At 71.9% G+C, this 56,760-nt stretch carries 51 protein-coding genes and 1 riboswitch (2 of these 52 cut by a window edge); of the genes, 37 read left to right on the top strand and 14 right to left on the bottom strand.

The features are described from left to right. Nucleotides 1-2,402, top strand: the 3' portion of a protein-coding gene (clpB, locus tag ACFSL2_RS16305; protein WP_377198839.1) for an ATP-dependent chaperone ClpB. Its footprint begins 226 nt before the window's first position; the window shows 2,402 of its 2,628 coding nt (coding positions 227-2,628); its start codon lies beyond the left edge, outside the window; its stop codon occupies nt 2,400-2,402. Nucleotides 2,403-2,707: 305 nt separating this feature from the next. Then, a complete protein-coding gene (locus ACFSL2_RS16300) occupies nt 2,708-3,730 on the top strand; it encodes an ArsR/SmtB family transcription factor (protein WP_377198838.1) in 1,023 nt (340 codons plus the stop codon). Here ACFSL2_RS16300 and ACFSL2_RS16295 read toward each other — a convergent pair. Together ACFSL2_RS16295 and ACFSL2_RS16290 are read right to left on the bottom strand one after the other, a co-directional pair. Next, nucleotides 3,708-5,774: a septum formation family protein gene (locus ACFSL2_RS16295; RefSeq protein ID WP_377198837.1), complete on the bottom strand. Its 2,067-nt coding sequence runs from the start codon at nt 5,772-5,774 to the stop codon at nt 3,708-3,710. The two genes, ACFSL2_RS16300 and ACFSL2_RS16295, sit on opposite strands and share 23 nt — an antisense overlap. Nucleotides 5,775-5,919: 145 nt before the next feature. Further along, nucleotides 5,920-6,744, bottom strand: coding sequence for an exodeoxyribonuclease III (locus ACFSL2_RS16290; RefSeq protein ID WP_377198836.1), 825 nt, complete (start codon nt 6,742-6,744; stop codon nt 5,920-5,922). A 110-nt stretch (nt 6,745-6,854) separates the two neighbouring features. On the opposite strand from ACFSL2_RS16290, the gene ACFSL2_RS16285 reads away from it, so the two are divergent. The 7 genes from ACFSL2_RS16285 (at nt 6,855) to ACFSL2_RS16255 (ending at nt 15,160) form a co-directional block, all read left to right on the top strand. Beyond that, a complete protein-coding gene (locus tag ACFSL2_RS16285; protein WP_377200839.1) occupies nt 6,855-8,369 on the top strand; it encodes an ABC transporter substrate-binding protein in 1,515 nt (504 codons plus the stop codon). A gap of 24 nt (nt 8,370-8,393) precedes the next feature. Then, complete coding sequence (locus ACFSL2_RS16280; protein WP_377198835.1) at nt 8,394-9,341, top strand: ABC transporter permease; 948 nt, start codon at nt 8,394-8,396, stop codon at nt 9,339-9,341. Next, nucleotides 9,338-11,926: a dipeptide ABC transporter ATP-binding protein gene (locus tag ACFSL2_RS16275; RefSeq protein ID WP_377198834.1), complete on the top strand. Its 2,589-nt coding sequence runs from the start codon at nt 9,338-9,340 to the stop codon at nt 11,924-11,926. Before ACFSL2_RS16280 ends, ACFSL2_RS16275 begins: the two co-directional genes overlap by 4 nt. A 92-nt stretch (nt 11,927-12,018) precedes the next feature. Further along, the gene (locus tag ACFSL2_RS16270) at nt 12,019-12,639 is read left to right on the top strand and encodes an RNA polymerase sigma factor (RefSeq protein WP_377198833.1); all 621 of its coding nucleotides are present in this window, start codon (nt 12,019-12,021) and stop codon (nt 12,637-12,639) included. Next, the gene (locus ACFSL2_RS16265; protein WP_377198832.1) at nt 12,636-13,796 is read left to right on the top strand and encodes a hypothetical protein; all 1,161 of its coding nucleotides are present in this window, start codon (nt 12,636-12,638) and stop codon (nt 13,794-13,796) included. The genes ACFSL2_RS16270 and ACFSL2_RS16265 overlap by 4 nt, the downstream gene beginning before the upstream one ends. Before the next feature lie 113 nt (nt 13,797-13,909). After that, nucleotides 13,910-14,596, top strand: coding sequence for an alpha/beta hydrolase (locus ACFSL2_RS16260; protein ID WP_377198831.1), 687 nt, complete (start codon nt 13,910-13,912; stop codon nt 14,594-14,596). Nucleotides 14,597-14,740: 144 nt separating this feature from the next. Beyond that, complete coding sequence (locus ACFSL2_RS16255; protein ID WP_377198830.1) at nt 14,741-15,160, top strand: rhodanese-like domain-containing protein; 420 nt, start codon at nt 14,741-14,743, stop codon at nt 15,158-15,160. A 103-nt stretch (nt 15,161-15,263) separates the two neighbouring features. Here the strand turns inward: ACFSL2_RS16255 and ACFSL2_RS16250 are convergent, their stop codons facing one another. After that, nucleotides 15,264-16,019 carry a response regulator gene (locus tag ACFSL2_RS16250; RefSeq protein ID WP_377198829.1) on the bottom strand — a complete coding sequence of 252 codons (756 nt, stop codon included), beginning with the start codon at nt 16,017-16,019 and terminating at the stop codon, nt 15,264-15,266. Further along, a complete protein-coding gene (locus ACFSL2_RS16245; RefSeq protein ID WP_377198828.1) occupies nt 16,016-17,398 on the bottom strand; it encodes a sensor histidine kinase in 1,383 nt (460 codons plus the stop codon). Before ACFSL2_RS16245 ends, ACFSL2_RS16250 begins: the two co-directional genes overlap by 4 nt. Before the next feature lie 210 nt (nt 17,399-17,608). Here ACFSL2_RS16245 and ACFSL2_RS16240 point away from each other — a divergent pair, with 210 nt between their 5' ends. From ACFSL2_RS16240 to ACFSL2_RS16210, 7 genes are all read left to right on the top strand, one after another. Further along, nucleotides 17,609-18,613, top strand: a complete 1,005-nt coding sequence (locus ACFSL2_RS16240; RefSeq protein WP_377198827.1) for a Bug family tripartite tricarboxylate transporter substrate binding protein — start codon at nt 17,609-17,611, stop codon at nt 18,611-18,613. After that, nucleotides 18,610-19,215, top strand: a complete 606-nt coding sequence (locus ACFSL2_RS16235; RefSeq protein ID WP_377198826.1) for a tripartite tricarboxylate transporter TctB family protein — start codon at nt 18,610-18,612, stop codon at nt 19,213-19,215. The genes ACFSL2_RS16240 and ACFSL2_RS16235 overlap by 4 nt, the downstream gene beginning before the upstream one ends. After that, nucleotides 19,208-20,710: a tripartite tricarboxylate transporter permease gene (locus tag ACFSL2_RS16230; RefSeq protein ID WP_377198825.1), complete on the top strand. Its 1,503-nt coding sequence runs from the start codon at nt 19,208-19,210 to the stop codon at nt 20,708-20,710. The genes ACFSL2_RS16235 and ACFSL2_RS16230 overlap by 8 nt, the downstream gene beginning before the upstream one ends. A 57-nt stretch (nt 20,711-20,767) precedes the next feature. Then, nucleotides 20,768-21,544 (top strand): SDR family NAD(P)-dependent oxidoreductase, encoded by a 777-nt coding sequence (locus tag ACFSL2_RS16225; protein ID WP_377198824.1) that lies wholly within the window; start codon nt 20,768-20,770, stop codon nt 21,542-21,544. Between the two features lie 85 nt (nt 21,545-21,629). Further along, entirely contained in the window at nt 21,630-22,205 is a 576-nt protein-coding gene (gene pyrE / locus ACFSL2_RS16220; RefSeq protein WP_377198823.1) for an orotate phosphoribosyltransferase, read from the top strand. A gap of 81 nt (nt 22,206-22,286) precedes the next feature. Continuing rightward, nucleotides 22,287-22,895: a type III secretion system chaperone family protein gene (locus tag ACFSL2_RS16215; RefSeq protein WP_377198822.1), complete on the top strand. Its 609-nt coding sequence runs from the start codon at nt 22,287-22,289 to the stop codon at nt 22,893-22,895. After that, a complete protein-coding gene (locus tag ACFSL2_RS16210) occupies nt 22,853-23,014 on the top strand; it encodes a hypothetical protein (protein WP_377198821.1) in 162 nt (53 codons plus the stop codon). Before ACFSL2_RS16215 ends, ACFSL2_RS16210 begins: the two co-directional genes overlap by 43 nt. A 15-nt stretch (nt 23,015-23,029) precedes the next feature. Here ACFSL2_RS16210 and ACFSL2_RS16205 read toward each other — a convergent pair whose 3' ends face one another. Then, entirely contained in the window at nt 23,030-23,806 is a 777-nt protein-coding gene (locus ACFSL2_RS16205; protein ID WP_377198820.1) for an HAD-IIA family hydrolase, read from the bottom strand. 75 nt (nt 23,807-23,881) lie between these two features. Here ACFSL2_RS16205 and ACFSL2_RS16200 point away from each other — a divergent pair, with 75 nt between their 5' ends. The 7 genes from ACFSL2_RS16200 to fbaA all read left to right on the top strand — a co-directional run bounded on the left by ACFSL2_RS16200 (nt 23,882) and on the right by fbaA (nt 29,799). Further along, nucleotides 23,882-24,868 (top strand): DUF368 domain-containing protein, encoded by a 987-nt coding sequence (locus ACFSL2_RS16200; protein WP_377198819.1) that lies wholly within the window; start codon nt 23,882-23,884, stop codon nt 24,866-24,868. Next, nucleotides 24,865-25,527, top strand: coding sequence for a TrmH family RNA methyltransferase (locus tag ACFSL2_RS16195; protein ID WP_377198818.1), 663 nt, complete (start codon nt 24,865-24,867; stop codon nt 25,525-25,527). Before ACFSL2_RS16200 ends, ACFSL2_RS16195 begins: the two co-directional genes overlap by 4 nt. A gap of 93 nt (nt 25,528-25,620) precedes the next feature. Next, nucleotides 25,621-26,166, top strand: a complete 546-nt coding sequence (locus ACFSL2_RS16190; protein WP_377198817.1) for a hypothetical protein — start codon at nt 25,621-25,623, stop codon at nt 26,164-26,166. 3 nt (nt 26,167-26,169) lie between these two features. Further along, nucleotides 26,170-27,276: an amidoligase family protein gene (locus ACFSL2_RS16185; protein WP_377198816.1), complete on the top strand. Its 1,107-nt coding sequence runs from the start codon at nt 26,170-26,172 to the stop codon at nt 27,274-27,276. Beyond that, nucleotides 27,273-27,869 carry a SigE family RNA polymerase sigma factor gene (locus ACFSL2_RS16180; RefSeq protein WP_377198815.1) on the top strand — a complete coding sequence of 199 codons (597 nt, stop codon included), beginning with the start codon at nt 27,273-27,275 and terminating at the stop codon, nt 27,867-27,869. The genes ACFSL2_RS16185 and ACFSL2_RS16180 overlap by 4 nt, the downstream gene beginning before the upstream one ends. After that, a complete protein-coding gene (locus ACFSL2_RS16175; RefSeq protein WP_377198814.1) occupies nt 27,866-28,588 on the top strand; it encodes a hypothetical protein in 723 nt (240 codons plus the stop codon). Before ACFSL2_RS16180 ends, ACFSL2_RS16175 begins: the two co-directional genes overlap by 4 nt. Nucleotides 28,589-28,773: 185 nt before the next feature. Next, nucleotides 28,774-29,799, top strand: coding sequence for a class II fructose-bisphosphate aldolase (gene fbaA, locus ACFSL2_RS16170; RefSeq protein WP_377200838.1), 1,026 nt, complete (start codon nt 28,774-28,776; stop codon nt 29,797-29,799). A gap of 90 nt (nt 29,800-29,889) precedes the next feature. On the opposite strand, the gene ACFSL2_RS16165 is transcribed toward fbaA, so the two are convergent. Continuing rightward, complete coding sequence (locus tag ACFSL2_RS16165) at nt 29,890-30,360, bottom strand: STAS domain-containing protein (protein ID WP_377198813.1); 471 nt, start codon at nt 30,358-30,360, stop codon at nt 29,890-29,892. A gap of 327 nt (nt 30,361-30,687) precedes the next feature. Between ACFSL2_RS16165 and ACFSL2_RS16160 the strand changes: the two genes are divergently transcribed. After that, a complete protein-coding gene (locus ACFSL2_RS16160) occupies nt 30,688-32,979 on the top strand; it encodes a SpoIIE family protein phosphatase (RefSeq protein WP_377198812.1) in 2,292 nt (763 codons plus the stop codon). Nucleotides 32,980-33,069: 90 nt separating this feature from the next. On the opposite strand, the gene ACFSL2_RS16155 is transcribed toward ACFSL2_RS16160, so the two are convergent. Continuing rightward, entirely contained in the window at nt 33,070-33,474 is a 405-nt protein-coding gene (locus ACFSL2_RS16155; RefSeq protein ID WP_377198811.1) for an STAS domain-containing protein, read from the bottom strand. Nucleotides 33,475-33,614: 140 nt separating this feature from the next. Here ACFSL2_RS16155 and ACFSL2_RS16150 point away from each other — a divergent pair, with 140 nt between their 5' ends. From ACFSL2_RS16150 to purD, 3 genes are all read left to right on the top strand, one after another. After that, on the top strand, nt 33,615-34,058 hold the full coding sequence (locus ACFSL2_RS16150) for a DUF3151 domain-containing protein (RefSeq protein WP_377198810.1): 444 nt from the start codon (nt 33,615-33,617) through the stop codon (nt 34,056-34,058). A gap of 75 nt (nt 34,059-34,133) precedes the next feature. Further along, nucleotides 34,134-35,426, top strand: coding sequence for an adenylosuccinate synthase (locus ACFSL2_RS16145; RefSeq protein ID WP_377198809.1), 1,293 nt, complete (start codon nt 34,134-34,136; stop codon nt 35,424-35,426). Nucleotides 35,427-35,443: 17 nt separating this feature from the next. Further along, on the top strand, nt 35,444-36,733 hold the full coding sequence (purD, locus tag ACFSL2_RS16140) for a phosphoribosylamine--glycine ligase (RefSeq protein WP_377198808.1): 1,290 nt from the start codon (nt 35,444-35,446) through the stop codon (nt 36,731-36,733). Between the two features lie 12 nt (nt 36,734-36,745). On the opposite strand, the gene ACFSL2_RS16135 is transcribed toward purD, so the two are convergent. Beyond that, nucleotides 36,746-38,992, bottom strand: a complete 2,247-nt coding sequence (locus tag ACFSL2_RS16135; protein ID WP_377198807.1) for a substrate-binding domain-containing protein — start codon at nt 38,990-38,992, stop codon at nt 36,746-36,748. 63 nt (nt 38,993-39,055) lie between these two features. On the opposite strand from ACFSL2_RS16135, the gene ACFSL2_RS16130 reads away from it, so the two are divergent. From ACFSL2_RS16130 to ACFSL2_RS16120, 3 genes are all read left to right on the top strand, one after another. After that, the gene (locus ACFSL2_RS16130; RefSeq protein ID WP_377198806.1) at nt 39,056-40,168 is read left to right on the top strand and encodes a LacI family DNA-binding transcriptional regulator; all 1,113 of its coding nucleotides are present in this window, start codon (nt 39,056-39,058) and stop codon (nt 40,166-40,168) included. A 139-nt stretch (nt 40,169-40,307) separates the two neighbouring features. Continuing rightward, nucleotides 40,308-41,711 carry a glycoside hydrolase family 6 protein gene (locus ACFSL2_RS16125; RefSeq protein ID WP_377198805.1) on the top strand — a complete coding sequence of 468 codons (1,404 nt, stop codon included), beginning with the start codon at nt 40,308-40,310 and terminating at the stop codon, nt 41,709-41,711. Nucleotides 41,712-42,409: 698 nt separating this feature from the next. After that, nucleotides 42,410-43,174: an alpha/beta hydrolase family protein gene (locus ACFSL2_RS16120; RefSeq protein WP_377198804.1), complete on the top strand. Its 765-nt coding sequence runs from the start codon at nt 42,410-42,412 to the stop codon at nt 43,172-43,174. An 18-nt stretch (nt 43,175-43,192) separates the two neighbouring features. Here the strand turns inward: ACFSL2_RS16120 and ACFSL2_RS16115 are convergent, their stop codons facing one another. Beyond that, nucleotides 43,193-43,930, bottom strand: a complete 738-nt coding sequence (locus ACFSL2_RS16115) for a hypothetical protein (RefSeq protein ID WP_377198803.1) — start codon at nt 43,928-43,930, stop codon at nt 43,193-43,195. 227 nt (nt 43,931-44,157) lie between these two features. Here ACFSL2_RS16115 and purS point away from each other — a divergent pair, with 227 nt between their 5' ends. Genes purS through ACFSL2_RS16100 form a run of 3 tightly spaced genes read left to right on the top strand, consistent with a single transcriptional unit; the run spans nt 44,158 to nt 46,436 of the window. Beyond that, nucleotides 44,158-44,454, top strand: coding sequence for a phosphoribosylformylglycinamidine synthase subunit PurS (purS, locus tag ACFSL2_RS16110; protein WP_377198802.1), 297 nt, complete (start codon nt 44,158-44,160; stop codon nt 44,452-44,454). Next, entirely contained in the window at nt 44,454-45,203 is a 750-nt protein-coding gene (gene purQ, locus ACFSL2_RS16105; RefSeq protein ID WP_377198801.1) for a phosphoribosylformylglycinamidine synthase subunit PurQ, read from the top strand. The genes purS and purQ overlap by 1 nt, the downstream gene beginning before the upstream one ends. 27 nt (nt 45,204-45,230) lie before the next feature. Then, nucleotides 45,231-46,436, top strand: coding sequence for a GNAT family N-acetyltransferase (locus ACFSL2_RS16100; protein ID WP_377198800.1), 1,206 nt, complete (start codon nt 45,231-45,233; stop codon nt 46,434-46,436). 52 nt (nt 46,437-46,488) lie between these two features. Here the strand turns inward: ACFSL2_RS16100 and ACFSL2_RS16095 are convergent, their stop codons facing one another. Continuing rightward, nucleotides 46,489-47,289 (bottom strand): MBL fold metallo-hydrolase, encoded by an 801-nt coding sequence (locus ACFSL2_RS16095; protein ID WP_377200837.1) that lies wholly within the window; start codon nt 47,287-47,289, stop codon nt 46,489-46,491. A gap of 124 nt (nt 47,290-47,413) precedes the next feature. Between ACFSL2_RS16095 and ACFSL2_RS16090 the strand changes: the two genes are divergently transcribed. Continuing rightward, on the top strand, nt 47,414-49,903 hold the full coding sequence (locus ACFSL2_RS16090; protein WP_377198799.1) for a glycoside hydrolase family 3 N-terminal domain-containing protein: 2,490 nt from the start codon (nt 47,414-47,416) through the stop codon (nt 49,901-49,903). Nucleotides 49,904-49,954: 51 nt separating this feature from the next. On the opposite strand, the gene ACFSL2_RS16085 is transcribed toward ACFSL2_RS16090, so the two are convergent. Together ACFSL2_RS16085 and ACFSL2_RS16080 are read right to left on the bottom strand one after the other, a co-directional pair. Continuing rightward, on the bottom strand, nt 49,955-51,223 hold the full coding sequence (locus ACFSL2_RS16085) for an O-succinylhomoserine sulfhydrylase (protein ID WP_377198798.1): 1,269 nt from the start codon (nt 51,221-51,223) through the stop codon (nt 49,955-49,957). Then, nucleotides 51,220-51,669, bottom strand: a complete 450-nt coding sequence (locus ACFSL2_RS16080) for a rhodanese-like domain-containing protein (RefSeq protein WP_377198797.1) — start codon at nt 51,667-51,669, stop codon at nt 51,220-51,222. Before ACFSL2_RS16080 ends, ACFSL2_RS16085 begins: the two co-directional genes overlap by 4 nt. A 294-nt stretch (nt 51,670-51,963) precedes the next feature. Here ACFSL2_RS16080 and ACFSL2_RS16075 point away from each other — a divergent pair, with 294 nt between their 5' ends. Continuing rightward, nucleotides 51,964-53,235, top strand: coding sequence for an ATP-binding protein (locus ACFSL2_RS16075; protein ID WP_377198796.1), 1,272 nt, complete (start codon nt 51,964-51,966; stop codon nt 53,233-53,235). 31 nt (nt 53,236-53,266) lie between these two features. Then, nucleotides 53,267-54,034, top strand: coding sequence for a phosphotransferase enzyme family protein (locus tag ACFSL2_RS16070; RefSeq protein ID WP_377198795.1), 768 nt, complete (start codon nt 53,267-53,269; stop codon nt 54,032-54,034). A 91-nt stretch (nt 54,035-54,125) separates the two neighbouring features. On the opposite strand, the gene ACFSL2_RS16065 is transcribed toward ACFSL2_RS16070, so the two are convergent. Both ACFSL2_RS16065 and ACFSL2_RS16060 read right to left on the bottom strand, forming a co-directional pair. Then, a complete protein-coding gene (locus ACFSL2_RS16065; RefSeq protein ID WP_377198794.1) occupies nt 54,126-55,340 on the bottom strand; it encodes a glycosyltransferase in 1,215 nt (404 codons plus the stop codon). After that, nucleotides 55,337-55,783: a MarR family transcriptional regulator gene (locus ACFSL2_RS16060; RefSeq protein ID WP_377198793.1), complete on the bottom strand. Its 447-nt coding sequence runs from the start codon at nt 55,781-55,783 to the stop codon at nt 55,337-55,339. Before ACFSL2_RS16060 ends, ACFSL2_RS16065 begins: the two co-directional genes overlap by 4 nt. Before the next feature lie 165 nt (nt 55,784-55,948). Continuing rightward, nucleotides 55,949-56,062: riboswitch (SAM riboswitch) on the top strand. Between the two features lie 31 nt (nt 56,063-56,093). On the opposite strand from ACFSL2_RS16060, the gene ACFSL2_RS16055 reads away from it, so the two are divergent. Then, nucleotides 56,094-56,760: the start of an aminotransferase class V-fold PLP-dependent enzyme gene (locus ACFSL2_RS16055; RefSeq protein WP_377198792.1), read on the top strand. It continues 752 nt past the right edge of the window; 667 of the gene's 1,419 nt are visible here — the first part of the coding sequence; its start codon is at nt 56,094-56,096; its stop codon lies beyond the right edge, outside the window.

Here is a 56,760-nt window from a genome sequence, read left to right as displayed (position 1 = left end):
CGAGCACCGCCCAGCCGAGCGCGAGCCGTGCCATGGCGACGGTCCTGGAACTGGCGTCGAAGGAGGCGCAGGGCCTCGGGGACGAGTACGTGTCCACGGAGCACCTGCTCATCGCGGTCGCGGCAGGGCAGTCCTCCGCGGCACAGATCCTGTCCGGCGCGGGGGCCACCGCGGACGCGCTGCGGGCGGCGCTGCCCGCCGTCCGGGGGTCCGGACGGGTCACGAGCCCCAACCCGGAGGGCACGTACAAGGCGCTCGAGCAGTACGGCACCGACCTGACGCAGCGTGCCCGTGACGGCAAGCTGGATCCGGTGATCGGCCGGGACTCCGAGATCCGCCGGGTGATCCAGGTCCTGAGCCGTCGCACCAAGAACAACCCCGTGCTCATCGGTGAGCCCGGCGTCGGCAAGACCGCCGTCGTCGAGGGGCTCGCGCAGCGGGTCGTCGCCGGCGACGTACCCGAGTCCCTCAAGGGCAAGCGCCTGGTCGCGCTGGACCTGGCCTCGATGGTGGCCGGCGCCAAGTACCGCGGCGAGTTCGAGGAGCGCCTCAAGGCGGTGCTCGAGGAGATCACCGCGTCGGACGGCGAGGTGGTCACCTTCATCGACGAGCTGCACACCGTGGTCGGTGCGGGCGCGGGCGGCGAGGGCGCCATGGACGCCGGCAACATGCTCAAGCCGATGCTGGCGCGTGGCGAGCTGCGCATGGTGGGCGCCACCACGCTCGACGAGTACCGCGAGCACATCGAGAAGGACCCGGCCCTGGAGCGGCGGTTCCAGCAGGTGTTCGTGGGGGAGCCCTCGGTCGAGGACACGGTGGCCATCCTGCGCGGGCTCAAGGAGCGCTACGAGGCGCACCACAAGGTCACGATCGCCGACTCCGCGCTCGTGGCCGCGGCCTCGCTCTCGGACCGGTACATCTCGGGGCGCCAGCTTCCCGACAAGGCGATCGACCTGGTCGACGAGGCGGCGTCGCGGCTGCGCATGGAGCTTGACTCGTCCCCCGTGGAGGTCGACGAGCTGCAGCGCGCGGTCACGCGTCTCGAGATGGAGGAGGTGGTGCTGTCCGACTCGGAGGATGCCGCCTCCCAGGAGCGCCTGCAGCGGCTCCGGGCCGATCTTGCGGACCGCCGGGAGGCGCTGGCCGCGCTCACCGCCCGCTGGGAGTCGGAGAAGGCAGGGCACAACCGCGTCGGCGATCTGCGGGCTCGGCTCGACCAGCTGCGCACCGACGCCGAGCGCAAGCTGCGTGAGGGTGACCTCGAAGGGGCCGCGCGTGTCCAGTACGGCGAGATCCCGGTGGTCGAGAAAGAGCTCGTGGCCGCAGAGGAGGCGGAGGCCAGTTCGGCGGACGACCTGCAGGGGACGGGCCCGGAGCATGCCGAACCGCCGATGATCGCCGACAAGGTGGGCGCCGACGAGATCGCCGAGGTGGTCGCCGCGTGGACCGGCATCCCCGCCGGTCGGCTGCTGCAGGGCGAGTCCGAGAAGCTCCTGCACATGGAGGAGGTCCTCGGGCAGCGCCTCATCGGCCAGCAGGCCGCGGTGGCAGCGGTGTCCGACGCAGTACGGCGCACCAGGGCCGGGGTCTCCGACCCCGACCGGCCGACCGGCTCCTTCCTGTTCCTCGGCCCCACGGGTGTCGGCAAGACCGAGCTCGCCAAGGCGCTGGCCGACTTCCTGTTCGACGACGAGCGCGCCATGGTGCGCATCGACATGTCCGAGTACGGGGAGAAGCACTCCGTCGCCCGGCTCGTCGGTGCGCCTCCGGGCTATGTCGGCTACGAGGAGGGTGGTCAGCTGACCGAGGCCGTCCGGCGTCGGCCCTACTCGGTGGTGCTGCTCGACGAGGTGGAGAAGGCGCATCCCGAGGTCTTCGACGTGCTGCTCCAGGTGCTCGACGACGGGCGGCTCACCGACGGTCAGGGTCGTACCGTCGACTTCCGCAACACGATCCTGGTCCTGACCTCGAACCTCGGGTCGCAGTTCCTCGTGGAACCGATGCTGTCGGACGACGAGCGGCGCGAGTCCGTGATGACGGCCGTGCGTGCCTCGTTCAAGCCCGAGTTCCTCAACCGGCTCGATGACGTGGTGGTCTTCGACGCGCTGACCCTGGCGGAGCTCGGCAGCATCGTGGAACTGCAGGTCGGCGCCTTCGCGAAGCGTCTCGAGGACCGTCGCATCACGCTCGACGTGACGGAGGCGGCACGGGAGTGGCTCGCGCTGGAGGGTTTCGACCCGGCGTACGGCGCGCGGCCGCTGCGTCGCCTGGTGCAGCGGGAGATCGGCGACCGCCTGGCGCGGCTGCTGCTCGCGGGCGAGGTGTCCGACGGCGACACGGTCGTCGTGGACCGTGCGGACGGCGAGGGGCTGACCCTCGACCGCAAGGTGCTGACCGCGTGATCGAGCGGCCCGGTGTACGTCGTTCGACGTACACCGGACTACGCGGATCGGTCGATGTGGTGCTGGGGTACGCCTGCGATCCTGGAGCGACGAGGAACGACCGGGTGACCGGCCGGGCGAGCACCAGCGTGTGATGGTGTTGTGAAGGTGGCTGTCCGATCGCCCAGAACCGGAAATCCTGTACGTCCCTCTGGGTGTGCGGGCGAAGCCGTGCGCGGTGAGCCGCGGACGGTCCCGGACAGTCAGGGCACGCGGGGGGCGAGCCGACGGGGGCCAAGGGAGGGCAGACGGTCAGGGAGGGCCTGATGCTGAGGTTCCACTTCACTTCGGATGATCTTGCGCGGGTCCGGATCGCTGCGGGCCCGGACCCCATGTGGGAGCTGCTGCTCAGTGCCCATGTGGTGAACCAGCGTTCGGGCAGCGCACCGTTCGGGGCCTGGCGGCAGCGGGTGCTGTCCGGCCTGCGGCCGGCGGCGCGGATGCTGCTGAGCCTGACGCCACCACGCGGGTACTCGCCCGATTTCCTCACGCCGGTGACCGGCACCGACGACTTCGAGACCGGGCTCGACGCGGTGCTGTCCACCCCGAGCGTGCGGCTGGGCAACGACATCTCGCTGCTGGCCCGCGGGCACAAGCCGCACGTCTGGATGCGCGACCTCGCCGGAGGCTCCGCCCCGGCCCTGCGCGGGCTCGGCGTGGCGATGCGTGCCTATTACGAGCAGGCCGTGGGCCCCTACTGGAGCGGGATCCGGGCTGCCGTCGACGCCGACCGCGCGGCGCGTACCCGCGCCTGGGTCGAGGGTGGAACCGAGCACGCGCTGCGCACGCTGCACCCGTCGGTCCGGTGGCAGCACCCCGTGCTGTCGGTGGTGACCGCCGCCGAGCGGGACGTGCACCTGGCCGGGCGGGGCCTGCTGATCATCCCGTCGTACTTCTGCGTGCGGGCACCCATCACGTTGGCCGATGCTGACCTGCCGCCCGTGCTGCTCTATCCGATCACGCACGAGCAGGTCGGGGCGGACCGACGTCTCGAGGCCCGGTCCGACGGCGGCCGTCAGCTCACCGCCCTCCTCGGCCGTACCCGGGCCGCTGTGCTCCGCGCGCTCGGCACAGGGGCCACGACCAGCGAGATCGCGCAGCGGCTGGCGATCTCGCCGGCATCGGCGTCGGAACACGCCACGGTGCTCCGCAACGCCGGACTCATCACCAGCGGACGCGAGCGCAATACGGTGGTCCACGCGCTGACTCCGCTGGGTCAGACGCTCCTGGACGGCGGTGTCGGCCGGCCACCGACGACGCTGACGGTCACTGCAGGAGATCCTGCGTGATGGGCTCGCTGGTGGTCGCGAGGCACAGGCCGACGCGGTCGCCGTCGTCCCACGACTCCGCGCTGGGTCCCCAGACCACGTAGCTCACCGAATCGGCGAGGTCGCTCGTGCGTGCCACGGGGCCGAGCTGCTTGGTGCCGCACACCAGGGCCACCCGCTTGTCGACCTCGTCCCGCCCCGGCCAGACGGCAGCGTCGGCGAAATCGGTGCGGCCCACCACCTGGGCGGTGTGCGAGGCGTCGCACGGAACGGCGAGAACCTCCGAGACCTCACCGTCCTCGGGGATCTCCTCCACGCAGGACCCGAGCACCAGCTGTAGCGGGTGTACCTCTCGCGGCTCCGCGATCATCGCCTCGATCGGCTCCCACTGCTGCCGGTTGGCCACGTTCACGATGATGGCGACGACCACCACCACGGCCACGACGGCCGCGATGGCGCCGCCGATCATGGTGAACCGTCGACGCTTGGCAGCCTCGTCCGCCGCCGTCGGCGGCTGCCAGCCGGCGTAGGTGGCCTCAGGTGCGTAGCCCTGCACGGCCGGGAACTCGTACGCGGACGCGCTGCGTGCGGCAGGGAACGGAGACGGCTGCTGCTGCGGGGCGCGTCCTGGCGCGTCGGGCTGGTACTGCGGGGACGTGGCGGGCGTCGGGAACGGGCTCGGCGGGGCAGCGGGTGGCGGGTAGGCGGCGGGCGAAGCGAAGAGCTCGTCCGGCTGGGCGGGGACCTGCTCCACGGGCGTTGCTGCCGCCCCGGCCGCTCCGGCCGGCGCGCCGGGTGCCTCTGGCGTGTCCGCGCTCGGTGCTTCCTCGGCGGCGGCCCCGTCACCGGAGTCCTGGTCCCCGGAGTCGTGGTCCCCGGGCTTCTGGTCCTCGGCGCTCTGGTCCTCGTCCGTCTCCGGATCCCCGGCGACGGTGCGCGGCCCGAGCGCCTTCTTGTGCGCCTCGGCGATCGCGGCGAAGGAGAGCGCCCTGAAGTCGAACGGCTCGTCGATGGCTGATTCCGTCGCACGGTCCGCGGCCGTCCGGTCGCTGGGCTCCTTGCCGGCAGGTCCGGACGTGCCCACCCCGGAGCCGGCGCCGGGAGCGGCAGCAGCGCTGGAGCTGGAGGGGGTTTCGTCGATCTTCTCGGCCGGTGCCGGAGTCGCCGAAGCTGAAGCCGAAGCCACATCCGGTGCGGCCGGTGTCAGGTCGGCGGAGGTCGGCGCGGGCCGCGCCGGCTGCGGCCGCGCGGCCGGCGGCACGATGCTGATCTCCTCCGTGGGCGCAGCGGCCGAGGCGGGTGCGGGCGGTGTCGCTGCCTCAGCGGCCGGGGGAGCCTGCTTCTCAACGGCCGGCGCAGCCGCCTCGGCCGCCTCCGCATCCGCTGGGTCAGCGTCCGTCACCACGGGGTCGGCGCCTGTCACCGCGGGGTCAGAATTTGCCGCCACGGGTTCGGCATCTGCCGCCGCCGCGTGATCGGCGTCCGCCGCGGCTGCCGGGGCAGCCGCTCCGGTAGTCCCGGCTGCTACGTCGGATTCGACCAGGGTGGTCTCGGACCCCGTAGCGGTGGCCGGTGCCGCCGGATCGGCCGGTGTCGCCGCGTCGGCGCTCCCAGCCTTGGTGGCCTTTGCCGCCGTGTCGGGGGCGGTCGCCTCGGAAATTCTGGCGGCGGTCGACGCCGCCTCATCGCCGGTCGTCTCGGCAGCGCTGTCGGGCGACGTCAGGTCGGCGTCGGACACGTCCTCGTCGCCCGGCTCCTCCGCCGCATCCGCGTCCGGCTCCTCTGCCGCATCCGCACCCGGCAAAAGATCGTCCGGCACGTCCTCGTCGTCCGGCGCATCGTCGTCCGGCGCATCGTCGTCCGGCGCATCCGCGCCCGGCGACGGTTCGCTCGGCTCGTCCTGTTCGGACACCTCGGTGTCGGCGGCAGGGCCACCGCTCTCAACGGTGGTGTCCGGCGCGGGATCCTGCTCCGCCTCGACCGCGGACGCCGGCTCGACAGGATCCGTGGCAGGGATCTTGGCGACTTCGGTGGCGGCCGGGGACTGGTCGGGCGTCGACGTCATGCGGGTTAACTTACCGACATTCGGCAACGACCTTGTCACCAGGGCGGTGCACGCTCCGAGTGCGCTCCATTTATGGACAATTTCACCCGCTGATTTCCCCATCGCGGGTGGAACCTCGGGACGTCCTGTCCCGTACGGAAAGGCGTCAGTCGGTCAGGTCGACGATCACAGGGACGTGGTCGGACGCGCCCTTGCCCTTGCGCTCGTCCCGGTCGATCGCGGCAGCCGACGCCCGCCCGGCGAGTGCGGGCGACGCCCAGCAGAAGTCGATCCGCAGCCCCTTGTTCCGGGGGAAGGCGAGCTGTTGGTAGTCCCAGTAGGTGTAGATGTGCTCGTCTGGGAGGAACGTGCGGGTCAGCTCCGTGTACCCGGCCGCGCCAAAGGCATCGAACGCGGCCCGTTCCGGCAAGGACACGTGCGTCTTCCCCTCGAACGCCGTGACGTCGTACACGTCGGTGTCGAGCGGGATCACGTTCCAGTCGCCCATGAGTGCGACGGCGTCGCCGTCGGCGGCCCAGGTCTGCGCCGCGGTCCGCAACGCCTCCAGCCAGGCCAGCTTGTAGGTGTAGTGCGGGTCGCCGAGCGCGCGGCCGTGCGGCACGTAGAGACTCCAGACGCGGACACCACCGCAGGTCGCGCCGATCGCGCGCGCCTCGATCGGTGGCACGACGTCGAGCAGGGGGTCCGGGCCGTCCTCGATGATCGCCTTGGCGAAACCGGGCTGCTCCGGGAAGTGGGTGGCGACGTCGTCGAGACCTACCCGTGAAGCGATCGCCACACCGTTCCACTGCGACAGCCCGAAGTGCGCCACCTCGTACCCCGCGGCCTCGAACGCCGCGGTCGGGAACTGGTCGTCCCGACACTTGGTCTCCTGGATCGCCAGCACGTCGGTCTGCGACCGGTCGAGAAAGGCGAGCACGCGGTCGACCCGCGTGCGGATGGAGTTGACGTTCCAGGTGACGAGGCGCACGAGGACAGCCTATTTGCCGCGTCGCCAGGACGGAGCCGCTGTGATCCCTGCCGCACTTCCCGGGCCCTGACCAGCAAGGAGTCAACCCCGACTACCCTGGATTCGTGCAGATCCTCACCAGGCGCCGCGCCGCCGGCGCCGTCGCCGCCCTCACCGCTTTGGCCCTCCTCGGGGCGTGCTCCGCCGGGAGCTCCGCCGGCGGCGAGGACGAGGCGCGCACGGACGTCGTGGTCGGCCTGACGGGAGAGCCGACCAACCTCGACTTCACGACGACGTCGGGCTCCGCCATCCCGCAGCTGCTGATGAACAACGTGTACGAGGGCCTGGTGACCATCGACCAGGAAGGCGAGGTGCAGGCCCAGCTCGCCGAGTCGTGGGAGGTCGACGGGGACCGCACCAGGTACACGTTCACGCTCCACGAGGGCGTGACGTTCTCCGACGGCTCGCCGTTCACCGCCGACGACGTCGTGGCCTCGATCGACCGGGTCAAGGAGGACTGGACGCTCAGCCTGAAGTCCAAGATGGACGTGGTGGCCAAGGCGGAGGCGATCAGTGACACCAGGGTCGCGGTGACCCTCGAACGTCCGAGCAATGCATGGCTGTTCGACATGGGTACGTCCGTCGGCGCCATGTTTCCGGACGACCTCTCCGTGGACCTCGCGACCGAGGCCGTCGGCACCGGCCCCTACACGGTCGAGGAGGTCGCGACCGGCGAGCACGTCCGGCTCGCGGCCCGCGACGACTACTGGGGGGAGGCGCCCGCGATCGCTGACGTCACCGTGCGCTACTTCGCGGACGCCAACGCCCAGGCCAACGCGGTCCGCGCCGGGGACGTCGACATGGCGTACAACCTGCAGGCGCCCGACCTGCTGGCCGGCCTCGAGCAGAACGAGGAGCTGCAGGTCATCGACGGCACCTCGACGGGTGAGGTGCTGCTCGCGCTGAACAACGACGAACCACCGTTCGACGACCTCAGGGTGCGCCGCGCGATCATGTACGCGATCGATCGCCAGGCCGTGCTCGATACGGCGTGGGCCGGACACGGGCAGCTGATCGGTTCGATGGTGCCGCCCACCGACCCGTACTACCAGGACCTGACCGGCGCCTACCCGCACGATCCCGCAAAGGCCCGGGAACTGCTCGCCGAGGCCGGCGCCGAGGACCTGAGCATCACGTTCGACGTGCCGACCCGCCCCTATGCGGAGGCCGTGGCGCAGGTCGTGGTGTCCCAGCTCCAGGACGTCGGTATCGAGGCGACGATCGTGCCGGCGGAGTTCCCGGCCGTCTGGCTGGACAAGGTGTTCACCAAGCACGACTACCAGATGTCGGTGATCCTCCACACCGAGGCCAGGGACCTGCTGACCATCTTCGGCGACCCCGACTACTACATCGGCTACGACAACCCGAGGCTCACCCAGGTCGCGCAGGAAGCCGATCGCGGCAGCCCCGACGAGTACGTCGCAGGCATGCAGGAGGTCGCACGGATGATCGTCGACGACGCGGCGAGCAACCCGCTCTTCCTCTTCCCCAACACCGTGGTGGCCGACGCTCGCCTGACGGGCATCGCCGCGAACGCGACGACGGAGTCGATGGACCTGACCGGCCTGCGCTGGTCCGACGGCTGACGCGGGCCGACCGCCGGACACCACGTGGCCAGACACCTCGCCTCGCACCTCGCCCAGCTCGTCGCCACGCTCCTCGTGGCGACGTCCCTCATCTTCGTCCTGCTGCGGGTGCTGCCCGGTGACCCAGCGGTGGTCGCGCTCGGAATCGAGGCGTCTCCCGAAGCCCTCGCGGCCTGGCGTGCCGAGCACGGCACGGACGGACCGCTGGTCACCCAGTACCTCGAATGGGTCGGTGGGCTACTCACCGGCGACCTCGGCACCAGCCATGTGACCGCCCAGGACCTCACGCCGCTCGTCGCGGACCGGGTCCAGGTGACGGGCATCCTGGTGCTGCTCGGCATGCTGATCGCCCTGGTCGTGGCTGTGCCGGTCGGCACCCTGGCCGCCGTCTGGCACCGGAACGCGGGCGGCGTGACGCTCTCCGCGGTGAGCCAGGTGGGCGTGGCCGTGCCGAACTTCCTGGTTGGTGTGCTGCTGGTGGCGCTGTTCGCGGTGCGGCTGGGCTGGCTGCCCGCGGGCGGCTGGGCGGCACCCGCCGACGGGCTCGGGGAGTTCGCGCGGCACGTGGTGCTGCCCGCCGTCGCGCTGGGGTCGGTGCAGGCCGCCATCGTCACGCGATACGTGCGCAGCGCGGTGCTGGAGATCATGCGCGAGGACTTTCTGCGCACCGCCCGTGCCAAGGGGCTCACGTTCGCTAGCGCCCTGGTCAGGCACGGGCTGCGGAACGCCGGCGTGCCGATCGTGACGGTGGTGGGCGTGCAGATCGCCTCGATGCTGATCGGGGCCGTGGCGATCGAGCGGGTCTTCGCCGTGCCCGGCCTCGGCAGCCTGCTGCTGGACTCGGTGGGCAACCGTGACCTGCTCGCCGTGCAGTCGATCGTGGCGGTGCTCGTGGTGCTGGTCGTGCTGCTGAACTTCCTGGTCGACCTGGCCTACACGCTGCTGGACCCGCGACTGCGGAGGACGTCATGAGCGGTCCGGACCCGGCCGCCGTCGGCCAGCCGCTGCCGGACCTCGGTCCGGTCGGCGAGGCCCGCCGTCCCGGCCTGCATCCCCAGCTCGTGATCGGCGCGGTGCTGGTGGGGCTGGTCGTGCTCACGGCCCTCGTATCGCTGGTCTGGACGCCGTACGACCCGGAGCATGCGGGTGCCCCACGGCTCCTGCCGCCGGGAGCCGAGCACTGGCTGGGCACCGACCGGTTCGGCCGGGACGTGTTCTCCCAGGTCATGGCGGGTGCGCAGATCACGCTGCTGGTGGGCGTGGTCGCCGTCGGGATCGCCGCGACCATCGGTGTGCCGCTCGGCGTGCTCGCGGGGATGCGCGGTGGGCGGCTCGGCGCCTTCCTGATGCGGGGCAGCGACCTCCTGCTGGCATTCCCCGGCCTGCTGCTCGCGATCGTGCTGGGCGCCGTCTACGGCGCGGGCACGGTGACGGCGATGGTCGCGCTCGGCATCGGCTCGATCCCGGCCTTCGCCCGCGTGGCCCGCAGCGGGACGCTCCAGGTGATGCGTTCCGACTACGTGCTCGCCGCCCGGGCGGCGAACCGCGGCGAGCGCGCGATCGCCGCGCGGCACGTGCTGCCCAACATCAGCGGCATGGTGCTGGTGCAGTGCTCGGTGAACTTCGCGATCGCGGTGCTGGCGGAGGCCGGCCTGTCCTTCCTCGGCCTGGGCACACCCCCGCCGACGCCGTCCTGGGGCCGGATGCTGCAGGAGTCGCAGCAGTTCCTCGGTGTCGCCGACCACCTCGCGATCGTGCCCGGCGTCGCCGTCGCGGTGGCGGTGCTCGGGTTCAACCTGCTGGGCGACGGGCTGCGTGACGTGCTCGACCCGAGGCTCTCGGCGGTCTCCCCCACCGCGACGGGATCGCCGGTCGCCGGCCGGCCGGCACAGGGGGCACCGGCTGCTCCGGGAGCCCCGGCGGGGGAGCCGAACCCGGCCCTCGACGTGCGCGGCCTCACCGTCCGTACCAGTGGCGGCCGCACGCTCCTGTCCGACGTGTCCCTCCAGGTCGCGCCGGGCGAGCGCGTCGGCCTGATCGGCGAGTCCGGTTCGGGCAAGACGATGACCGCCCTCGCGGCCCTCGGCCTGCTGCCCGACGGCGTGGCGGCGACCGGGCACGTCGCCCTCGCCGAGGTGCCGGGAAACCTCCTGGACCGGGGCGAGCGTGCACTGGCGCGCCTGCGCGGTCAGGCGGTCTCGATGGTGTTCCAGGAGCCGATGACGGCCCTGAACCCGCTGATGCGGGTGGGTCGACAGGTGGCCGAGACGATGACCGTGCACGGCGCGACCCACCCGGACGCCGCGGCGCGGGCCGCGGAGCTGCTGGGCGAGGTGGGGCTGCCCGACGGCGCCGCCCGGCGCTACCCGCACGAGCTGTCCGGCGGGCAGCAGCAGCGGGTGGTGCTGGCGATGGCGCTGGCCAACGACCCGGCGGTGCTGGTGGCGGACGAGCCGACGACGGCCCTCGACGTCACCGTGCAGCGTCAGGTGCTGGACCTCATGGTGCGGCTCGTCGAGGACCGGGGGGCCGGGCTCCTGTTCATCACGCACGACCTCGCGGTCGTGTCCCAGGTCTGCGAGCGGGTGGTGGTGCTGCTCGACGGCGTGGTGGTCGAGGAGGGCACCGTCGCCCAGGTGTTCGCGCAGCCCCGGCACGAGTACACGAGGCGGCTGCTGGCGGCGTCGACCCTCGAACCGTTGGCCGAGCGGCCGTCGCTGGTCGCCGGTCGACCGGCTCGGGAACCGCTCGTCGAGTCCCCCGCCGGCCCGGAACCTGCTCTCCTCCGCGTCGAGGACGTCACCCGCACCTACCAGAGCCGGGGCCAGGTGGTGCATGCGCTGGCAGGCGTCTCCCTCCAGGTCCAGGAGGGGCAGCGCTTCGGGATCGTGGGCGAGTCCGGCTCGGGCAAGTCCACGCTGCTGCGGATCGTGGCGGGGCTGGACCGCGCGACGTCGGGCCGGGTCACCAGCGCCGGTGTGCACCTGCCGGCCACGCCGCACGAGCTGGGTGACCTGCGCGCCGCCCTGCAGCTCGTGTTCCAGGACCCGTACGGCTCGCTCGACCCCCGCATGACCGTGGGCGACATCGTGGCGGAGCCGCTCCTGAACCCCGCGAACGTCCGGGTCGGCGGCCCGCGGACGGCGGCCGCCCGCCGGGACGCCGTACGCGAGATGCTCGACGCCGTCGGCCTGCCGCTCGACGCCACCGAGCGGTACCCGCACCAGTTCTCGGGCGGGCAGCGACAACGCATCGCCATCGCGCGGGCCCTGGTGTGCCGGCCGCGCATCCTCGTGGCGGACGAGCCGGTCAGCGCCCTCGACGTCTCCGTGCGGCGGCAGGTGCTGGACCTGCTCGCACGGCTGGCGGACGAGCACTCCCTGACCCTCCTGCTCGTGTCGCACGACCTGGGCGTGGTGCGGCACGTCTGCGACCACGTCGCGGTGATGCACGACGGCCGGATCGTGGAGCAGGGGCCTACCGGCCAGGTCTACGACGACCCGCGGCACGAGTACACCCGGCGCCTCCGTGAGGCGACCCCGACGCTCATCCGCTGACGCCGTCCGCCGCCGCCCGCGGCCGAGAGGCCCGCTGGGTGAGATCGTCGGCATGCTTGTTACCCCGGCGCCCGAGCGGACATTGCAGAGACGTGACGACCATACGAAGTCTGTCCGACGGCGATCCCCCGTCGGACGAGGACCGGATCAGCGAGCTCTGGCGCTCCTACGCGTGGCGGGTCCAGGCGTACGCGCTGCGGCACGTGGACCCGCACGACGCGCAGGAAGTGGTGTCCGAGACCTTCCTCGTCGCGTGGCGTCGGTTGGCCGGCCTGCCCGGTGACCCACTGCCCTGGCTCCTGGTGGTGGCGCGCAACGTGGTGCGCAACCAGCGCCGCGCTGCCCGACGGCGGAGCGCGGCCGAGGAACAGCTCGTCCGGCTGGAGCGTGTCGCCCGGGTGACCGAGGACACCGTGCTGACGGTGAGCCGGCGCGACGCGCTGATCTCGGTTCTGCTCCGGCTTCCTCCGAAGGACCGCGAGGCGCTGCTGCTCACCGGATGGGACGGGCTCGCGCCGGCCGAGGCCGCACAGGTCGCCGGGTGCTCCGTCGCGGCGTTCAAGATGCGACTCTCCCGGGCCCGCCGCCGGCTCGAGTCCGAGAGTGCGCGGCTCCCAGTCCCTACCGCGTCGCGCGAGGGCGGCTCGACCCTCGCGGCCGGTACCGCTGACTCCGCCGACGTCGCCGACACCACCGTGAGGAGGGCCCGATGAACCGCACGATGTACGACGACCTGCGGAATCTTGCACCGACTGACCCTGTGGACAGCGAGGGTCTCGAGATCTCCCGCGCCGCCCTCGACAGGAGTCTCCGGAGTGAGCGGGCCGATGGTGCGCTCGCCGTGGACGGCCGGCGGGGTCCGGGCGATCCGGGTGCTCAGCGCACCTGGACCATGGGCCGTGGGCTCGTGGCGCTGACCGCGAGCGTGCTGCTCGTCGGCCTCGGGGCTGCGAGCGCCGTCCTGATCGGAGACATCGCGCAGCCGGCGGACGTGGGGCCGCGGGTCAGCGTGCCGGATCCGTCGACGAGCCCGACCCCGTCGCCGTCGGCCACGCCCGATGAGGCGTCGGACCTGCAGTGCGATGCGCTCACCATGAGCCTGGACGGAGCACCGGAGATCCCGTCGTCGCAGTGGCCAGACCTGCTGCAGCATGGCTGGACCCTGCCCGACATCCCCGTGACGGCCGCGCCGACGCTGCAGGGGGCACCGGCGGGGTGCGCGGGGCATATCGCCACACTGGTGTTCGCTGACGTGGCGGATGATCGGGTGGTCGCCGTGTACGCGGGGAGACGAGTGCCGACCGAGGGTCGGGCCGCGCCCGATGCGCTCCTGGGCGAGGCGGAGGTGGGCACGAGCGAGACGGGTGACCACTCCGTGGAGTGGGTCGGCGAGGACGGCCACCCGTGGTACGCCCAGGCCGGGGGCATCTCGGTCGAGGTGTTCCGCACGATCCTGAACAGCCTCGCCTATGGCGCGGACGGCTCCGTGACCGGCCCCGTGCCCGACGGGTTCGAGCGGACAGCGACACCGGAGGTCGAGCCCGAGGAGACGATGTATCTCTGGCGGATGCGACACGACGAGGTCTCGTCATACCTCTGGGTGACGTGGCCGGTCACGGAACCGATCGAGGCGAGCCTCGGGGACGGCCGTGACCAGACGGCGGTCGAGTTCGACGGCGGAGTCGCCCTCTACAGCCCGGGCCTCCCGGGGGTGTCGGCCAACCCACCGAGCCTGCGCTGGCAGAAGGACGGCGCTCGCTTCTGGATCCTGGACTCGGGGGCGGACCTGGAGACACTGAAGGCCCGCGCGCGTTCCGTCCGGCCGCTCGAGCTCGACGACCCCCAGCTGGCGCCTTTCCTGAACCGCTGAGCTGCGGAGCCACCGTGCAGCGACGGGTCAGACTCACAGGTCACCGCGGTGGCCTGTGGGTCTGACCCGTCCGGGCCTCTCCGACCCGTCAGCCGTGTAATCTCCTGCGCGACATGAGCGAGCACCTGACCAGCGGCGACAGTGGCCTCCCCGTGCTCGACGGCGTCACTCGGAGCTCCGCCGCCCCGCCCGGCAAGGCCCCGATCCGCGTGATCTTCGTGCCCGGGCTGGGCGACCGGCTGCCGCCTCTGGTGCACCTCCAGCGCGAGGCGCTGCGCACCTGGCGCGCCCTGGGGGTGCGCACCACGATGTTCCGGGTCCGGTGGTCGTCCGACGCGTCCTTCCAGGAACGCCTGGACCGGCTCGACGAGATGGTGGAGCGCTACGAGGAGCGGGGCGAGCGCGTCGCACTCATGGGCGCCTCCGCGGGGGCGGGCGCGGTCCTCGCCGCGTACGCCCGACGGCGCTCGATCGTCGCCGTCGTGATCATCGCCGGAAAGTTCCTCGAACCCGAGGACATCATCAAGCCGGTGCTCCTGCACAACGCACCCTTCGCGCAGTCGCTGTCGACCGTGCCGAAGCTCCTCGACGAGCTGGGCCCGGACGACCGCGCCAGGATCCTCAGCCTGCGGTCGGCCCGGGACGGGGTGGTCGACGACGAGGACACCCTGCTCGAGGGCGCGGTCAACGAGACGATGCGCGTGGTGGGCCACGTGATAGCGATCGGGTACGCGCTGATGTTCCGTGCGCGGCGGGTGGTCCAGTTCCTGCGCGAGGCGGCGACGGACTGCGCGAGGTGACCGCACCGAACGGGCTGACCGGTCCGGTCGTCCTGAGGTCGCGCGTGGGCGACCTGCGCTGGAGCAGTACGCCTTATCAACACTTCAGAAACCGTGGGGCTCTCGGCACTTGCCGTGCCGGCGCAGCCTCCGCACACTCTGGCTATGACGACCTCCCAGGACACCTCCGCCGCCGTCGCGCACTTCGCCGAGCGGCTCGCCTTCGAGACCGACGTCGCCGACGTCCACGCCGATCTGGCTGCCGGCGTCCCGTTCACCCTCGTCGATGCCCGCTCCCAGGAGTCGTGGGACCAGGGCCACATTCCCGGCGCGGTGCACCTGCCCGGCGGCAAGGTCAGGCTGCGGGCCGAGCAGACCATCGACCGGGACCTGCCGGTCGTCACCTACTGCTGGGGTCCTGGCTGCAATGCCGCGACCAAGGCCGCGCTCGAGTTCGCGAAGCTCGGTTACCAGGTCAAGGAGATGCTCGGCGGATTCGAGTACTGGGTGCGCGAGGGCTTCGCGTACGAGACGGCGACGGGCCGGGTCCAGCCGGACCCGGACCCGCTGAGCTCCCCGGTCTGACCGCTGTCGCGACTCCTACCCCGCGATTGCGCCCGGAACCGGGGGAGATCCGGGCGCGATCACGGGGTACGCGCGCAGGACGGCCGACGGCGACCGGCGCCGGTCACGTCGGTCGGTAGCGGTTCTCCGGGCGGCCTGTCGCCCCGTAGCGTGGGCTGACCTGCGCGTGGCCCTCGGCGACCAGGTGCTCCAGGTACCGGCGGGCACTGACCCTGGACATCCCGACCGCCTCGGCGACCTCGGCCGCCGACGCGTCCCTGACCGCGGACGCGCCCGGTCCGACCCCCGCTCCTCGCCCGGCCGGACCAGCCGGCCCGCCCGCACTCGCGTCCGCGCACAGCCGGACGAGCGCCTCGTGGACCAGGGTGCGGCTCCGCTCGGAGAGCCCCTTGGGCGGCAGGGTCGTGGCCGACCGGGGACCGGCGAGGAGCTGGTCCACCTCGTCCTGGCCGAGCGTGTCCTGTGCCCGCCGCACGTCCTCACGGCGCTGCCACACCTCGTCGAGCCGTTCCCGCAGGGCGGCGGCCGTGAACGGCTTCACCAGGTAGGCGAGCACGCCACCGGCCATCGCCTGCCGCACGCTGTCCAGCTCGCGGGCGGCAGTGGTGGCGACCACGTCGACCGGTGGGCCGGGCAGCAGCCGCAGCCGGCGGAGCACGTCCAGCCCGTCGATGTCCGGCAGATGCAGGTCGAGCAGTACCAGGTCGGGCCGCAGCGCGGCCGCCAGGCGCAGGGCGTCGGTGCCGTTCCGGGCCTCGCCCACCACCACGAACCGGGGGTGGCTCTCCACGAACCCGCGGTGCACCACGGCGACGGCCGGGTCGTCCTCGACGATGAGCGTCCGTGCGCGGTCCGTCATGGCATCACTTCCCTGCCGGGGCCAGAAGCTCCGGCTCCCGCAGCCGACCCAGTCCCGGCAACAGCCCCGGCTCCCGCAGCCGACCGGGTGCGTCCGCTTCCCGGTGCCGGCACCGGTAGCTCGACCGTCATCCGCGCCCCGCCGAGGTCGCCGGTACCGATTACCACGTCGCCGTCCCGACGGTCCACCACCCGCCTGACCAGTGCCAGACCGATGCCCCGGCTGTGCTCGCGGTCACCGGGCACCTTGGTGGAGAACCCGGCCTTGAACACCTGCTGGCGTAGCTGGGTAGGTACCCCGGGCCCGTCGTCGTCCACCCGCAGGTGCAGGTGCGTGCCGTCGGAGTGCAGCAGCACCCGGACGTGTCCGTCCGGACCGGTCGCGTCGACCGCGTTGTCGATCAGGTTCCCGAGCACGATGAGCGCGTCCGTGTGCAGCGACGAGGCGTCCGCGGTGGCAGGCGCCTCGAGGGCGGACGCGTCGTCGACGTCGAGCGTGACCCCACGCTCACGTGCCGTCACCGCCTTCACCAGGAGCAGCGCCGCGATCTCGGGGGACCGCACGCCCGGCGCGACCGCGGACGCGGTGAGCAGCCCGCCGTAGCCGGACCGTTCGATGAATGCGACGGCTTCCTCGGTGCGGCCAAGCTCCAGCAGCCCCGAGATCACGTGCACGGTGTTGGCGAACTCGTGCGACTGGGAGCGCAGGGCGTCCGTGAGGCCGCGGGTCTCCAGGAGGCCCGCGATGTCCTCCGGCTCCAGCAGGTAGATGCGGCGGCGTACCAGGCGGGTCACCCACGCCGCACACAGCACTCCCACGACGGCGGCGGCCGCGAGGGCGCCGAGCAGCCAGCCGCGGTCGTCGGTCAGGTCGGCACGCAGCTCGGACTCGAGGATCCCGACGCTGGCGGTACCGATGACGGGGGCGGTCGACGCGTCGTCGGCCGCGTTCCCGTAGACGGGCACCTTGACGCGCCACGACGTGCCGAGCGTGCCGGTCTGCGTTCCGGTCCACACCCGCCCGGACAGGGGCACGGAAGGGTCGGTCGAGACCGGCTGCCCGATCTGCTCCGGGTCGGGGTGGGAGTACCGCATGCCGCGCTCGTCGGTGACGACCACGTACGTGACCTCGGACGCCTCGCGGATGACCTCGGCGATCGGCTGGATCGTGGCGGAGGGGTCGGCGTCGTCGAACGCGTCCTGGATGGCCGGCAGGCGCGCCACCGACTGAGCCACACCTGCCATCCGGTCGACGTACGCCTCGCGGAGCTGACGTTCCTGCAGGGCGGAGGCCACGAACCCGGTGGTGCAGACGAGTACGAGCACGATGACGACCTGCAGCACCAGTAGCTGCGCCCGGAGCGTCATCGCTCTTCTCACGGACGCCAGTGTGCACCGGCCGACGGCCGGTGCGGTAGCCGAGAGCCGTGACCGAAACGACCACAACGTTCGTTGCGACCACAACCCGGCCCTCGAGGCGGGCCCTCCCTACGCTCACGCCGAGGTGGACCTGGGCGGGCGACGTCGCCGGCACTCTGGTCCACGCATCTGCTGCATTCACTCAGCCGCATTCACTCAAAAGGAGAAGGCATGCGCATCATCCGAACCGGGGCTGCCCCCGTCGGCATCGTCCTGGCACTCGCCCTGGCGGGCTGCTCCAGCCTGGAAGCGAACGGCGGTGGGGGTGGCGACGCCGCCATCGACGAGCTCAGCATCGTGGTACCGGCCGGACCGGGCGGTGGCTGGGACCAGACCGGGCGCTCGATGCAGGCCAACATGCAGGACGAGGGCCTGGTGGGCACCGCGACCGTGACCAACGTCGACGGGGCGGGTGGCACGGTCGGCCTGGCGAACATCGCCAACGCCTCCGACCCGAACACGCTGCTCGTGATGGGGCTGGTGATGGTGGGCGCCGTCGAGACCAACCAGTCCCAGGCCCGGATCGAGGACACCACCCCGATCGCGCGCCTCACCGAGGAGCAGGAGGTCGTGGTGGTCCCCGCGGAGTCGCCGTACGAGACCATCGACGACCTCGTCGCCGACATCGAGAAGAACGGCAAGGACGTCGCCATCACCGGCGGCTCCGCGGGCGGCACCGACCACATCCTCGCCGGCATGCTGCTCAAGGCCGCGGGCATGCCCGCGGAGGACGTCGCGAACAGCCTGAACTACGTCGCCTACTCCGGCGGCGGCGAGTCCCTGGCGGCCCTGCTCGGCAACAACGTCGACGCGGGCATCTCCGGCATCAGCGAGTACGCGGAGCAGGTCGAGGCCGGTGAGCTGCGGGCGCTCGCCGTCTCCGGCGAGGAGCGCGTCGACGCCCTCCCCGACACACCCACCCTCACCGAGGCCGGCTACGACGTCGTCCTCACCAACTGGCGCGGGGTGGTCGCCCCCGGCTCGATCGACGACGCCGACAAGGAGGCGCTGACCGCCGCCGTCACCGAGCTCGCCGAGTCGGACGCGTGGCAGGCCACGCTCGAGGAGAAGGACTGGGCCGACGCCTTCCTCGCCGGCGACGAGTTCGACACCTACCTCGACGACAACATCGCGGAGATCCAGGTGGTGCTCCAGGACATCGGGCTCGTCCAGTGAGGCCCGACGGTCCGGCGCCCGAGTCGCCCACCGAACCGGGTGCGCCGACGGCGGAGGCAGGACCTCCGCCGTCGGGCACCCCCGTGCCGGGGCCGGCGGAGCAGCCGCGCCGCCGCTGGGGCGAGCTCGTGCTGGCCCTGGCGACCACCGCCCTCGGCGTCTACGTGCTGGCGGCCGCCGGAGGCATCACCGTCCCCGGCTCCACCAACACGCTCGGTCCGCGGGCGTTCCCCTACCTGGTGGGCGGCATGCTCGTCGTCGCGGGCGCGGTGCTGGTCGTCCTGGTCCTCAGTGGCCGGGCCGGCGAGGAGGAGGGCGGCGAGGACGTCGACCCGACCGTCCGGACCGACTGGCTGACGGTGGTGCTGATCGTGGTGATCCTCGTCGTCCACGTGTTCGCGATCAACGTCATCGGCTGGCCGTTCGCCGCGGCCATCCTGTTCGCGGGTGCCGCCATCGTCCTGGGCGCGCGCCCCTGGTGGCGTGCCGCCCTGGCCGGGCTCGTGCTGGGCCTGGTCGTCCAAGTGATCTTCGGCGGGCTCCTGGGTCTCTCGCTCCCGGCCGGCCCGCTCCTGGAAGGGGTGCCGTTCCTCCGTGGATAACGTCTCCGCACTGCTCGAGGGGTTCGCCACCGTGCTGCACCCCGCGTACCTCCTCTACGCGCTGTTCGGGGTGTTCATCGGGACGGCGGTCGGTGTGCTGCCGGGTATCGGCCCGGCCATGACGATCGCCCTGCTCCTGCCCCTGACCTACTCCCTGGAGCCGACGGCGGCGATCATCGTCTTCGCCGGCATCTACTACGGCGGCATGTACGGCGGGTCGACGACGTCCATCCTGCTCAACACGCCGGGCGAGTCCGCCTCGATCGTCACGGCGATCGAGGGCAACAAGATGGCCCGCGCCGGCCGGGGTGCGGCGGCGCTCGCCACCGCCGCCATCGGGTCGTTCGTCGCGGGCTCCCTCGCCACGGTGGCGCTCACCTTCCTGGCCCCGGTGATCGCGCGCTGGGCGGTCCAGCTCGGCGAGCCCGACTACTTCGCCCTCATGGTGGTCGCGTTCATCACCGTGGGCGCCCTGCTCGGGTCGTCGGTCCCGCGCGGCCTCGCGTCGCTCTCCCTGGGCCTGTTCCTCGGCCTGGTCGGTACGGACACCCTGACCGGTCAGCAGCGCTTCACGTTCGGCGTGCCCAACCTGGCGGACGGGATCGACGTGGTCGTGGTCGCCGTCGGGCTCTTCGCCGTCGGCGAGGCGCTGTACGTGGGCTCCCGGATGCGACACGGCAAGATCCAGGTGATCCCGGTCGAGAAGGGCTGGCGCTCCTGGATGAAGCGCGACGACTGGCGCCGCTCCTGGAAGCCGTGGCTGCGCGGTGCCGCCATCGGGTTCCCCGTCGGGACCATCCCAGCCGGAGGGGCCGACGTCGCCACCTTCCTCTCCTACGCCTCCGAGCGCCGGCTCGCCGGCACCGAGCGGCGCAAGCAGTTCGGCAAGGGCGCCATCGAGGGCGTCGCCGGTCCGGAGGCCGCGAACAACGCCGCGGCGGCCGGCGTGCTGGTCCCGCTGCTCACCCTGGGCCTGCCCACGACGGCGACGGCGGCGATCATGATCGTCGCGTTCCAGTCCTACGGCATCCAGCCCGGCCCGCTCCTGCTGCAGAACGAGTCGGCGCTGGTGTGGGCGCTCGTCGCGAGCCTGTACCTCGGCAACCTCATGCTGGTGGTGCTGAACCTGCCGCTCGTGGGCATGTGGGTGCGGGTGCTGCGCATCCCGCGGCACTACCTGTACGCGGGCATCATCCTGTTCGGCGCGCTCGGTTCGTACGCGCTGAACTTCTCGCCCGTCGACGTGCTGCTCCTGGTACTGATCGGCCTGGCCGGATTCTTCATGCGGCGCTACGGGTACCCGGTGGCGCCCCTGGTGGTCGGCATGATCCTGGGCCCGATGGCGGAGGACCGGCTGCGCCGCTCTCTCGCGATCAGCCAGGGCGACCTGACCTACCTGGTGACCAGCCCGTTCGCCGCCTGCGCGTACGCCGCGATCGTGGTGGTGCTGGCCGTGGGCATCTGGCTCAAGCGCCGCGAGCGGGAAGCGGCCTAGGTGCGCCGAGCCGCAGAGCAGGCCCATCCCCGGAACCGCCGCATCTAGGCTGATCGCATGGGTACAGCACTGATCACCGGCGGGTCCGCCGGCCTGGGCCTCGAGTTCGCGCGCCAGCTCGCGGCGGAAAACCACGATCTCGTGCTCGTGGCGCGCGACCAGGACCGGCTGGACGAGGTCGCCGAGGAGCTCCGTGCCGCGCACGGCGTGGCGGTCGAGGTGCTCCCGGCCGACCTCTCGGTGCCCGGGGACGTCGCACGGGTCGCGCAGCGGCTCGCCGTCGTCGGCGGCCGACCCGGGGAAGGGGACCTGCGTCCCGTGGGGCTGCTCGTCAACAACGCGGGCTTCGCCACCGGGGCGCGGTTCACCAGGGGCCGGGTCACCACCGAACGCCGCGGGATCGACGTCATGGTGAAGGCGGTGGTCGAGCTGACGCACGCCGCCGTCGGGCAGATGCTCGAACGTGACCGGGGCGCGGTCCTCAACGTCGGCTCCGTCGCCGCTCTCACCGCGGGCGGGACGTACGCGGCGGCGAAGGCGTACGTCCGCACCTTCACCGAGTCGCTGGCGGTCGAGCTCAAGGGCACGGCCGTCACGGCGACGCTGCTGTCCCCGGGGTTCACGCACACCGAGTTCCACGCCCGGGCGGGCATCCCCGAGTCGGCGATCCCCGACTGGGGCTGGCTCGACGCCGAGTACGTGGTCCGGGCGGCGCTCGCGGACGTGCGCCGCGGCGTCGTCCTGTCCACACCCTCCGCGCGCTACAAGGCGGCCTCCGCCGTGCTGCGGGCGGCGCCGCGCTGGGCGGTCCGCGCCGTCGGCAAGTACCGCTGATCCACATCCCGGGTCAGCCGCTCCGGTCACCTACGTGGACCTGAGCGTCTGACACGGGGCGGGTGTGCCGACGTACCCTTACCCGGTGAACGCTGACTTCTCCCCGACACCGCGCGAGCAGCTGGCCGAGCTCATCAAGGAGCTCGCCGTGGTGCACGGCAAGGTGACTCTGTCCTCCGGCAAGGAGGCCGACTACTACGTCGACCTGCGCCGCATCACACTGCATCACCGGGCCGCGCCGCTCGTCGGTCACGTGCTCCTCGACCACCTCGAGGAGGTCGGGCTGGGTACCGCCGAGATCGACGCCGTCGGCGGACTCACCCTCGGTGCCGACCCGATCGCGGACGCGCTCCTGCACGCCGCCGCCTCGCGCGGCCAGGACCTTGACGCGTTCGTGGTGCGCAAGGCGGCGAAGGCGCACGGCATGCAGCGGCAGATCGAGGGTCCGGACATCGCCGGGCGCAGGGTGGTCGTGGTGGAGGACACCACCACCACCGGCGGGTCGCCGATCGCGGCGATCGAGGCGGCGCGGGCCGCCGGCGCCGAGGTGCTGGGCGTGGCCACCATCGTGGACCGGGCGACCGGCGCCGGCGAGAAGATCGAGGCCCTCGGCGTGCCGTACCACTACCTCTACGGCCTGGCGGAGCTCGGGCTCGCCTGAGCCGCCCAATACCGTAATTCGGCCGTCTCGATATCACTTCCTGTGAAGACTTTTGCCTAGCCCTACGGTATCTTTAGATTCATGGGGCCATTTGTCGCTTTAGTCCTGCTCGTTGCCGGCGTAGTGACCTTCACCGTTGCCGCGGCACGGGTGATGAAACGCGGTCGTTCGCAGGACGTCGCTCAGTGGGCCGAGGCGAACGGCTGGGAGTACCTGGACAAGGACCCGACGCTCGCCCAGCGATGGAGCGGCCGGCCGTTCGGTATCGGCCTGGACCGGGTGGCCCGTGATGTCCTGCGGGGCAACGTCGACGGGCACGACATCGTCTCGTTCACCTATACGTGGCGTGCGGGGAACCCCGGTGCCGAATCGCGCCGTCGTGGCCTGCGGCGCACGGCGCACGTCGTCGCCCTGGACGCGTTGCCGGGCGAGCCCGTGGTCGACCTGTCGCCCGAGGGCATCCGCGAGAAGTGGCAGAAGCTCTTCGGCGCGCAGGACGTGCAGATCGACAACCCCGCGTTCGACGGGCAGTGGCTCGTCCGGACGTCGGACGAGGTGTTCGCGCGCCGCGCCCTCGACGCGCGGCTCGCGAACATCGTGATGCTGCCCGACTTCCATGGTTCCGGCTGCGGATCGAGGGTCCGTCGGTGCTGCTGTGGCGTCCGGGCCGCACGGACGTCACCACGCTGACCGAGCGGGCCAAGCGCGTGGCCGACGTCGCGCGGATCGTGCTGCCGCTGGAGAAGGGCGGCCCGAAGTTCGAGACGGGCGGCGGTATCGACGGGTTCGGGATCCCCGGCCTGAGCTGAGGACCAGGCTGAGCATCAGACCAGGTCGACGATGTCCGCTATCGAGTTCAGCACGTGGCTGGGGCGGAACGGGTACTTCTCGACCTCGTCGGCCGACGTCGAGCCCGTGAGCACCAGGAACGTCTCCAGGCCGGCCTCCATGCCGCCCAGGATGTCCGTGTCCATGCGGTCGCCCACCATCGCCGTCGACTCCGAGTGCGCGCCGATCAGGTTCAGCGCGGACCGGAACAGCACCGGGTTCGGCTTGCCCACGTAGTACGGCTTGCGGCCGGTCGCCGCCGCGATCATCGCGGCCACCGACCCGGCGGCCGGCAGCACCCCCTCCTGGGACGGACCCGTCACGTCCGGGTTGGTGCAGATGAACCGGGCGCCGCCCACGATCAGCCGGATGGCCTTGGTGATGGCCTCGAACGAGTAGGTCCGCGTCTCGCCGAGCACCACGTAGTCCGGGTCGGACTCGGTGAGGGTGAAGCCAGCCTGGTGCAGCGCCGTCGTCAGGCCGGCCTCGCCGATCGCGTAGGCGCTGCCGTTCGGGATCTGGTCCGCGACGAACTGGGCGGTGGCCAGGGCCGACGTCCAGATGTTCTGCTCCGGCACGTCGATCCCGCTGTAGGCGAGCCGGGCGCGCAGGTCGCGCGGTGTGAAGATCGAGTTGTTGGTCAGGACGAGGAACGGCAGGTCCTTGTCCCGCAGTGCCTTGATGAACTCCGGGCCGCCGGGGAGGGCGGTCCCCTCGTGCACCAGCACGCCGTCCATGTCAGTGAGCCAGGCTTCGGTGGTCCGCTCGATCATGGGCGTCAGCCTAGCGCCCGGCACGTCGGGGTCGGGGTGCACGCGGTGCTCAGCGGTGGGTCGTAGGCTTCGCGCGTGACCAACCTGTCCCCTGACGACGCGGCGCGCCCCGGGCCGGTTCGCCGCCACGCCTCCCCGTCCACCAAGACGCCCTGGTCCGCCGCACCGGGCAATGCGGTGCGCGGCGGACTGGTCGGGGCTGCCGAGTCCGTTCCCGGCATCTCGGGCGGCACCATCGCGCTCGTCGTCGGCCTGTACGACGGCCTGCTCGGCGCAGCCAGCCAGGTCGTGCACGCCGCACGCGAGCTCGTGCAGGGCGTGGTCGGCCGCCGCGGCCTCCGGCCCGCCGCCGCCGCGCTGCGCCAGGTCGACTGGCCGTTCCTCGTCCCGGTGCTCGCCGGCATGGTCGTGATCCTGCTCGTGTCGCTGAACACGATCGCGCCCCTGCTCGAGTCGAACCCCGTGCCGATGCGCGCGCTGTTCTTCGGCATGATCGCCGTCTCGGTCAGCGTTCCGCTGCGGATGATGCCGCACCGGTTCCGGCCGCTCGACGTGCTGCTGCTGGTGGGCGGCGCGGTCGGCGCGTTCTTCCTCACGGGCCTGCCTGCGGCCGAGCTCTCCGACCCGCCGCTGTGGCTCGTGTTCGTCGGTGCCGCGGTCGCCATCAACGCCCTCGTGCTGCCCGGTGTGTCCGGCTCCTTCGTGCTGCTCGCCATGGGCCTGTACGTGCCGGTGCAGGCGGCGCTGCACGACCGAGACCTCGCGTTCATCGGCACGTTCATGCTCGGTGCGGTGATCGGGCTCGGGTCGTTCGTGAAGCTGCTCCACTGGCTGCTGGAGCACCGGCGCCAGGGCACGATGGCGCTGCTCGCCGGACTCATGCTCGGGTCCCTGCGCGCGTTGTGGCCCTGGCAGGACGAGACCGGCGGCCTTCTTGCCCCGCCCGGCGACTTCGTCGTGCCCGTGCTGCTCGCCCTCGTCGGCGCCGCGGTCGTCGCGGTGGCGATCTGGTGGGAGTCGCGTCGCACGCCGCGTCCGACCACGCACGCCGCGACCGAATGACGGGCGCGACCGGCGAGCCGGACGAGCAGCCGGCGGATGCCACCGATCCGGCGGAGGAGCGCGAGGTCGGCGTCGGCCCCTGGGCCGGCCCGCCGCCCGAGGACGGGCGCTACGACCCCCAGCTCCTGGCCGAGGGCGACCGTCGAAACGTGGCGGACCAGTACCGGTACTGGTCGGTCGAGGCGATAGTCGCCGACCTGGACACCCGCAGGCACCCGTTCCACGTGGCGATCGAGAACTGGGCGCACGACCTCAACATCGGCTCCGTGGTCCGCACGGCCAACGCGTTCAACGCGGCGGGCGTGCACATCGTGGGCCGGCGCCGGTGGAACCGCCGGGGCGCGATGGTCACCGACCGGTACCTGCACGTGGCACACCACCCGGACGCCGCGGCGCTGGCCGGGTGGGCCACGTCGGCCGGGTCCCTGCCGATCGTGGGCATCGACAACGTGCCCGGCTCCGTGCCGATCGAGGGCTACGCGTTCCCCCGGGAGTGCGTCCTGCTGTTCGGTCAGGAGTCCACCGGTCTGACCGCGGAGGCGCAGGCGGCGTGCGACGTGGTCCTGCACATCACGCAGTACGGCTCCACCCGCTCGATCAACGCGGGTGCCGCGGCCGCCATCGCCATGCACGCCTGGGTCACGCAGCACGCGCGGTAGGTCCGTCGAACTCGTGGCGGTCGGGACTCCACACAAAGGCGGTCGAGCCGCGTCTTCAGTGTGCAAGCACATCCCACGCACCTGGAGGTCCACGTGACCAGCAGCACCCGCACCCTCCGCTCCACGTCCTTCCGCATCACCGCGATCGGCGTCGCGGCCACCGGCCTGTGCGTCGTCGGCGCCGGGATGGCCGCCGCGGCCAACCCCACGTCGAGCTTCGGCCAGGCGGTCGGCACCACGGTGCACGCGGTCGGCGTCGACTGGTCCTCGATGCCCGACGGCTACACCCAGGCGCAGTACGAGGCGTTCTGGGCCGCCGAGTACAGCGGGGAGGACCTCGTCGAGCTGCAGGAGATCTGGTCGCTCGACGCGACCGAGACCAAGTCCCGTGCCGGCCAGATGCTCCTGGACGGTGAAGAGCTCCCCTTCGCGCCCGGCACGCACACCACCCCCGAGCTGCCGGCGGACGAGCAGGCGGCGATCGCCGCGTTCTTCGAGGCCGGGTACACCGGCGAGGACGTCGAGGCGCTCAACGACCTGTGGAACACCGAGCACCTGGAGACCAAGGCCCGTGCCGGCCAGCTGGTGCTCGACGGCGAGGAGCTGCCCCTGGACCCCGCCACCTCGGCCGGTAGCTGACCGGTGCGCCCGGCACCGCCGACGACTCGTCAGGAGGCGACCATCGACACCCTCACGCTGCGCACGGGTTTCGAGATCGAGCTGCTCGCGCCCGCCGGTTCCGACCGGCAGCTGCTCGCGGACGCCCTCGCCGCCCGCAGCGGCGGCCAGGTGCACCGGTCGTTCCACACCGACAGCGAGCCGTCGGCGGTACCGGGCGTCGGGACCTTCCGGCACCTGTCGCCCGCGTTCGACGTGGTGGACGGCACCGGCGCCCCCGTCGCGCGGCTCGTGGACGACATCACCATCGTGTCCGACCTGTCCGGCACCACGACCCGCCCCGGGCACCACGGCTGGTACCGCGTACTGTGCGACGAGCCCCGCCTGCTGCGCCTGATCGAGCGACGCACCGACCCCGACGCGGCCCTGCCCGACGTCCTGGCGCCCGTCGCCGAGCTGTTCGGCACGCAGGTCGAGCTGCGGGGCGGCGCGGCGCGGGTGAACGACGCGACGGGCGCCACCGTGGCCGTCGCGATGCCGCTGCCCGCGGGCCGAGAGCGTCCCTGCGAGGTGATCACCCCGCCCGTCGTCCGCGACCACGGCCGGATGCTCGACGCGCTGCTGACACCCGCGCGGGAGCTCGGATTCACGGTTCCCGCCGAGGCCGCGGTCCACCTGCACCTGGACGGCGCAGCCTTCCGGCGGCCCGCGACGTTCGCCAACCTGGTGCGGTTGTTCGGGTACTGGCGGGAACCGCTGTGGGAGGCGCTGGGCACCAACCCGGCGTGCCGGCGCCTGGCTCCGCTGCCCGCCGAGCTGCTCCGGCTCGCCGAGCGCCCCGACCAGTCCTGGGCCGGGTTGAGCGCCGCGGCACGCACCACCGGGCTGACGAAGTACGCCGACGTGAACCTCACGCAGCTCGTCGCCACGAGCCCCGTCCGCGACACCGTCGAGGTGCGCATCCTGCCGGGCGCGCTGCAAGCCACCGACATCGTCCGGAGGGCCGCGCTCGTCGAGCGCCTGCTGCTGCGGTGCCTCGACGGCGACCCCGTACCGCTGCCCGACGGCGGTGCGGTGCACGATCCGGCAGGGGTGCTGCTGGACCTGGCGACCGCAGGTGCCGGCCGATGACGATCTGGGTGGAGTCCTCCGGCCCGAACGGCACGCCGGCGCCACGGGCGGAGGCACAGGTGCCCATGGACGGTACCGACGAGGCCAGCAGGGCCCGGACGCTCGACGAGCTGGTGCGCACGCACCTTCCCGGACTGATCCGGTACGCGACGGTGCTGGTCGGCGACCAGCACACCGCCGCCGACCTGGTGCAGGAGGTGCTGCTGCGCGCGCACCAGAGGTGGCGCCGGATCGCCCTGACCGACCGTCCCGACCTTTACCTCCGGCGCATGGTCACCAACGAGCACCTGTCCTGGCGTCGGCGGTGGCACGTGCGGATGATCCAGCCCACCACCGACGACGAGCTCGCCCGGCGCGGAGGCGCCGCAGCCGACCACGCGGAGGCACACGCGGAGGAGGACGCCATGTGGGAACGCCTCCAGCGGCTGCCGCCGCGGCAGCGCACCGTGCTCGTGCTGCGGTACTACGAAGGGCTGCCGGACGTCGAGACGGCGGCCGTGCTCGGTACCTCGGCGGCCACCGTCCGCTCCCACGCCGCGCGCGCCCTGGCCACTCTCCGGCGCACCGACCCGACCAACCTGGAGACGAGATGAACCAGCACCGTCCCGTCCCTCCGCCGGTGCCCGGGCCCCGGCCGGAGGGCGACGCAGCGCATGACGGGCCCACGGCACGCCCTGAGCTCCCAGAGCGGATCGGTGCGGCCCTGCGTGCGCGGGAGCCGAACGCCGCCGTCACGGCTGCCGCCGCTCAGCGGATCGCCGCCACGATCGACGAGGCGGCCGACGAGCGCCGTGCCGTCGTGAGCCCGTTCGTCCGGCGTGCGGGCACGTTCGCCGTCACGGGCGTCGTCGCGTCGGCACTGGGCGTGGTCGGCGCGGGTGCCGCTGCGGCGGCCAACCCCTTCACGGGCTTCGCCGCCGCGGTCGACGGCGTCGCCGTCGCCGTCGGCGTCGACTGGTCCTCGATGCCCGACGGCTACACGCGCGACCAGTACGACGCGTTCTGGGGCGCCGGGTACACGTCGGCCGACCTCGCCGCGCTCAAGGACCTCTGGCAGACCGGTTCGCTGGAGATCAAGGCGCGCGCGGGCCAGATGATCCTCGACGGCGAACCGGTCCCGGTGGCGCCCGGCACGTTCCCTGACGAGGAGCCGCGTACGCCCTCGATGGACGAGCTCGATGCTTTCCGGGACGCCGGGTACACGGCCGACGACGCCGAGGAGCTGGCCCGGCTGTGGCAGGTCGACATGGGCGAGGCCAAGGCGCGGGCAGGAGACATGATCCTCGACGGCGAGACGCCCCCGCTGCCCTGACCCCGCGCTCACCGCCTCGACCGGAGGCCTGAGAAGCCCGAGCAGACGAAAACCACAGTGATCCGGCCGTTCGACTGTCGAACGGCCGCACACAGCTGCCTGTGGATCGTGGCAAGATCGATGGTGCATCCCCGGGCGGCCTCGGACACTCTTGCGACCGCCCATCTCACCAGTCGTTTGGAGTTCTGCAGATGCCCATCGCAACCCCTGAGGTCTACGCCGAGATGATCGACCGGGCGAAGGCCGGCAAGTTCGCCTACCCCGCGGTCAACATCACCTCGTCGCAGACCATCACTGCCGCACTTCAGGGCTTTGCCGAGGCGGAGTCGGACGGCATCATCCAGGTCTCCGTGGGTGGCGCCGAGTACGCGTCGGGCTCGACGGTGAAGGACCGCGTCTCCGGCTCGCTCGCGCTGGCGGCGTACGCGCACGAGGCCGCCAAGGGCTACGGCGTCAACATCGCCATCCACACCGACCACTGCACGGCCGACAAGCTCGACTCCTGGGTCAAGCCGCTGCTCGCGATCGAGGCCGAGCAGGTCAAGAACGGCGGCCTGCCGACGTTCCAGTCGCACATGTTCGACGGCTCCACCGTGCCGATCGAGGAGAACCTCGTGATCGCCGCCGAGATGCTCGAGCTGTCGCAGGCCGCGCGCACGATCCTCGAGATCGAGATCGGCGTCGTCGGTGGCGAGGAGGACGGCCACACCGCCGAGATCAACGACAAGCTGTACACCACGCCCGAGGACGGTCTGGCCACCATCAAGGCCCTCGGCTCCGGCGAGAAGGGCCGCTACCTGACCGCCCTCACCTTCGGCAACGTGCACGGCGTGTACAAGCCGGGCTCGGTGAAGCTGCGTCCGGAGATCCTGCTCGACATCCAGAAGGCGGTCGGCGCGGAGATCGGCAAGGAGATGCCGTTCGACCTCGTGTTCCACGGTGGTTCGGGCTCGACGGCGGAGGAGATCTCCGCGGCGGTCGACAACGGCGTCATCAAGATGAACATCGACACCGACACCCAGTACGCGTTCACGCGCCCGGTCGTCAGCCACATGTTCAAGAACTACGACGGCGTGCTGAAGATCGACGGCGAGGTCGGCAACAAGAAGGCCTACGACCCGCGCGCCTGGGGCAAGACGGCGGAGGCCGGTATGGCCGCCCGCATCGTCGAGGCCTGCCAGCAGCTCCGCTCGGCCGGCCACAAGATGTGACCCGACCGCTCGGATGATCGGCAAAAGGTCAGGTGATCGGTAGTTCGAACTACCGATCACCTGACCTTTTGCCGATCGTCGCGGAAGGTGTCAGCCGCCTACCCCGGCAGGGGTTGCGGCGCCGCCGGACGGTGGCGGGCCGGACGGGCCCTCGTCGTCCAGCTCGAAGCCCGGGTCCTCGTCCACGATGTCGAGGAGGTCCCCGATCCGTGTCACCTCGAGCAGAAAGCGCACCGTCGGAGGTGCGCGCAGCACGCGTACCCGGTGCGGGCTGCGACTCGCGAGACGCGCGAGGAACGCGACGCCTGACGAGTCCATGAAGGTCACATGATGCGCGTCGATCTCGACCGGGAGACGTGACTCCTCGGCCGCGGCCGTGGCCTCGTGCAGATCTCCGCCGATGTCCGCGTCGATCTCTCCGGAGAGCACGATCCGGGCACGGGAGCGGCCCACGATGACGTGGATGCTCGCGGGATCGCCGATCTCGGGGGTCTGATGGCCGGGGTCCTGGGGGCTCCCGCCCTGCGGACCGCGCGGGGGGTCGTAAGTTCCGTCCTGCACGGTTCTCCTTCCGGGAGCAGTGGTCGTGGCGCTGTGTCGGTCCGATGATAGAGGTTGAGGTTCATATCTCGGACCGTCCCAATCTACGGTTGAATGTCCTGCTGGAACAGCACCTCGAGCAATAGATACCGTTGGGAGGGCATTTTGACCGATTCGTCCGGTCTAACACCGTCCTCTCCGCCGCCGCGGCACCCCGGCCTTTCTGTATTCGGCCTTGGTCCGACTCAGGACGGGACAACGAACGGTAGAACGAGCAGAGCAGCGAACGGTACGTCGAACGGGAGCGGCTTCGACCCTGGTCGGCCCGCGCCGCCCGTCGCCGCGAGCGTGCCCCCGAGCATTCCGCCGAGCAACCCGCCGCGCGGTGCGCACCGGGCACCGGGCGGCGCGGAGTCGCGCCGGCACGCGTCGGTGTCCGGCATCCCGCGCACCTTGCCGCCGTCCATCGGTGACGTGGTCCTGCGTGCCGCCGTGAACGTGGGCATCCCCGTCTTCCTGACCGGGCCCACCGAGGACGGCATGCCGATGCTGTGGGCCAACAGCGCGTTCGAGCACTACGCGGGCGTGCGCTTCACCGACTTCGCCGGGTACACGGTGCGCCGGCTCGGCGAGATGCTCGTGGAGCCGCAGGACCTCGAGCGCATGACGGAGCTGGTGAACGCCGGCCAGGAGGTCCACGCGACCGTACGGTCCCACCTGCGCGGTGGTGCGCACGGCTGGGCCCAGCTCACGCTCACCCCCGCCCGTGCCGGCCACAGCGACCGCATCACCCACTGGGTCGGGTTCAGCGTGGACGTCTCCGACCACATGGAGCGGCACGCGGCCCAGCTCGCGAGCCTCGAGGTCGAGCGGCAGCAGCGTGAGGACCTCGACCTCATCGCGCAGACCACCGAGATCCTGACCGACCTCGAGTACCCGTACGCCCTGCGCGACATCGCGGAGCTGCTCCAGTCGATGGTGCGCTGGGCCGGCTTCTACGTGAACGACGACGGCCTCAAGCACGCCGCCGGCATCGACGTCGCGGCGCCGCCGAGCGGCCGGGGCCGCCGTCATGCGCGCTATATCGAGGGCGACAACATCGCGGACAAGACGCAGCGCCGTCGGCCGCAGACCGATGCGCTCGGTGACTCCGTGACCACCGGACCTATGCCCATCCTCGAGGTGGTGGACTCGGTCCAGGACGTGCTCGACGGGGTGCTCGACGGCCCCGTCGCGCTGCACCTCGACATCCCGCACGCACCGCACTCGGCGTCGGGCTGGCTTCAGCGCGACCTCACGCTGCGCCTTGCCGACGACCTGGGCAAGGCTCCCGACTCGGTGGTGGTGCACCCCGTGGCGGGGCGGCGCGACGTGCTCGGGCTGGTCGTGATCGTCCCGGACGAGGACGAACCGGGTGACTACGTCGAGGCCGACGAGCCCGACACGCTGCGCACGGTGGTGGAGGTGGTGGCCCGCCGGGCGGGCAGCGCCATCGACAACGCGCGCATGTACGCACGGGAGCACCGCCTCGCGGAGACCCTGCAGCGCGCGATGCTCCCGGAGCAGGCCGACGTCGCGGGGCTCGACGTGTGGACCTACTACGCCCCGAACGCCGAGCACGCCCAGGTCGGGGGTGACTGGTACGACGTGCTGCAGATCTCGCCGGAGCTGGTCGGCCTGGTCATCGGCGACGTCGTGGGGCACGACGTCGAGGCGGCCGCCACGATGGGCCAGCTACGGTCCGTGGTGCGCTCGTACGCCTTCGAGCTGTCCACGCCGAGCCGGGTGCTCGAGCGCGTGGACCAGCTCGTCGCCGGCATGGGCATCCCACGCTCGGCAAGCATGGTGTACGCCTCGCTGAAGCGCGAGGAGGAGCCGGACGTCTGGACCATCGGCTACTCGCGTGCGGGGCACCTCCCGCCCCTCCTGCTGCGTGCGGGCGAGGTGATCAAGCTCGACGAGGGCGGTGGCGCGCTCGTCGGCTTCGGTTCCCGCGAGCGGACCACCGGCGAGGCGCTCCTCCAGCCCGGCGACACGCTCCTGTTCTACACGGACGGGCTGATCGAGCGGCGCGACCGGTCGCTGCGGCTGGGCCTCGAGGCCCTGCTGGAGACGGCGTCGGCCATCACGGCGCGTGATGCGGCGGGCGTGGGTGAGGAGCTGCTCTCGCGCCTGGCCGACGCGCCGGAGGACGACGTCGCGATAGTCGTGGTGCGGATCCCCGACCCGACCGGTGATGCAGGGGAGACGGCTCTGTCGCCACGGTGGCGGCGCTGGATGCTGCCGAGCGAGCCGTCCTCGATCGGGCGGGCCCGCCACGCGGTGCTGCGCACCTGCCAGGCCTGGGGCATCGAGGAGTCCGCGCAGGCGGAGCTCGTGGTGTCGGAGCTGGTGGCGAACGGCGTGCTGCACGGCTGGGGGCACATCGCGCTGCGGCTGTACGACACGGGTGACGGTCTGCGCATCGAGGTCGAGGACAACAACCCGGCGCCGCCGGTCGCCACCGACGGGCACCCTAACCGCCTGGGCGGGTTCGGCATGCAGATCGTGGACCGGCTGGCGGAGTGGGGCTGGCGCCCCTCGGGTTCCGGAAAGCTGGTCTGGGCGAAGCTTCGTCGCCAGCCCACTCCGCCGAAGTAGGTCTCGGCCGAAGCAGGTCTCGACGGGCTCGACCACCGGTGGTCGAGCCCGTCGAACCGGGCCACCCGTCGAACCGGGTTGGATAACGTTTTACGCGGTGGACGCGTCGCGATGCGATAACGGGGAGCTGTCGTCATCCCGCGACGCCATGACCGCGAACCCCGAGTCCGGGGCGGCGGGCTCGCACGAGTGCTCGTCGTCGACGCGGAAGAGCTCCATCGCTCCGCACACCTCGAGCACGAACAGGTCACGCTCGTCGGCCCCGCGGATCACGGTGGCACCGCCGCGCTTGCGGCCGGCGTCGGCGAGCGAGATGAGGAACGCGGCTCCCGTGGAGTCCATGAACGTGACCCGGCACATGTCGATGACGAGCAGCTGCCGGCGCAGGCCGACGACGCGCGCCGCGATCTCCGGGAACTGGTCTCGTTCGGCGAGGTCGAGGTCGCCGGCGATCACGAGCGTCGTCGTCGTGGGAGACGTCGCGATCTCGATCATGTGTCGAGCGTAACGACTGTTGCCCGATCGCACCGGATGAAAGGCAAAATTCACCGTCCCGGCGGACGCCCGGGGCAATCGGGTGCGACCCCCTGGCGTCCTGGTGCCCGTCCCCGGCCCGCGGGTGTGAGGATGTGGGCATGAGCACTCACGACAACCTCCTGCAGGGCCCGGCACCGACTCTGCTGCCCGACGAGTATCCGGCGGTCCGCGAGCGGCTGACCAGCGGAGACGACCCGGTCGCGGTGGCGGCGTCGGCCCCGGCGTCCTCCCTCGCCTGGGCGGTCCTCGCCGAGGGTGCGCTCGCGGCGGACAGCGCCGCCGGCAACGTCGAGGCCTACGCCTACGCGCGTACCGGCTACCACCGCGGGCTCGACGCGCTGCGCCGGGCCGGCTGGCGCGGGCAGGGGCCGGTCCCGGCGAGCCACGAGCCGAACCAGGGCTTCCTCCGGGCGCTGCTCGCGCTCTCGCAGGCGGCACGCCTGATCGGCGAGGAGGATGAGGCAGAGCGCTGCGCGAAGTTCCTCGTGGACTCCGGCACGTCGGTGGACGAGGTACGCGCCCTGGCGTCCACCACGAAGTAGACTCGGGCGCGGCCCGCGGGCGCCATCGTGCGCACCACGCGGAGCAACCCCAGCAATCCGAGAAGGTGGAGATCCATGCCAGGCGTCGTGCTCGTCGGGGCCCAGTGGGGCGATGAGGGCAAGGGAAAGGCGACGGACCTCCTGGGCTCCCGCGTCGATTACGTGGTCAAGTTCAACGGTGGGAACAACGCAGGACACACCGTCGTCATCGACGACGAGAAGTACGCGCTGCACCTGCTGCCGTCAGGGATCCTGTCGCCCGGCGTGGTGCCGGTCATCGCCAACGGCGTGGTGGTCGACATCGAGGTCCTGTTCGAGGAGCTCGACGCCCTGATCGAGCGCGGGGTCGACGTGTCCCGGCTGCTCGTCTCGGGCAGCGCCCACATCATCGCCCCGTACCACCGCACCATCGACAAGGTGACCGAGCGGTTCCTCGGCAAGCGCCGCATCGGCACGACGGGCCGCGGGATCGGGCCGTCGTACGCCGACAAGATCAACCGTGTCGGGATCCGCATGTGGGACCTCTTCGACGAGAAGATCCTGCGCGCCAAGATCGAGGGCTCGCTGGACCAGAAGAACCATCTGCTCGTGAAGGTCTACAACCGGCGCGCCATCACGGTGGACGAGACGCTCGACGAGCTGCTCCAGTACGCCGACCGGCTCCGCCCCATGGTCACGGACACCGCGGTCGAGCTGGACAAGGCTCTCGCGGCGGGCAAGAACGTCCTGTTCGAGGCCGGCCAGGCGACCATGCTCGACATCGACCACGGCACCTACCCGTTCGTGACGTCGTCGAGCGCGACGGCCGGCGGGGCAGTGACCGGGGCGGGCGTGGGACCCACCCGGATCGACTCCGTGATCGGCGTCATCAAGGCCTACACGACGCGTGTGGGCGAGGGGCCGTTCCCCACCGAGCTCTTCGACGACAAGGGCGAGTTCCTGCGCAAGACGGGCGGCGAGTACGGCGTCACCACGGGCCGCGCGCGCCGCACCGGGTGGTACGACGCCGTGATCGCCCGCTACGCGACCCGGATCAACGGGCTCACCGACATCGTGCTCACCAAGCTCGACGTGCTCACCGGCATGGAGAAGGTGCCGGTCTGCGTGGCGTACGACGTCGACGGGGTGCGCTACGACGAGATGCCCACCGACCAGACGGCGTTCCACCACGCGAAGCCGATCTACGAGCAGCTCGACGGCTGGTGGGAGGACATCTCCAAGGCCCGCGCCTTCGAGGACCTGCCGCCGAACGCCCAGGCCTATGTGCGGGCTCTGGAGGAGATGTCGGGCACCCGGATCTCCGCGATCGGCGTCGGCCCGAAGCGGGACGAGATCATCCCCCTCCACGACCTCATCCACCCGCGCTGAGAGAGACCTCTGCCACAGTGAAGATCCTTGTCATCGGTACCGGTGCCCGCGAGCACGCCATCATCCACTCCCTCCACCGGGAGACGGCGTCCGGGACTGCCGTCCATGAGCTCCACGCCGCGCCCGGCAATCCGGGCATCGCGGAGCTGGCCACCATCCACAAGGTCGATCCCCTCGACGGCACGGCGGTGACGGCACTCGCCGAGCAGGTCGGCGCCGAGCTCGTCGTCGTCGGGCCGGAGGCCCCGCTGGTCGCCGGCGTGGCGGACTCGGTGCGGGCGGCCGGCGTCCCGGTGTTCGGGCCGTCGGGCGAGGCGGCCCGCCTCGAGGGCTCCAAGTCGTTCGCCAAGGAGGTCATGGCTGCCGCGGGTGTGCCGACGGCCATGGCGCACGTCTGCACCGACGCCATGGAGGTCGCGGCGGCGCTCGACGCGTTCGGCCCCCCGTACGTGGTCAAGGACGACGGCCTCGCGGCCGGCAAGGGCGTGGTCGTCACGGAGGACCGTGAGGTGGCCCTGACTCACGGCGAGGCCTGCCTGGCCCACGAGAACGGCCGTGTGGTGGTCGAGGAGTACCTCGACGGCCCCGAGGTCTCGCTCTTCTGCGTGTCCGACGGCGTCACCGTGGTTCCGCTGGTCCCCGCGCAGGACTTCAAGCGCGTCGGCAACGACGACGAGGGCCTGAACACGGGTGGCATGGGTGCCTACACCCCGCTCGACTGGGCGCCGTCGGACCTGGTGGACGAGGTGCTGACCCGGGTCGCCCAGCCCACGATCGAGGAGATGGCGCGTCGCGGCACCCCGTTCTCCGGTGTCCTGTACGTCGGGATCGCGCTCACGAGCCGGGGCACCCGGGTGGTCGAGTTCAACGCGCGCTTCGGTGACCCGGAGGTCCAGTCGGTGCTGGCCCGGCTCGTCACCCCGCTGTCGGAGATCCTGCTCGCCGCGGCGCGGGGCCGGCTCGCCGAGCTGGAGCCGCTGCGCTGGCGGCCCGAGGCGTCGGTGACCGTGGTCGTGGCGTCGGAGGGGTATCCCGAGCTGGCCCGGACCGGCGACCCGATCACCGGCATCGAGGACGCCGAGGCGCTCCAGGGAGTGCACGTGCTGCACGCGGGCACCGGCCGCGCCGACGGCGGCGACCTGGTCAGTGCCGGCGGTCGGGTGCTGTCCGTCGTGGCGCTCGGCAGCGACCTGGCGGAGGCCCGACGCCGGGCCTACGAGGGCGTCGCGAAGATCGGGCTCACGGGTTCGCACCACCGCACGGACATCGCCCTCCGGGCGGAGCGCGGCGAGGTCACCGTCCCGTAGTGGCCGCGGTGCTCACCGCGCCACTCCCCGCCGTTCTCGTGTCGGCATGCCGGTGACGTCCATGAGCACACCGATCATGCGTGCGCGGATGCCGGCGTCGTCGGTCACGGTGGTGGCCCGGCAGCGCACCCACATCTCGCGGCCGTCGGCGGCGAGCAGGCGGTGCTCCAGGTCGAGCGGCGCCGCGGTGCCCGCGAGCTGGCGCGCGATGGCCGTCTGCACGGTCCGCACGTCCCGCGGGTGCACGCGTCCGGTCCACTCCTCAATGCCGGTGCACGGGGCGTCGTCGGGCAGGCCGACCAAGGCGCGCCAGGTGCGCGAGTAGAAGACCTGACCGGTCGCGATGTCCCAGTCCCAGGTGCCCTCCAGGGCCACGTCCTGCACGAGGGCGTTGCGCTCGACCTCGGTGCGCAGGTCCAGCACCAGCGCCTGTTCCCGCTCCGCGGCCTCCGCCAGTGCCGCCCGCTGTCGTTGCAGCGAGGTGAGGCGGTCCTCCCGGTCCAGGGCGACGGCGACCATGGCCGCCCAGTGGTCGTACTTGTCGCGGGAGCTGGTCGCGTGCGTGTCCACGCCCCCGCCGATCGCGAGCATGCCCCAGTCGCTCTGTCCGAAGGTCACCGGCACCACGAAGACGACGCCCTCGCCGGCCAGCGCGGGCGGCGGAAAGCTGCCGACCGGTAGCCGGGTGCCGACCAGGGCGCTCGCCGTGCGGGACACCGCGGTGGTGCCCACGATCTCGAGCGTCCGTGCCCCGTTCACCGGACCGGGCGCCGGTGCGGTGCCAGGTGCCGGAGCGGCCTCGGCGTCGGTCCACAGCGCGAGCGTGGCGGGACCGCGGTGGCCGCGGGGGAGCCAGGTGAGGGCACGGATCGCTCGGCCGTCGCCGTGCAGCAGGTCGAGGTCGAGCTCGTACTGGTCGGTGATCGTGCGCTCGAGCTGCCCGGACCGGGCCAGCAGGGTCTGGGTGCAGCCGGCGCTGAGAGCGACGAGCACGTCGGTGGCCGTGTGGGTGACGGCGCGGGTCCGTGCGGCGCGGCTGGGGACGCTCGGCCGCGCGCCGGGGGCGGTCGGCACCCGCTCGCGTCGGACCTGTCCCCTGAACTCCTCCTCGACGGACCGCAGCGCGGGGATGAGCTGTTCCAGGGCCTCCGGGTGTGGCCGCAGCGCCCGGGTGCTCTCGGCGAGGCTCGTGAGCGTCGCCTGGGTGGGTGCCTGGCCCAGCGCCGCGGCGCTCCGGAAGAGCCGCTGGACGCCGCGGAGCCAGGAGTCGAGGTCGGCGCCCGGTCCGAGGCGCGCCTCGGCGCCGTCGAACGTCGCACGTGCCACCTCGCCGAGCCGGCGCCACGCCGTCGAACGCTCCTGCGCGGGCGGGTCGTCGAGGAGCGTGGCCGCGCGGGCGTCGAGGCAGCCGCACGACTCCCGCGTGACGAGCGTCGAGCGGGGCAGGTGCTGGCCGGCGACGCGCTCGCCCCGTATCCGGGCGAGCAGCAGGGTGACGGCGAGCTCCCCGACCTGGTCGTGGTGCGGGTCGACGGAGGCGAGCCGTGGGCGCACCCGGGCGCCGGCCTCCGAGTGGTCGAACCCGACGACCGCCTGATCGCCCGGGAGTGACAGGCCCTGCGCGCACAGGGCTCGGGAGAAGCCGATCGCGTTGCGGTCCGTGGCGGCGACCGTCGCCGTCGTGGGCAGCCCCGGACCACCCACGAGAGCCTGTGCCACGCCGGCGGCGCTCGTTTCCTGGTTGTCGGCCGTGCGGTAGAGCCACTCGGGCCGGGGCGTGATGCCGTGTGCGACGAGCGTGGCGCGATACGCCTCGTGGCGTTCGACGATGTCGGCCTGCCGCAGGTTGCCGAGAAACCCGATCTCCCGGTGCCCGTGCGCGATGAGGTGCTCCACCGCGGCGCGAGTCCCACCCTCGTTGTCCGGTGTCACCACCGGTGCGTCGATGCAGGTGGTGCGCTCGCTGACCAGCACGATGGGCGTACCGTCACCGTCGATCCGGAGCAGCGTGGCCTCGTCCACGGCGGTGGTGATGACGATGACGCCGTCGAGCCGGCCGAGGCCGACGGCCGCCGTCCCCGGCGGACGGTCCGGGAACTGCTCCCGTTCCAGGTCCGCCGGGTAGGTCTGCACCGCGACGACGCGGTGCCCGTCCGGGCGGACGGTGCGCGCGATGCCGGCGAGCACCCGCCCGAAGTAGTAGCCCCCGACCACCGGGGACAGTACCCCGATGACATACCTGCGCTTTCCATTCAGCATGCAAATACACCCGTCTTCGTCGACGCTGTGCAAAATTCACCCGAGGGTGCATGCTACGTGGTTATGACCCCCAGGTCGCGACCGAACGATGATGAATTGTCCGATTGCCCGACACCTCCCCGGCGGCCCACGATTGTTGACGTCGCCAGGGCGGCAGGGGTGTCCACCGCCGTCGTCTCGTACACGCTGAACGGGCGCAGCGGGGTCTCGGCCACGACCCGGGAACGGGTGCTCCGGGTGGCGGACGAGCTGGGCTGGCGACCAGCCACCGCTGCCCGGTCTCTCCGCAGCGGCCCGGCCGCGGCGGCGCTGGTGGTGGTGCACGACCAGCCGTTCGGCACGCGCGCGGCGTTCCCGCTCGACCTCGTGTCCGGCGCCCTCCAGACCCTGGGTCCGGACACGCTCACGCTGGCCCTGCACGTCGCCGAGTCGCCCGCCGGTGCCGCACTGCTCATGGACCGCTGGTGGACGGAACGCCGCTACGCGGCCTTCGTGGTGACGGGGGTCCGGGTCGACGACGCGCGGCTCGCGGCCCTGCGCACCCTCCCCGCGCCCACGGTGGTGGTGGGTGCCGCGGCCGACGGCGGGCCGCCTACCTGGCGGCACGTGGTGCTGGACGACGGCGAGGCGTTCACGCAGCTGGGCGCCTTCCTCGCCGACCTCGGGCACCGGCGGATCGCGATGGTCGCGGGGTCGGAGAGCCTCGTCGCGCCGGTCCGTCGGGCCGCTGCGCTCGAGGCGGCGCTCGTGCGGCACGGCATCCAGCTGCGCACCGTCGCGGGCGACGGCCCCGAGCGGGCTTCGGCGGCCCTGCGCCCGCTGCTGTCCGCGGCCGACCGCCCCACCGCCATCGTGACCGACGACGACGCCACCGCCGGCCTTGTGCTCGACGTCGCCCGGCGGCTCGGTCTCGGCGTGCCGTGGGACCTGTCGATCGTGGCCGGGACCGACTCGCCGGCCTGCTACCTGACGACGCCGTCGCTCACCGCCGTCCCGTATCCCGTGGAGGAGCTCGGCCGGGCGACCGGCTGGGCCCTGCGCGCGGTACTCGGCACCGCGACGTCCCGGCGTGCGGTGGGGGCGGATCCCGTGGGGGGTGTGGACCCGCCGTCGGGCGCCGTGCCCGTGGGGCGGCTGGTGGTGCGCGGCTCGACGGCACCGCCGGCCGGCGACTAATCGTTTAAGAAGGTTCTGTCACGGGCCAACGGTAGGCAAAGGTGCGACGTGCCGGGCGGAACGAGCCGCCGCGGTGCGCGTGGCGTCGTCCGGCCCGAGCCGGCGTGGCACGCGCTCGGTTCGGCCAACGGAGGTCACCGTGTCAACAGCAGCAGGCCGCGCACGCGGCACGTCCCCACGCAGGTCACGCGTACTGGCGGCAGCAGCAGCGGGTGCGCTCCTCGCGGCGCCCGCACTGGTCGCCACGAGCGCGCCCGCCGTCGCGCTCGAGGACAACCCGTTCGTCGGGGCCGGGCAGTACGTCAACCCCGACTGGTCGGCGTCGGTCGAGGCCGCCGCCGGGCAGGTGAACGACCCTGGTCTCGCCGCCGACATGCTGGCCGTCGCCGACGAGCCGACGTCCGTCTGGATGGACCGGATCGCGGCGATCGAAGGTACGGAACGGCAGCACGGCCTGGAATGGCACCTCGACCAGGCGGACGCCCAGTCGGGCAGTTCGCCCCTGGTGTTCAACCTCGTCGTCTACGACCTGCCGGGCCGCGACTGCCACGCCCTCGCCTCCAACGGTGAGCTGCCCGCCACCGCCGCGGGGATGGAGCGGTACCGGACCGAGTACATCGACCCGATCGTCGCGCTCCTCGACCAGCCGGAGTACGAGAACCTGCGGATCGTCGCCACGATCGAGCCCGACTCGCTGCCGAACCTCGTGACCAACCAGTCCGACGCCGACTGCGTCACCGCGGCGCCCTACTACCGCCAGGGAGTCCAGTACGCGCTCTCCGAGCTGTACGAGGTCGGCAACGTGTACTCGTACCTGGACGCCGCCCACTCGGGGTGGCTGGGCTGGCCCAACAACGCGAGCGGCTCCGCGCAGGAGTTCGCGAACGTCATCGAGGGCAGCACCTACGGGTGGGCCGCCGTGTCCGGCTTCGTCACCAACACGGCGAACACCACGCCGCTGGAGGAGCCGTTCCTGACCAGTCCCGACCTCCAGGTCGGCGGCGGCCAGGTCAGGTCGGCCGGCTGGTTCCAGTGGAACCCGGACTTCGACGAGGTGGACTGGACGGCGCACCTGTACGACCTGATGGTCGCCCAGGGCGCACCGTCGAGCATCGGCATGCTCATCGACACGTCGCGCAACGGCTGGGGCGGTCCCGACCGTCCGACGGCGGTGAGCACCTCCACCGATCTGAACACCTACGTGAACGAGTCCCGGGTGGACCGTCGCAACCACCGCGGCGCCTGGTGCAACCCGGCGGGTGCAGGCATCGGTGAACGGCCGACCGTAACGCCGTCGGGTCACCCGGAGTCGCACCTGGACGCCTATGTGTGGGTGAAGCCTCCGGGCGAGTCGGACGGCTCGTCGGTCGAGATCCCGAACGACGAGGGCAAGCGCCTCGACCGCATGTGCGACCCGACCTACCAGTCGGGCGAGCTGGGCGGGAACTACACGGGGGCGCTCGCGGACGCGCCGTTGTCGGGCCACTGGTTCCAGGCGCAGTTCGAGATGCTCGTCGCCAACGCGCACCCGGCGATCGACTAGCGGGGCGGCGGGCTCGGTGGGGTGACTGGGCTGGCTGGACTCGCTGGGCTGGCTGGACTGGCTGGGGAGACTGGACTGGCTGGACTGGCTGGACTGGCTGGACTGGCTGGGGAGACTGGGCTGGCTGGGTGCCCATCCGCTCCTTGCTCAGGTCCGCAGCCTCCCGGTTGCCGAACCGCAAGATACTCGTTCATCCGCGGGTCCAGCGTGCGCCGAACCGCAAGCTGATCGCTGATCCGGCCAGCTCCCGACCGCCGAGCCGCAAGTTGGTTGTTCATGTAGCCCGCTGGGATCGTCGAGCCGCAAGTTGGTTGTTCATGTAGCCCGCTGGGATCGTCGAGCCGCAACTTGGTCGTTCCTGTAGCCCGCCGGGATCGTCGAGCCGCAAGTTGTTGGTGTGTCTCGGGGTCGATCCGCAACATGCAGGTGCGGATCGGCCGTGGTGGACGTGTGTCTTGCGGTTCGGCGTCGCGGTCCGGGTTGAAGTTGCGGTTCGGCGGCCGGGAGCTGTTCCGGATCAACGAGTAAGTTGCGGTTCGGCGGGCCGAGTCCCCTCGATCAATCTCCCGAACAACGACCGATGTGCGTTTCGGCCGCCTCGGCCCCCGGCACCCTGGCCCGCCGCCGTCTTGCTGCACGGCGGCGTCATCTCCTGGAAACTCGGGTGGAGCTAACATCGTCGCTTCGTCGAGAGAGGAGTGACCGTGGCTGAGCGCGTCACGTTCGAGAGCATGTCCGGGCCGCGTCTCGCGGGCATCGTCGATCTGCCCGATGGCGAGGTGCGCGGCTGGGGCGTGTTCTCGCACGGGTTCACGCTGGGCAAGGACTCGCCGGCAGCGGCGCGGATCTGCAAGCAGCTCGCGAGCGAGGGCATCGGGATGCTGCGCTTCGACAACCTGGGCCTCGGCGACTCCGAGGGCGACTGGGGTGACGGGTCCTTCACGCACAAGGTCGCGGACACGGTGCAGGCGGCCCGGTTCATGGCCGACCAGGGCCGGCCGGTGCACCTCCTGGTGGGGCACTCGTTCGGCGGGGCCGCCGCGATCGCCGCCGCCAAGGAGATCCCGGGCGTGCAGGCTGTCGCGACGATCGGGGCGCCCGTCGAGCCGCGGCACGCGGAGCACAACTACGACGCCGTCCTGGGCCGGGTGTTCGCCGACGGACACGCCCAGTGGATGGTGGGTGGGCGTGCCCTGACACTGAAGCGGCACTTCGTCGAGGATGTCCGCCGGGCCGACCTGCGGTCGAAGATCCGCGAGATGGACTCGCCGCTGCTGGTGATGCATTCGCCCACGGACAGCACGGTGGACATCTCGAACGCCGGGGAGATCTTCCAGGAGGCCCGGCACCCGCGTTCGTTCGTGTCGCTGGAGGGCGCCGACCACCTGCTGACCGCGCCCGGTCAGGCCAAGCGCGCTGCCCGGATCATCAGTGCCTGGGCGGACCAGTACCTGACGGTCTGACGCCACCGCCCCGCTCAGCTAGTCCGAGCGACCTGGTCGACGTCGCCTGGCAGGTGGTAGGAGGGCCGCCGCTCGTCGCCGCGCCAACGTCTCCGGCGTCGGCCGGTGCTCGCAGAACGCGACGCCGTAGAGGAACGTGACGGTGACGGCGAGCATCAGGATCTCGCCGCCGTCCTCCAGCGAGCTGAGGATCACGTGCCAGACGCCCCGGTTCGTCGTGAAACCGTGCACTGCGTCGATGCCGACGCCGCACAGTACGAGGAGGGCGAGGAGCGCCGTGAGCACCCGGGACACCGCACGCCACTCCGGCGGGGCGAACCGGTGGCCCGCGGCGATGACCGTGAGCAGCAGGGTCCCGATGGCCGCGAGCCAGACGATCTCGCCCACCGGCTGCCCGTACGGGTATGGGATGGTGACGTTCGCGGAGACTACCTTGGCCATGCGCTCGTGCAGCATGAAGTAGTCGTCCGCGAGGAGCACGACGAAGACCGCGGACCATCCGGCGAGCACCGGCTGCCGGTGCGAGACGGCGAGATACAGCGCGAGCCCCGCCGCCCAGGCCGTGAACACGTACCCGACCACCTCTGGCACACCGCGCTCGAGCGCGAACACGAACCCGGGCCACTCGGGGACACCCAGGAACGAGTGCGTGAGGAAGATCAGGTTCAGCCCGAGGGCGACCGTGATCAGCATGCCGAAGAGTCCCGCGACGGGGCGGTGCTCCAGCCCGAGGGCGACGGCGGCTCGAGTGTGCACAGAAGTTCTCCTTTGAGTCCTGCGTGGCCACGTCCTGCGTGGTGCGGATTCGCATACGGTTCCGCGAGCGGATGAGGTGATGAGGAGACCCGGATGAGAGCTCTCTCATCCGGGCGGCCGTGCGGGACCGTCGGCGGGCGCGGCGCAGGTCACTGTCCCTGGACAGCGAGGCACTCCGTTGCGCCAGTAGACTCTCCCCGGAATTCCCTCACCTTCAAGGAGCCTTCGTGGGACGCGTCGTCGTCGAGGTCATGCCCAAGCCCGAGATCCTGGACCCCCAGGGTAAGGCTGTTGTCGGAGCGCTGCCGCGCCTCGGCTTCACCCAGTTCTCGGGTGTGCGTCAGGGCAAGCGGTTCGAGCTTGAGGTGGACGGTGAGGTGACGCCGGAGATCCTCGCCGCCGCGCAGGAAGCAGCAGCCACCCTGCTGTCCAACCCGGTGATCGAGGACGTCGTGTCCGTCGCCGAGGCCACCGATCCCGCCGAGGTCTCCGGTGAGGCGAGCGGCGCACCGGTGGGTGCCTGATGTCGGCGATCGAGCCGACGCCGGCCGCCGCGCCGGTGCCGGGGATCAACGGCGCCCGGATCGGTGTGATCACCTTCCCCGGCACCCTCGACGACCGTGACGCCGCGCGCGCCGTGCGTCTGGCCGGCGCCGAGGCCGTGTCCCTGTGGCACGCGGACGCGTCGCTCCAGGACGTCGACGCCGTGGTGCTGCCCGGCGGCTTCTCCTACGGCGACTACCTGCGCGCCGGCGCGATCAGCCGGTTCGCCCCGGCGATGACCGCGGTGGTCGACGCCGCCAACGGCGGTATGCCGGTGCTCGGCATCTGCAACGGCTTCCAGGTCCTGACCGAGGCGCACCTGCTGCCCGGCTCGATGGTCAAGAACGACCACCTGCACTTCGTGTGCCGGGAGCAGTCGATGATCGTCGAGAACGCGCGCACCGCCTGGACCAACGAGTTCCGCCGCGGCCAGCAGATCAAGATCCCGCTGAAGAACCAGGATGGCCAGTTCGTCGCCGACGAGCGCACGCTCGACGAGCTCGAGGGCGAGGGACGCGTCGTCTTCCGCTACGACGGCTGGAACCCGAACGGGTCGCGCCGCGACATCGCGGGCATCACCAACGATCGCGGCAACGTGGTGGGGCTCATGCCGCACCCCGAGCACGCGGTCGAGCCGGGCTTCGGCCCGGCCTCCGCCGAGGGACCGCGCTCCGGCGTCGACGGGCTGGCGTTCTTCACGTCGGTGTTGTCGTCGCTGGTCCACGCGTGACGTCCGGGCTGGTCCGGGCAGGCGTGCATGACCGCTGACGTTCTCGCGGACATCGCGATCGAGACGGTCGGCTGGGACCACGGCGACGCCGTTCGCCTGCGTGCCGAGCAGCAGCAGGAGATCGACCAGCGGTACGCGGCCCTGGCGCCCTCCGCGGGGACCGGTCCGGGCGCCGAGCCACGCCCGCCGGGCCCCGACCCGCGCGACCAGGTCGACCCGTCCAACGTGTTCGCGACCCTGCTGCTCCGGGTCGACGGCGAGCCTGCCGGCCACGCCGCGCTGCGGGACCTGTCGGGCCGGGGCGACTACCAGGGCGGCCGGCACCCCGAGGGGACGGCCGAGGTCAAGCGCGTCTACGTGGCGCCGGGTCACCGCGGTCGCGGCCTGTCCCGCACTCTGATGAGTGCGGTGGAGGACGTCGCCCGCACCGCGGGCGTGCGGCACCTGATCCTCGAGACGGGCCTCATGCAGCCCGAGTCGCTGGGGCTCTACCTGCGGATGGGCTACGACCCGGTCGAGTCGTTCGGCGTGTTCTCGGACGAGCCGGGGTCCCGCTGCTTCGGCAAATGGCTGGCACCCGAGCCCGGCTCGGCCGCACCCGAGCCCGAGCCACCCGCGCCCGAGCCACCCGCGCCCGAGCCCGGCCCGGCCGCGCAGTCCGAGGCCGAGGCACCGGAGATCCGCGCGGTGCCCTGGAACGATCCCGGCGCGGCGGCCCTGCGGCGTGCCATGTGGGCCTTCCACCAGGAGCGCTATCCCGAGCTGGTGCGGAACGTCGAGGACCGGGGCGGGCACGACGTCGTCGACGCCGAGCGCGGACGCTCGGCCCTGGTGACGTTCCTCGCGACCGTCGACGGTCGACCGGCCGGATGCGCGACGCTCATCGCGGCGCAGGTGGGACCGGAACATCTCGCGGCCGACCCGCTCCAGGGTGTCCTCGGGCTCCCGGCCATCGGAGCATCGGGCGACGCTCCGGTGCCGTCAGGGTTCGAGATGCGCACCGTCTTCGTGGACCCGGCGGTCCGGCGCGCCGGCGTCGCGACGGCCCTGGTCCGGCAGATCGAGGCCGAGGCCCGACGTCGGGGTGGGCGCGCGCTCTACCTCGGCACCGGCCGTCGCCAACCGGAGGCGCTACGTCTCTACGTGAAGCTCGGCTACCGGCCGGTGCTGCCGTTCCCGCCCCATGACGACCCCCAGGACCCGCTGCTCCTGCTGCTGGGCAAGCCGCTCTGAGCAAGCCGCTCTGAGCCCTCGCCCGGCCGTGACTCGCGTCGCGGCCGGGCGGTCACCCCTCCCGCAGGTACTCCAGCTGTGCCCGGACCGACCACCGGGCCGCGCCCAGCACTGACGGATCGACGTCGGTGTAGACCTCCTTCGTCACCGCGTCCAGGAGCGTGTCCGGAAGCGGGGTCGCGGGGCCGGGAAGCTCCGCCGCGAGCGCCGCGAGCGCCGCACGCACCTGGTACAGCCGTTCCAGACGGTGCTCGCGGTACGCGCGCACCGTCGCGCCGAGGTCGGGGAGCACCGGCCCGTGCCCGGGCAGGCCGGGCCCGTGGGGCAGCGTGCTCAACCGGTCGAGCGAGGCCAGGTAGTCCCGGAGCGAGCCGTCCGGCTCGGCGAGCACTGTGGTCCCCTGCCCCAGCACCGTGTCACCGGTGAGCACCACGCCGCCCGACGCCGGGTCGTCGGCCGCCGACACCATGAAGCACACGGAGTCGGCGGTGTGCCCCGGCGTGGCCAGCACCTCGATGCGCAGGCCGGCGACGTCGAGCACCTCGCCGTCGGCCAGCGGTCCGGTGCGCACGTCGTCGGCGCGCCGCCGGCCGGCGACCGAGAACTCCGGCAGCGCGCCCCGCGACGGCGCGCCGGTCAGCTCGCGGAACCGGGCGAGCCCACCGGTGTGGTCCGCGTGCCGGTGCGTCACGAGGACCAGGTCCACCGGGCCGGCCGTGGCCAGCGCCGCAAGGTGCGGTTCCAACGAAGGGCCCGGGTCCACGACCACGCGGCCGCGTGCTCCCGGCGCGCCCAGGACGTACGACCGGGTGCCGTCGAGCGTCATCGGGCCGGGATTCTCGGCACGCAGCATCTTCGCAAAGGGGGCAACGGAGTCCACGTCGTCACCCTATCCAGCGGTCAACAGGGCTTGTGCCAGGGCGGACTCCGGTGTGTGATCGGTAAATCACCTCCCAAGGTCGAGAGGAATCCCCCGGATGTCCGCCATCGCCGGCATGGAGCAGCACCCCCGCGCACGCACTCTTCTCGCATTCCTCGCCGCAGCGGCTCTCGCCGTGACGCCCCTGCTCCTCTCCGCACCGACCACCCAGGCCGCTCCTGCCGGCCCGGGCGCCGACGTCGTCGTCGGTGCGCGCCCGGTCGTCCTCGTGGAGGACGGCGACACCGCCGCCGTCACGGTCACCGTGCAGGTGGCGGACAACGCCGTGCTGGCCGAGCCCGTCCGCGTCAGGTGGCGCACGGGCTCCGGCACGGCCACGGTCGACGCCGACTACGTCGCCGGCTCGGGCACGCTCACGTTCGCAGCCGGCACGCCGTCGGGCGCGGAACGCACCCTCACCGTCCAGACCCGGAACTCCACGGCGGGCGAGACGGCGGAGACCGTCCGCGTGGCCCTCGAGTCGGGGGACGCCGTGGTGTCGACGGAGCCCACCGTCGTGGTGCGGGCGCACGATCTGCCGTACCTCGACGAGCGGCTGCCCACGGAGGAACGTGTGGCGGACCTCGTGGGCCGGATGACGCTCCGGGAGAAGGCGGGGCAGATGACCCAGGCGGAGCGCGCCAACGTCGCGGGCGACCCGGCGGTGGTCACGGAGCTGGGGCTCGGCTCGGTCCTCAGCGGCGGCGGTTCCACACCCGCGGACAACACGCCCGCCGGCTGGGCGGACGCGATCGACGGTTTCCAGACGCGAGCGCTCGCGACCCGGCTGCAGATCCCCCTGCTCTACGGAGTCGACTCCGTGCACGGGCACGGCAACCTGGCCGGTGCCACGATCCTGCCCCACAACATCGGGCTCGGCGCCACCCGCGACCCGGGCCTCGTGGCCCGGGCCGAGCGCATGGTCGCCACCGAGACCCGGGCGACCGGCATCCCGTGGACGTTCGCACCCTGCCTGTGCGTGGTCCGCGACGACCGCTGGGGTCGCACCTACGAGTCGTTCGGGGAGCACCCGGCGCTCGCGAGCGTGCTCGGCACGGCCGCCGTGCGCGGGTTCCAGGGCAAGCACCTGGACAGCAACCGGTCGGTGCTGGCGACGGCCAAGCACTTCGTGGCCGACGGCGACACCGCCTACGGGACGGGTGAGGGCGAGTACCCGGTGGACCAGGGCGTCACGCAGCAGAGCCGCGCGCACGTCGAGGCGGTGGACCTGCCGCCCTACGTGGCAGCGCTCGGTGCCGGCGTCGGCTCGGTCATGCCCAGCTACTCCAGCATGGACTGGACCGACGACGGACTCGGCAACCCGGTGAAGATGCACGCCCACGACGAGCTGCTCACCGGATGGCTCAAGGACGAGCACGGGTTCGACGGTTTCGTCATCAGCGACTACCAGGGCATCCACCAGATCCCGCCGCTCGCGGACGACTCGCCCACGACCGGGCAGATCGTCACCGCCGTGAACGCGGGGGTGGACATGTTCATGGAGCCGTCGCAGTTCGAGCGGTTCCACACGCGGCTGGTCGCGGCGGTGCACGACGGCGAGGTGGCCGAGGAGCGGATCGACGACGCCGTGTCCCGGATCCTCGCGGCCAAGTTCGAGCTGGGCCTCTTCGAGGAGCCCTTCGCCGACCGCTCGCACGCCGGGAAGATCGGCTCGGACCAGCACCGCGCGATCGCGCGGAAGGCCGTGGCCGCGTCCCAGGTGCTCCTCAAGAACGATGACGCGGCACTGCCGCTGGACTCCGACGCGAGCGTCTACGTGGCGGGCCGCAACGCCGACGACGTGGGTAACCAGGCCGGCGGCTGGACCGGCACGTGGCAGGGCTGGTCGGGCGAGGTCACGGCGGGCACGACGATCCTCGAGGGCATCCAGGCCGCTGCGGGGGACGTCACGTTCAGCGAGGACGCCTCCGCGTCGACGGCCGGGGCTGACGTCGGCGTCGTCGTGGTGGGCGAGACGCCGTACGCCGAGGGGTACGGGGACGTGGGCGGACCCGAGTGGGCCTGGGACCCCGCGGACGGCGGTGTGCCCCGGGAGGAGAAGTCGATGGCGCTGCAGCCGGGCGATGTAGAGGTCGTGGAGCGGGTCTGCGCCGAGATCGAGACCTGCGTGGTCCTGGTCGTCTCGGGCCGGCCGCAGGTCGTCACCGAGCAGCTCGGGTCGATCGACGCGCTCGTCGCGTCCTGGCTGCCGGGTACCGAGGGTGCCGGCGTGGCGGACGTGCTGTTCGGCGAGCGCCGGTTCACGGGCCGGCTGCCGGTCTCGTGGCCGCGCTCCGCGGAGGATCCGGTGGTCAACGTCGGCGACGCGGGCTACGACCCGCTGTTCCCCTTCGGGTGGGGCCTGTCGACGGGCGGTCGGGGGTCGCACGTCGACCAGCACCGGCTGGCGCTGCAGGACGAGGTGCTGGACCCGGTCGAGGGCGTACCGCCGGCGGCCTCACGCGCGATCGCGACGTCGGACGAGGCGATGCTGGAGGGTCGCACCCGGCGCGCCCACGACATCCTCACCGCCGCCCTGACCCGCTGAGTGCTGGGTATTCGCGCTTTCTGGGGCTGTTGGGGCACGAATATCCAGCACTCATCGGTTGGAGTGGGCCAGGGCCTGCTCGAGGTCCTCGATCAGGTCCTGCGTGTCCTCCAGGCCGACGGAGAGGCGGACCGTCGTCTCGGTGATGCCGACGGCGGCCCTTCCCGCTGCGCCGAGCTTGCGGTGGGTGGTGGTCGCGGGGTGCGTGATGAGGGACTTGGCATCGCCGAGGTTGTTCGAGATGTCGATCACCTGGAGCGCGTCGAGGAACCCGAAGGTGTGCTTCTTCGCGGTCTCGGCGTCGGCGTCCGGCGGGACGGTGAGGTCGAACGTGACGACCGTGCCGCCGCCGCTCATCTGGGCACGTGCGAGGTCGGCCTGCGGGTGCGAGTCGAGGAACGGGTACCGCACCGCGCCCACGCCGGGGAGCGCCTCCAGGGCGTTCGCGACCGTCAGGGCACCGGCGCCCTGCGCCGCGATGCGCACCGGCAGCGTCTCGAGGCCCTTGAGGAGCGTCCACGCGTTGAACGGCGACAGCGACGGCCCGGTGTTGCGGATGAACGTCTGCACGGGCCCGGTCACGTACTCGGTGGAGCCGAGGATGGCGCCGCCCAGCACCCGTCCCTGTCCGTCGATGTGCTTGGTCGCGGAGTAGACGACCACGTCGGCGCCCAGCTCCAGCGGCTTCTGCAGCAGCGGGGTGGCGAACACGTTGTCGAGCACCACGGTCGCACCGGCGGCGTGCGCGAGCTCGACGACGCCGCGCACGTCCACGATGTCCTGCATCGGGTTGGACGGCGTCTCGCAGAACACGACGTCGGCCGGTGTCGCGAGCGCCTCCTCCCACTGGGAGAGCACGTGGCCGTCCACGTAGTCGGTATGCACGCCCCATTTGGCGAGGATGTCCTGGAAGATCACCATGCTGGACCCGAAGAGGGCGCGGGCCGCGACGATCCGTGACCCCGAGCTGACGAGTGCGGCCAGGGCGGTGAACACCGCCGACATGCCGGTCGCGGTCGCGTAGCAGGCCTCGGCGCCCTCGAGGAGCCGGATCCGCTCCTCGAACGTGTGGACGGTCGGGTTGCCGTACCGCGAGTAGACGAACCGGTCGAGGTCGCCGGTGAACGCGGCCTCGGCCTCCGCCGCCGTGTCGTAGACGTAGCCCTGGGTCAGGAACAGCGCCTCGCTCGTCTCCTGGAAGTCGCTGCGCTGGTGCCCGCCGCGTACGGCGAGGGTCGCGGGGCGGACACTGCGGGGGAGCGGCTTGCGGCCGGACCCCCCGGGGGCCGAGTCGGGCGGGAAGGCTCCGGTGACGGTCACTCGCCCGCCTCCGTCCAGGGCAGCCCGGCGACCTTCCAGCCCTGCTGGTCCCGGACGCCGTCGACCCCCGGAGCTCCCTCGAATCCCTCGAGCACGTTGTACGACGGGCCGAGGCCTGCGGCGGTGGCGAGCCGGGCGGCGCCGATGGAGCGCTGGCCGGAGCGACACAGGAAGACGACGGGTCCGGCAGTGACGCCCGCGGCTCTGAGCTCTTCCAGGAACCGGGTGTTGGGGCGGCCACCGGCCCGCACCCACTCACTGAACACCGGCTGGCTGCCGAGCGCGGTCGTGTCGGGGACGCCGATCGCCTGCCACTCGCCCTCGGTGCGGACGTCCACGAGCGTGGCGCCCGGGTCGGCGGCGAGCAGGTCCCAGGCCTGCTGGGGCGTGATGTCGCCGGCGTAGCCCTCGGCGGTACGGGCTTCGATGTGCGCGGGGACGCTCATGTGCTCCTCCATCGGTCGTGGCGGTAGCACCCTCGTCCGCCCTCGCCCTGCCAGGTCGACAGGGGCGGGGGCGCTGGGTTGCTGCGGCGTCGTCGTGCCACGTCACTCGGCCGCTCGGGATGGTCGTTCGCGATCGTACGACAAGTAGTCCGATGGGTGGGATGCCGTCTCGACAGGCGGCGTCGTTCGACGGGTTGTAAAGTTTGATCCCGACCGGATGTAAAGTTTGATCCGGCCGGATGCCAAGGCCCCACTGTCGTCGGCATGCTCGGCGCGTGACCGGAAGTGTCAGAGATGACCTACACACCCAGAGCGATCGACACCCATCTCATCGAGATGCTCAACGGGTTGCCGGCTGTCTCGATCGAGGGACCGAAGGCAGTTGGCAAAACGAAGACTGCTGCGCGGCTCGCGCAGACAACCATCCGTCTCGATCGTGGGGACGAAGCGGAGCTTCTGGCGCTCGACCCGGACCGTCTGCACCGGGATCCGACACCGATCCTCATCGACGAATGGCAGCTCATGCCGCAGTCATGGGATCTCGTTCGCAGGGCGGTTGACGATGGCGCAGGTGCCGGCGCGTTTCTCCTGACTGGCTCAGCCACGCCACGGGCGACGATTCACTCGGGCGCAGGGCGGATCGTCCGCATTCGCATGCGGCCGATGTCGTTTGCCGAGCGGCAGATCGAATCTCCGACCGTCTCGTTCGCAGGTCTGCTGAGAGACGGGCCCGCGGAGGTCGGCGGACGCACTGAGGTCGCGCCGGGGGACTACGCCGAGGAGATCGTTCGCTCTGGCTTTCCTGGCATTCGCACTCGACAAGGCACACACCATCGTGACGCCCTCGACAGCTACCTGGCACGGATCGTCGAGCACGACTTCAGCGAGCTCGGTCATGTGGTACGTCGTCCGAGAGCGCTCGAGGCATGGCTGACGGCCTATGCGGCGGCAACGGGAACGACGGCGACATACGAGACGATCTTGGACGCGGCGACACAGGGGATCAGCGACAAGCCGACCCGTCCGACGACCGTTGCCTACCGTGACACCCTGGAACGGCTGTGGATCCTCGATGAGGTGCCGGCCTGGGTCGGAAGCCGGAATCGCTTGGCGTCTCTTACTCAGGTCTCAAAGCATTTCCTCGCCGATCCGGCGCTTGCCGCACGACTGTTGGGAGTCGGGGCCGGCGCACTGATCGACAAGCCCCAGCCGGGAAAGATCGTGGCCCGGGACGGCACGCTGCTCGGTGCCTTGTTCGAGCACCTTGTAGCCCTGAGCGTCCGTGTGCATGCGGAGGTCGAACGAGCGCGCGTCCTACATCTGCGGACCAAGGGCGGCGAGCATGAGGTCGATCTCATCGTGGAGCGCGACGACGGGAAGGTGCTGGCGATCGAGGTAAAGCTGAACCGACTGCCGAACGACAAGGATGTGAAGCATCTCCGCTGGTTGAAGGAGAAACTGGGCGACGACCTTCTCGATGCCGTTGTGATGACGACCGGGCCGCTCGCTTATCGTCGACCCCAGGACGGGATCGCAGTGGTTCCGTTGGCACTGCTCGGACCATGACGAAGGCTGTGGACAACGGTGTGGAAAGGCTGTGGACAGACCTGTGGACGAGCACGAGCTGACCGGCGGCAACACCACCGGCGTCGTGCGGGTCGGCGACACCGTGCACCGCGCGGCCGGCCCATGGACGCCGACCGTCCAGCGCCTGCTCACCCACGTCCGTGCCCGCGGCATGGCCGAGGTTCCCGAGCCGCTCGGCCTCGACGACCAGGGCCGGGAGGTCGTCTCGTTCCTGCCGGGCGACGTTCCGGGGTGGCCCGCCCCGGAGTGGCTCTGGTCCGCGGACGTCCTGGCCGACGCCGGCCGCCTCCTGCGGCGCTTCCACGACGCCACGGCGGGGTTCGCCCCGGCTGACGCCCGGTGGCGGCTCCCCGCGACCGAACCCGCCGAGGTGATCTGCCACAACGACGCGGCGCCCTACAACATGGTCTTTCGCGCCGGCCGGCTTGCGGGCCTCATCGACCTCGACACCGCTGCGCCGGGTCCACGGGTCCGGGACCTGGCCTACCTCGCCTATCGGATCACGCCGCTGTCGGGTGACGCCTTCGCGGGGGTGGGTTACGGCGTCGGGCACCTGGACCCGATGGCGCGGCTCGACGCGTTGATCACCGCGTACGGGTACCCGTACCCGCGTGCCAAGGTGCTGGGCGCGATGGTCGACAAGCTGCACGACCTGGCCGGCTGGACCGAGGCACGGGTCGACGACGGCGGTCCGGCCGAGCTGCGCGAGCACGCCGCCATGTACCGCGCGGACGCACAGCGGATCGTCGCGCTCGTCGCGGCCGCCGAGCGAGACTGACCCGGCGGTCGGCCTGGGCCGGGCCGGGCCGAACGGCCGCCCGGAGCCGGGAGCCGGCCCCGGACCCGGCCCCGGACCCGCGCCCGGCTGATCAACTCTCGGCGGTTCGTTCGATCCGCGTGACCGCAGTGGCGACGCCGTCCTCCTCGCCCACCCGGGCGCCCAGCTCACGTGCCGCGTCGGCCCGGCCCGCCGCGTCGTCGATCGCCGCGGCGAACCGGTCGGCCGTGACCTTGCCGGTCAGCGCAGGGGCGCCGATCCCCAGCTCGTGCACCCGCCGCGCCCAGAACGGCTGGTCGCCCAGGAACGGCCGGATCACCTGGGGCACCCCGGCCCGGAGGGCGGCCGCGACGGTGCCGACGCCCCCGTGGTGCACCGCGACTGACGTGCGGGGCAGGAGGAGGCTGTGCGGTGCCTGGTCGAGCACGTGGACGGTCTCCGGCACACGCGAGGGCCGGAGCGCACCCCAGCCCGTCGCCAGGACCGCGCGTCGCCCCGAACGGTGCAGCCCGTCCAGCACCGCATCCGTGAAGGCTTCCGGGTTCTTGACGACCATGCTGCCGAAGCCGACGTACACCGGCGGCTCGCCGGCATCGAGGAACCGGTCCAGCGCCTCGGACGGCGCCCAGCGGCCGTTCGGCGGCAGGCTCCAGAACCCGGTCGGCGCAAGCTCGGCCGGCCAGTCGTCCGGCGCGGGCAGCAGGTGCGGGCTCCACGCGTGCAGGACGCCGTCGCGGGCCACGCGCTCGGCGAGTCCCGTCGTCGGACCGGTCAGGCCGAGCACCTCGGACCGCCAGGACCGGACCATGCGGCGGTACGGGGCCTCGATGACTCCGGCCAGTCCCCAGCTCGCCCGGTTGAGGAACCGGGGCGGCGGGACCGGGCTGAGCGGTGACGGGAACCGCACGGTAGGGGTGAACAGCGGGATGGGGAGCGCGGCGATCGACGGCACCCCGAGCAGGTCCGCGAGGTGGGGTGCGCCGAGCGTCTTGGGCGCGTAGACGACGACGTCGGCGCCGCTGTCCCGCAGCGTGGCCAGGTCGTCGAGCCAGCGGCGGAGCAGCGGGAGTGCAGACCGGGCCGCCGTGATCGACGCCCGTGCCCCCTTTCCTGCCACCTGCTCCTGGAGGGCGAAGACGCCATCGTCGAGCGGCGCGACCGGGAGTCCGCGGGCCGCCGCGTCCTCGGTCAGTCGGCGTGGTGCGGCCAGCAGCGGCTCGTGGCCGGCCCGGGCGAGCTCGAGGCCGAGTGCCGCGAACGGCTCGACGTCACCCCGGCTGCCCATGGTGACCAGGAGAACCCTCATCGGGTGGCCTCCCACTCGTCCAGGAGCGCGGGGAAGCGATCCGCCATGAAGGCATACATGTCGCGCATGTTCTCCAGCCGCTTGCGCCGGCCGGGGTCGTCGCCCACCGCGGCGAGGCCGTGCGCGGCAAGCTCCTGGAACGCGTCGAACTCCGCCATCTTGGCCCGGAAGGCCCGGCCGAACACGTCGTCGGTGAGCCGGTAGCGGTCGCGGCGCTCGCCGCGACGCCGGAATCGCTCGACCATGCCGGCCTGGTCGAGCTGGCGCAGGGCCACGCTCATGCTGCTCTTGGCGACGGCGAGCCGTTCGCACAGGTCGGGTGCGTCGGCGCTGTCATCGTCCGACGCGAGCAGGTGCCCGACGACCCGGCCGGCCGTGCGGCTCAGACCGAGCCGCTCGTAGAAGAGCCCGGCCTCTTCGGTGAAGTCCTCGATGGCGCTCATGCGGCAAGCGTACCGCTTGTTCGGTCCGTTCCGAACACTCTGAACGGGGAACTTCTCCGACTCGGCGGCGCGCGCCGGCCGCCGGCGACCTTTGCGCCCATATGTTGAGACCAAAATATGAGACGCGCGTTGACAGCGGATGTGCCGCAGCCCAGGATGACGGCAGGTCATGAGTGCCAGCGCCAAGCCCCGGCTCGCTGGTCGGCAACCCTCCCTCCGCGGCGGGGTGCTCCGGGTGACGACCTGGCCGCGTGCAGCCGCGCGTGGCAAGCGCGGGGGAATCGCCCCCAGGACTGTGCTGGAGGACGCCATGTCGGCAACCACTCTCACCCGCGACGCTGCGGTGACCGGCGTCGCACCGCTGCGCCCCGTGGTCGGTGGTGCGACCCTCGTCCCCCTCGTGGACGGCACCCGGGTCCCCTACGCCAACCTCGATGTCGCGGCGTCCGCCCCGGCGCTGCAGGCCGTGGCCGACCGGGTCACCCAGGTGCTCCCCCTCTATGCCAGCGTGCACCGTGGCGCGGGCTACCTCTCCCAGGTGAGCACCGCCCTGTACGAGACCGCCCGCCGCACCATCGGTGCGTTCGTCGGCGCCCGCGACGACGACCTCACGATCGTCACGCGCAACACCACCGACTCCCTGAACCTGCTCGCCGGCTGCGTCCCCGCGCAGCCCGACGGCGAGCCCGGCCGCGTGCTCGTCCTCGACGTCGAGCACCACGCCAACCTGCTGCCCTGGCAGCGCGGCGCCGACGCGACCGTGCTGACCGGCGGCTCCACCGTGGCCGAGACGCTCACCCAGATCCGCGACGAGCTGGCCGACGCCGCCGCGCACCGCCAGTACGCGCTCCTCGCGCTCACCGGCGCCTCCAACGTGACGGGCGAGTCGCTGCCCGTCGACGAGATCGTCGCGGTGGCCCACGAGTACGGCGTACGCGTGGTGCTCGACGGCGCCCAGCTCGTGCCCCACCGGCGCA

Source organism: Promicromonospora aerolata (assembly GCF_042682255.1).
GTDB classification, from domain to species: Bacteria; Actinomycetota; Actinomycetes; order Actinomycetales; family Cellulomonadaceae; genus Promicromonospora; species Promicromonospora aerolata.
The sequence above is the reverse complement of the archived record's forward strand: the minus strand, read 5'-3'. Positions and strand labels throughout refer to the sequence as shown.

Excerpts from the sequence above, each read along its gene's own strand:
- ACFSL2_RS16300 (WP_377198838.1), top strand. The coding sequence starts at position 2,708 with ATGCTGAGGTTCCACTTCACTTCGGATGATCTTGCGCGGGTCCGGATC.
- ACFSL2_RS16295 (WP_377198837.1), bottom strand. The coding sequence starts at position 5,774 with ATGACGTCGACGCCCGACCAGTCCCCGGCCGCCACCGAAGTCGCCAAG.
- ACFSL2_RS16275 (WP_377198834.1), top strand. The coding sequence starts at position 9,338 with ATGAGCGGTCCGGACCCGGCCGCCGTCGGCCAGCCGCTGCCGGACCTC.
- ACFSL2_RS16265 (WP_377198832.1), top strand. The coding sequence starts at position 12,636 with ATGAACCGCACGATGTACGACGACCTGCGGAATCTTGCACCGACTGAC.
- ACFSL2_RS16260 (WP_377198831.1), top strand. The coding sequence starts at position 13,910 with ATGAGCGAGCACCTGACCAGCGGCGACAGTGGCCTCCCCGTGCTCGAC.
- ACFSL2_RS16255 (WP_377198830.1), top strand. The coding sequence starts at position 14,741 with ATGACGACCTCCCAGGACACCTCCGCCGCCGTCGCGCACTTCGCCGAG.
- ACFSL2_RS16250 (WP_377198829.1), bottom strand. The coding sequence starts at position 16,019 with ATGACGGACCGCGCACGGACGCTCATCGTCGAGGACGACCCGGCCGTC.
- ACFSL2_RS16240 (WP_377198827.1), top strand. The coding sequence starts at position 17,609 with ATGCGCATCATCCGAACCGGGGCTGCCCCCGTCGGCATCGTCCTGGCA.
- ACFSL2_RS16225 (WP_377198824.1), top strand. The coding sequence starts at position 20,768 with ATGGGTACAGCACTGATCACCGGCGGGTCCGCCGGCCTGGGCCTCGAG.
- ACFSL2_RS16215 (WP_377198822.1), top strand. The coding sequence starts at position 22,287 with ATGGGGCCATTTGTCGCTTTAGTCCTGCTCGTTGCCGGCGTAGTGACC.
- ACFSL2_RS16205 (WP_377198820.1), bottom strand. The coding sequence starts at position 23,806 with ATGATCGAGCGGACCACCGAAGCCTGGCTCACTGACATGGACGGCGTG.
- ACFSL2_RS16195 (WP_377198818.1), top strand. The coding sequence starts at position 24,865 with ATGACGGGCGCGACCGGCGAGCCGGACGAGCAGCCGGCGGATGCCACC.
- ACFSL2_RS16180 (WP_377198815.1), top strand. The coding sequence starts at position 27,273 with ATGACGATCTGGGTGGAGTCCTCCGGCCCGAACGGCACGCCGGCGCCA.
- ACFSL2_RS16175 (WP_377198814.1), top strand. The coding sequence starts at position 27,866 with ATGAACCAGCACCGTCCCGTCCCTCCGCCGGTGCCCGGGCCCCGGCCG.
- ACFSL2_RS16155 (WP_377198811.1), bottom strand. The coding sequence starts at position 33,474 with ATGATCGAGATCGCGACGTCTCCCACGACGACGACGCTCGTGATCGCC.
- ACFSL2_RS16150 (WP_377198810.1), top strand. The coding sequence starts at position 33,615 with ATGAGCACTCACGACAACCTCCTGCAGGGCCCGGCACCGACTCTGCTG.
- ACFSL2_RS16145 (WP_377198809.1), top strand. The coding sequence starts at position 34,134 with ATGCCAGGCGTCGTGCTCGTCGGGGCCCAGTGGGGCGATGAGGGCAAG.
- ACFSL2_RS16135 (WP_377198807.1), bottom strand. The coding sequence starts at position 38,992 with ATGCTGAATGGAAAGCGCAGGTATGTCATCGGGGTACTGTCCCCGGTG.
- ACFSL2_RS16130 (WP_377198806.1), top strand. The coding sequence starts at position 39,056 with ATGACCCCCAGGTCGCGACCGAACGATGATGAATTGTCCGATTGCCCG.
- purQ (WP_377198801.1), top strand. The coding sequence starts at position 44,454 with ATGTCGGCGATCGAGCCGACGCCGGCCGCCGCGCCGGTGCCGGGGATC.
- ACFSL2_RS16100 (WP_377198800.1), top strand. The coding sequence starts at position 45,231 with ATGACCGCTGACGTTCTCGCGGACATCGCGATCGAGACGGTCGGCTGG.
- ACFSL2_RS16095 (WP_377200837.1), bottom strand. The coding sequence starts at position 47,289 with ATGCTGCGTGCCGAGAATCCCGGCCCGATGACGCTCGACGGCACCCGG.
- ACFSL2_RS16090 (WP_377198799.1), top strand. The coding sequence starts at position 47,414 with ATGTCCGCCATCGCCGGCATGGAGCAGCACCCCCGCGCACGCACTCTT.
- ACFSL2_RS16080 (WP_377198797.1), bottom strand. The coding sequence starts at position 51,669 with ATGAGCGTCCCCGCGCACATCGAAGCCCGTACCGCCGAGGGCTACGCC.
- ACFSL2_RS16075 (WP_377198796.1), top strand. The coding sequence starts at position 51,964 with ATGACCTACACACCCAGAGCGATCGACACCCATCTCATCGAGATGCTC.
- ACFSL2_RS16065 (WP_377198794.1), bottom strand. The coding sequence starts at position 55,340 with ATGAGGGTTCTCCTGGTCACCATGGGCAGCCGGGGTGACGTCGAGCCG.
- ACFSL2_RS16060 (WP_377198793.1), bottom strand. The coding sequence starts at position 55,783 with ATGAGCGCCATCGAGGACTTCACCGAAGAGGCCGGGCTCTTCTACGAG.